The organism is Kribbella sp. VKM Ac-2569, assembly GCF_004216905.1.
Taxonomy (GTDB): domain Bacteria; phylum Actinomycetota; class Actinomycetes; order Propionibacteriales; family Kribbellaceae; genus Kribbella.
This window is the reverse complement of sequence record NZ_SGXJ01000010.1, coordinates 1-56,663: the sequence shown is the minus strand read 5'-3', so window position 1 is coordinate 56,663 and position 56,663 is coordinate 1. Positions and strand designations below refer to the sequence as shown.

The 56,663-nt window shown below is 68.1% G+C and carries 55 protein-coding genes (1 of these 55 running past the window's edge); 32 read left to right on the top strand and 23 right to left on the bottom strand.

Features of this window, described 5'->3' with window-relative positions:
* The 5 genes from EV649_RS40220 to EV649_RS40200 all read right to left on the bottom strand — a co-directional run.
* On the bottom strand, window positions 1–473 hold the 5' portion of the coding sequence (locus tag EV649_RS40220) for a hypothetical protein (RefSeq protein WP_130389009.1). 22 nt of this gene lie to the left of the window's left edge; only the first 473 of its 495 coding nucleotides appear in the window; it begins with the start codon at window positions 471–473; the stop codon falls past the left edge of the window.
* Window positions 470–1,039: a hypothetical protein gene (locus tag EV649_RS40215; protein ID WP_130389008.1), complete on the bottom strand. Its 570-nt coding sequence runs from the start codon at window positions 1,037–1,039 to the stop codon at window positions 470–472. Before EV649_RS40215 ends, EV649_RS40220 begins: the two co-directional genes overlap by 4 nt.
* 187 nt (window positions 1,040–1,226) lie before the next feature.
* The gene (locus EV649_RS40210) at window positions 1,227–2,018 is read right to left on the bottom strand and encodes a maleylpyruvate isomerase family mycothiol-dependent enzyme (protein WP_130389007.1); all 792 of its coding nucleotides are present in this window, start codon (window positions 2,016–2,018) and stop codon (window positions 1,227–1,229) included.
* Window positions 2,019–2,084: 66 nt separating this feature from the next.
* Window positions 2,085–2,624 carry a dihydrofolate reductase family protein gene (locus tag EV649_RS40205; protein WP_130389006.1) on the bottom strand — a complete coding sequence of 180 codons (540 nt, stop codon included), beginning with the start codon at window positions 2,622–2,624 and terminating at the stop codon, window positions 2,085–2,087.
* A 13-nt stretch (window positions 2,625–2,637) separates the two neighbouring features.
* A complete protein-coding gene (locus EV649_RS40200) occupies window positions 2,638–3,201 on the bottom strand; it encodes an NAD(P)H-dependent oxidoreductase (protein ID WP_130389005.1) in 564 nt (187 codons plus the stop codon).
* Window positions 3,202–3,293: 92 nt separating this feature from the next.
* Here EV649_RS40200 and EV649_RS40195 point away from each other — a divergent pair, with 92 nt between their 5' ends.
* Together EV649_RS40195 and EV649_RS40190 are read left to right on the top strand one after the other, a co-directional pair.
* Window positions 3,294–6,320, top strand: a complete 3,027-nt coding sequence (locus EV649_RS40195; protein WP_130389004.1) for a BTAD domain-containing putative transcriptional regulator — start codon at window positions 3,294–3,296, stop codon at window positions 6,318–6,320.
* A 71-nt stretch (window positions 6,321–6,391) separates the two neighbouring features.
* Entirely contained in the window at window positions 6,392–7,897 is a 1,506-nt protein-coding gene (locus EV649_RS40190) for an LLM class flavin-dependent oxidoreductase (protein WP_130389003.1), read from the top strand.
* A 3-nt stretch (window positions 7,898–7,900) separates the two neighbouring features.
* On the opposite strand, the gene EV649_RS40185 is transcribed toward EV649_RS40190, so the two are convergent.
* Window positions 7,901–8,527: a DUF6308 family protein gene (locus EV649_RS40185; protein ID WP_130389002.1), complete on the bottom strand. Its 627-nt coding sequence runs from the start codon at window positions 8,525–8,527 to the stop codon at window positions 7,901–7,903.
* Between the two features lie 216 nt (window positions 8,528–8,743).
* On the opposite strand from EV649_RS40185, the gene EV649_RS40180 reads away from it, so the two are divergent.
* The 6 genes from EV649_RS40180 to EV649_RS40155 all read left to right on the top strand — a co-directional run bounded on the left by EV649_RS40180 (window position 8,744) and on the right by EV649_RS40155 (window position 15,880).
* Window positions 8,744–12,853, top strand: a complete 4,110-nt coding sequence (locus EV649_RS40180; protein WP_130389001.1) for a DUF6531 domain-containing protein — start codon at window positions 8,744–8,746, stop codon at window positions 12,851–12,853.
* Complete coding sequence (locus EV649_RS40175) at window positions 12,850–13,341, top strand: hypothetical protein (protein WP_130389000.1); 492 nt, start codon at window positions 12,850–12,852, stop codon at window positions 13,339–13,341. Before EV649_RS40180 ends, EV649_RS40175 begins: the two co-directional genes overlap by 4 nt.
* Window positions 13,342–13,460: 119 nt before the next feature.
* Window positions 13,461–13,859 (top strand): hypothetical protein, encoded by a 399-nt coding sequence (locus tag EV649_RS40170; RefSeq protein ID WP_130388999.1) that lies wholly within the window; start codon window positions 13,461–13,463, stop codon window positions 13,857–13,859.
* Window positions 13,856–14,170: a hypothetical protein gene (locus EV649_RS40165; protein WP_130388998.1), complete on the top strand. Its 315-nt coding sequence runs from the start codon at window positions 13,856–13,858 to the stop codon at window positions 14,168–14,170. Before EV649_RS40170 ends, EV649_RS40165 begins: the two co-directional genes overlap by 4 nt.
* Window positions 14,171–14,375: 205 nt before the next feature.
* The gene (locus EV649_RS40160) at window positions 14,376–14,996 is read left to right on the top strand and encodes a DUF4291 domain-containing protein (RefSeq protein WP_130388997.1); all 621 of its coding nucleotides are present in this window, start codon (window positions 14,376–14,378) and stop codon (window positions 14,994–14,996) included.
* A 314-nt stretch (window positions 14,997–15,310) separates the two neighbouring features.
* Complete coding sequence (locus EV649_RS40155) at window positions 15,311–15,880, top strand: LysE family transporter (protein ID WP_130388996.1); 570 nt, start codon at window positions 15,311–15,313, stop codon at window positions 15,878–15,880.
* Here the strand turns inward: EV649_RS40155 and EV649_RS40150 are convergent.
* Together EV649_RS40150 and EV649_RS40145 are read right to left on the bottom strand one after the other, a co-directional pair.
* Window positions 15,877–19,323: a UvrD-helicase domain-containing protein gene (locus tag EV649_RS40150; RefSeq protein ID WP_130388995.1), complete on the bottom strand. Its 3,447-nt coding sequence runs from the start codon at window positions 19,321–19,323 to the stop codon at window positions 15,877–15,879. The two genes, EV649_RS40155 and EV649_RS40150, sit on opposite strands and share 4 nt — an antisense overlap.
* Complete coding sequence (locus EV649_RS40145) at window positions 19,316–22,387, bottom strand: PD-(D/E)XK nuclease family protein (RefSeq protein ID WP_130388994.1); 3,072 nt, start codon at window positions 22,385–22,387, stop codon at window positions 19,316–19,318. Before EV649_RS40145 ends, EV649_RS40150 begins: the two co-directional genes overlap by 8 nt.
* 136 nt (window positions 22,388–22,523) lie before the next feature.
* Between EV649_RS40145 and EV649_RS40140 the strand changes: the two genes are divergently transcribed.
* Both EV649_RS40140 and EV649_RS40135 read left to right on the top strand, forming a co-directional pair.
* The gene (locus EV649_RS40140; protein ID WP_130388993.1) at window positions 22,524–22,733 is read left to right on the top strand and encodes a hypothetical protein; all 210 of its coding nucleotides are present in this window, start codon (window positions 22,524–22,526) and stop codon (window positions 22,731–22,733) included.
* Window positions 22,734–22,740: 7 nt separating this feature from the next.
* Window positions 22,741–23,136 carry a VOC family protein gene (locus EV649_RS40135; RefSeq protein ID WP_130388992.1) on the top strand — a complete coding sequence of 132 codons (396 nt, stop codon included), beginning with the start codon at window positions 22,741–22,743 and terminating at the stop codon, window positions 23,134–23,136.
* A 149-nt stretch (window positions 23,137–23,285) separates the two neighbouring features.
* Here EV649_RS40135 and EV649_RS40130 read toward each other — a convergent pair whose 3' ends face one another.
* Window positions 23,286–24,467: a transposase gene (locus EV649_RS40130; RefSeq protein ID WP_241999305.1), complete on the bottom strand. Its 1,182-nt coding sequence runs from the start codon at window positions 24,465–24,467 to the stop codon at window positions 23,286–23,288.
* 118 nt (window positions 24,468–24,585) lie between these two features.
* Here EV649_RS40130 and EV649_RS40125 point away from each other — a divergent pair, with 118 nt between their 5' ends.
* The 7 genes from EV649_RS40125 to EV649_RS40095 all read left to right on the top strand — a co-directional run bounded on the left by EV649_RS40125 (window position 24,586) and on the right by EV649_RS40095 (window position 30,853).
* On the top strand, window positions 24,586–27,318 hold the full coding sequence (locus tag EV649_RS40125; RefSeq protein ID WP_241999275.1) for an FtsK/SpoIIIE domain-containing protein: 2,733 nt from the start codon (window positions 24,586–24,588) through the stop codon (window positions 27,316–27,318).
* Window positions 27,315–27,992, top strand: coding sequence for a hypothetical protein (locus EV649_RS40120; RefSeq protein ID WP_130388989.1), 678 nt, complete (start codon window positions 27,315–27,317; stop codon window positions 27,990–27,992). Before EV649_RS40125 ends, EV649_RS40120 begins: the two co-directional genes overlap by 4 nt.
* A gap of 18 nt (window positions 27,993–28,010) precedes the next feature.
* Window positions 28,011–28,271, top strand: a complete 261-nt coding sequence (locus tag EV649_RS40115; RefSeq protein WP_130388988.1) for a hypothetical protein — start codon at window positions 28,011–28,013, stop codon at window positions 28,269–28,271.
* Between the two features lie 16 nt (window positions 28,272–28,287).
* Window positions 28,288–29,556: a hypothetical protein gene (locus tag EV649_RS40110; RefSeq protein WP_130388987.1), complete on the top strand. Its 1,269-nt coding sequence runs from the start codon at window positions 28,288–28,290 to the stop codon at window positions 29,554–29,556.
* The gene (locus EV649_RS40105; protein WP_130388986.1) at window positions 29,557–30,033 is read left to right on the top strand and encodes a hypothetical protein; all 477 of its coding nucleotides are present in this window, start codon (window positions 29,557–29,559) and stop codon (window positions 30,031–30,033) included.
* Window positions 30,034–30,215: 182 nt separating this feature from the next.
* A complete protein-coding gene (locus EV649_RS40100) occupies window positions 30,216–30,461 on the top strand; it encodes a hypothetical protein (RefSeq protein WP_130388985.1) in 246 nt (81 codons plus the stop codon).
* On the top strand, window positions 30,458–30,853 hold the full coding sequence (locus EV649_RS40095; protein WP_241999273.1) for a hypothetical protein: 396 nt from the start codon (window positions 30,458–30,460) through the stop codon (window positions 30,851–30,853). The genes EV649_RS40100 and EV649_RS40095 overlap by 4 nt, the downstream gene beginning before the upstream one ends.
* 101 nt (window positions 30,854–30,954) lie before the next feature.
* Here the strand turns inward: EV649_RS40095 and EV649_RS40090 are convergent, their stop codons facing one another.
* The gene (locus tag EV649_RS40090) at window positions 30,955–31,257 is read right to left on the bottom strand and encodes a hypothetical protein (RefSeq protein ID WP_130388984.1); all 303 of its coding nucleotides are present in this window, start codon (window positions 31,255–31,257) and stop codon (window positions 30,955–30,957) included.
* 190 nt (window positions 31,258–31,447) lie between these two features.
* On the opposite strand from EV649_RS40090, the gene EV649_RS40085 reads away from it, so the two are divergent.
* On the top strand, window positions 31,448–32,437 hold the full coding sequence (locus EV649_RS40085; protein WP_130388983.1) for an NAD-dependent epimerase/dehydratase family protein: 990 nt from the start codon (window positions 31,448–31,450) through the stop codon (window positions 32,435–32,437).
* An 11-nt stretch (window positions 32,438–32,448) separates the two neighbouring features.
* On the top strand, window positions 32,449–32,940 hold the full coding sequence (locus tag EV649_RS40080; RefSeq protein ID WP_130388982.1) for a metallophosphoesterase: 492 nt from the start codon (window positions 32,449–32,451) through the stop codon (window positions 32,938–32,940).
* Window positions 32,941–33,204: 264 nt separating this feature from the next.
* Here the strand turns inward: EV649_RS40080 and EV649_RS41365 are convergent, their stop codons facing one another.
* Window positions 33,205–33,360: a hypothetical protein gene (locus EV649_RS41365; protein WP_165546543.1), complete on the bottom strand. Its 156-nt coding sequence runs from the start codon at window positions 33,358–33,360 to the stop codon at window positions 33,205–33,207.
* A 17-nt stretch (window positions 33,361–33,377) separates the two neighbouring features.
* Here EV649_RS41365 and EV649_RS40075 point away from each other — a divergent pair, with 17 nt between their 5' ends.
* The 3 genes from EV649_RS40075 (at window position 33,378) to EV649_RS40065 (ending at window position 35,855) form a co-directional block, all read left to right on the top strand.
* Window positions 33,378–34,013 carry a hypothetical protein gene (locus EV649_RS40075; protein WP_130388981.1) on the top strand — a complete coding sequence of 212 codons (636 nt, stop codon included), beginning with the start codon at window positions 33,378–33,380 and terminating at the stop codon, window positions 34,011–34,013.
* Window positions 34,014–34,083: 70 nt separating this feature from the next.
* Entirely contained in the window at window positions 34,084–35,313 is a 1,230-nt protein-coding gene (locus EV649_RS40070) for an exonuclease domain-containing protein (RefSeq protein ID WP_130388980.1), read from the top strand.
* Window positions 35,314–35,330: 17 nt separating this feature from the next.
* Complete coding sequence (locus EV649_RS40065) at window positions 35,331–35,855, top strand: phosphoribosyltransferase family protein (protein ID WP_130388979.1); 525 nt, start codon at window positions 35,331–35,333, stop codon at window positions 35,853–35,855.
* Here the strand turns inward: EV649_RS40065 and EV649_RS40060 are convergent.
* Window positions 35,839–36,795, bottom strand: coding sequence for a helix-turn-helix domain-containing protein (locus EV649_RS40060; protein WP_130388978.1), 957 nt, complete (start codon window positions 36,793–36,795; stop codon window positions 35,839–35,841). The two genes, EV649_RS40065 and EV649_RS40060, sit on opposite strands and share 17 nt — an antisense overlap.
* Before the next feature lie 138 nt (window positions 36,796–36,933).
* Here EV649_RS40060 and EV649_RS40055 point away from each other — a divergent pair, with 138 nt between their 5' ends.
* A complete protein-coding gene (locus tag EV649_RS40055; protein WP_130388977.1) occupies window positions 36,934–37,728 on the top strand; it encodes an alpha/beta hydrolase in 795 nt (264 codons plus the stop codon).
* Window positions 37,725–38,504, top strand: coding sequence for an MBL fold metallo-hydrolase (locus EV649_RS40050; RefSeq protein ID WP_130388976.1), 780 nt, complete (start codon window positions 37,725–37,727; stop codon window positions 38,502–38,504). Before EV649_RS40055 ends, EV649_RS40050 begins: the two co-directional genes overlap by 4 nt.
* A gap of 7 nt (window positions 38,505–38,511) precedes the next feature.
* Here EV649_RS40050 and EV649_RS40045 read toward each other — a convergent pair whose 3' ends face one another.
* Together EV649_RS40045 and EV649_RS40040 are read right to left on the bottom strand one after the other, a co-directional pair.
* Window positions 38,512–38,766, bottom strand: coding sequence for a hypothetical protein (locus EV649_RS40045; protein ID WP_130388975.1), 255 nt, complete (start codon window positions 38,764–38,766; stop codon window positions 38,512–38,514).
* A gap of 59 nt (window positions 38,767–38,825) precedes the next feature.
* Complete coding sequence (locus tag EV649_RS40040; RefSeq protein WP_130388974.1) at window positions 38,826–39,314, bottom strand: FBP domain-containing protein; 489 nt, start codon at window positions 39,312–39,314, stop codon at window positions 38,826–38,828.
* Window positions 39,315–39,529: 215 nt separating this feature from the next.
* Between EV649_RS40040 and EV649_RS40035 the strand changes: the two genes are divergently transcribed.
* A complete protein-coding gene (locus EV649_RS40035; RefSeq protein ID WP_130388973.1) occupies window positions 39,530–40,081 on the top strand; it encodes a YceI family protein in 552 nt (183 codons plus the stop codon).
* A 63-nt stretch (window positions 40,082–40,144) separates the two neighbouring features.
* Here the strand turns inward: EV649_RS40035 and EV649_RS40030 are convergent, their stop codons facing one another.
* Complete coding sequence (locus EV649_RS40030; protein ID WP_130388972.1) at window positions 40,145–40,633, bottom strand: hypothetical protein; 489 nt, start codon at window positions 40,631–40,633, stop codon at window positions 40,145–40,147.
* Between the two features lie 110 nt (window positions 40,634–40,743).
* Window positions 40,744–41,277: a hypothetical protein gene (locus EV649_RS40025; RefSeq protein ID WP_241999271.1), complete on the bottom strand. Its 534-nt coding sequence runs from the start codon at window positions 41,275–41,277 to the stop codon at window positions 40,744–40,746.
* A gap of 227 nt (window positions 41,278–41,504) precedes the next feature.
* Here EV649_RS40025 and EV649_RS40020 point away from each other — a divergent pair, with 227 nt between their 5' ends.
* The 6 genes from EV649_RS40020 to pgm are packed head-to-tail and all read left to right on the top strand — an operon-like array spanning window position 41,505 to window position 47,316.
* Window positions 41,505–41,978 (top strand): hypothetical protein, encoded by a 474-nt coding sequence (locus EV649_RS40020; protein WP_130388970.1) that lies wholly within the window; start codon window positions 41,505–41,507, stop codon window positions 41,976–41,978.
* Between the two features lie 25 nt (window positions 41,979–42,003).
* On the top strand, window positions 42,004–43,173 hold the full coding sequence (locus EV649_RS40015; RefSeq protein WP_130388969.1) for a histidine kinase: 1,170 nt from the start codon (window positions 42,004–42,006) through the stop codon (window positions 43,171–43,173).
* Window positions 43,148–43,813 carry a response regulator transcription factor gene (locus tag EV649_RS40010; RefSeq protein ID WP_130388968.1) on the top strand — a complete coding sequence of 222 codons (666 nt, stop codon included), beginning with the start codon at window positions 43,148–43,150 and terminating at the stop codon, window positions 43,811–43,813. The genes EV649_RS40015 and EV649_RS40010 overlap by 26 nt, the downstream gene beginning before the upstream one ends.
* Before the next feature lie 4 nt (window positions 43,814–43,817).
* A complete protein-coding gene (locus tag EV649_RS40005; protein WP_130388967.1) occupies window positions 43,818–44,174 on the top strand; it encodes an MmcQ/YjbR family DNA-binding protein in 357 nt (118 codons plus the stop codon).
* Between the two features lie 26 nt (window positions 44,175–44,200).
* Window positions 44,201–45,670, top strand: a complete 1,470-nt coding sequence (locus tag EV649_RS40000; RefSeq protein ID WP_130389079.1) for a fused MFS/spermidine synthase — start codon at window positions 44,201–44,203, stop codon at window positions 45,668–45,670.
* Window positions 45,671–45,693: 23 nt separating this feature from the next.
* On the top strand, window positions 45,694–47,316 hold the full coding sequence (gene pgm / locus EV649_RS39995) for a phosphoglucomutase (alpha-D-glucose-1,6-bisphosphate-dependent) (protein ID WP_130388966.1): 1,623 nt from the start codon (window positions 45,694–45,696) through the stop codon (window positions 47,314–47,316).
* On the opposite strand, the gene EV649_RS39990 is transcribed toward pgm, so the two are convergent.
* Window positions 47,313–47,687, bottom strand: coding sequence for a DUF3037 domain-containing protein (locus EV649_RS39990; RefSeq protein ID WP_130388965.1), 375 nt, complete (start codon window positions 47,685–47,687; stop codon window positions 47,313–47,315). The two genes, pgm and EV649_RS39990, sit on opposite strands and share 4 nt — an antisense overlap.
* Window positions 47,684–48,421 (bottom strand): HipA family kinase, encoded by a 738-nt coding sequence (locus EV649_RS39985; RefSeq protein ID WP_130388964.1) that lies wholly within the window; start codon window positions 48,419–48,421, stop codon window positions 47,684–47,686. Before EV649_RS39985 ends, EV649_RS39990 begins: the two co-directional genes overlap by 4 nt.
* A 41-nt stretch (window positions 48,422–48,462) precedes the next feature.
* Between EV649_RS39985 and EV649_RS39980 the strand changes: the two genes are divergently transcribed.
* On the top strand, window positions 48,463–49,563 hold the full coding sequence (locus tag EV649_RS39980) for a glutamate--cysteine ligase (RefSeq protein ID WP_130388963.1): 1,101 nt from the start codon (window positions 48,463–48,465) through the stop codon (window positions 49,561–49,563).
* Here EV649_RS39980 and EV649_RS39975 read toward each other — a convergent pair.
* From EV649_RS39975 to EV649_RS39955, 5 genes are all read right to left on the bottom strand, one after another.
* Window positions 49,517–51,295: a glycerophosphodiester phosphodiesterase family protein gene (locus EV649_RS39975; RefSeq protein WP_130388962.1), complete on the bottom strand. Its 1,779-nt coding sequence runs from the start codon at window positions 51,293–51,295 to the stop codon at window positions 49,517–49,519. The genes EV649_RS39980 and EV649_RS39975 overlap by 47 nt on opposite strands.
* Before the next feature lie 113 nt (window positions 51,296–51,408).
* The gene (locus EV649_RS39970; protein ID WP_130388961.1) at window positions 51,409–52,131 is read right to left on the bottom strand and encodes a hypothetical protein; all 723 of its coding nucleotides are present in this window, start codon (window positions 52,129–52,131) and stop codon (window positions 51,409–51,411) included.
* Window positions 52,132–52,177: 46 nt separating this feature from the next.
* Window positions 52,178–54,835 (bottom strand): ABC transporter permease, encoded by a 2,658-nt coding sequence (locus EV649_RS39965; RefSeq protein WP_130388960.1) that lies wholly within the window; start codon window positions 54,833–54,835, stop codon window positions 52,178–52,180.
* Window positions 54,832–55,569, bottom strand: a complete 738-nt coding sequence (locus EV649_RS39960) for an ABC transporter ATP-binding protein (protein WP_130388959.1) — start codon at window positions 55,567–55,569, stop codon at window positions 54,832–54,834. Before EV649_RS39960 ends, EV649_RS39965 begins: the two co-directional genes overlap by 4 nt.
* Window positions 55,570–55,898: 329 nt before the next feature.
* A complete protein-coding gene (locus EV649_RS39955) occupies window positions 55,899–56,513 on the bottom strand; it encodes a hypothetical protein (protein ID WP_241999270.1) in 615 nt (204 codons plus the stop codon).
* Between the last annotated feature and the right edge of the window lie 150 nt (window positions 56,514–56,663).

The following is a 56,663-nucleotide window of genomic DNA, read 5'->3' as shown; positions in this document are numbered from 1 at the left end:
AAGAACGCGCGGTACCGCTGGAGCGCCGAGCGGAGGTCCTCGGTCGACGGCTCACCGTTCGACCACTGCTGCTCGAGGTCCTGGTGCTGGCGGTCGAAGCCGTCCGCCAGGTGCTTGAGCACGTCGTCGACGAGCTTGTCGGCCTCGCTGACGGCGTTGCGCGGGTCGTCCACGAATCCTTGCTGGACAACCTCCCAGCGGGCCCGGTAGTCGACGGCCGAGTCCTCGGCCACCAACGGTTCGTCGGCCGCGCTCGTACGGCCGTTCGGCTCGTCGGTCGTCGTACTACCGTCCAGGTCATCAGTACGGTTGGTCCGCTCGTCCAGGTCCGTCGTACGGCCGTTCGGTTCGTCCGTCGTACGGTCGTCGTCCAGGCCGCGGTTGCCGCCCAGGTCGGGATCGGCTTCGAGGTCGTCGTTGTCCAGCGTGCGGTCGTCGTCCAGGGGGACGTCACGGCGATCGTTGGTGGTCATGCTTGCTCCTTGGTGTTCGTGGGGCGGGAGGTGTTCTCGCTGTCGTCCAGCAGGGCGTCGACCAGATGGCGGTACGCCGTGACCGCGTGCCGCAGGTCCTCGGTATCGGCGTCGCCGCGTGCCTCCGCGACGGCGATCCGGTGCGCCTCGCGGTAGTGCATGGCGACGTCGGGATGCTCGACGGACACGTCGTCGGCCCGCTGGTCGAAATCGTCGACCGGATAGCCGGACTCGCGCATCATCCGCAGGACCAGCCGGTCCGCGTCCACGACTGCTCCGGCAGGGCGGTCGACGAAGCTCTGTTGCACTTCGGCCCACTCGGCGCGGTAGGTCTGGGCGGACTCACGGCTCAACGGCGTGATGTCCAGCCGCGACACCCGGCGTTCCCGCCCACGCAGCTCACGCTCGGCGCTGCGGCGATCGCCCGACTCCTCCACGGTGCGCTCGTACTCCGGGCCGAACCGCTGCTGCAGTTCGCCCGAGCGTCTGCGCTGGTACAGGTACAGAAGCGCCGCGGCCGCGATCAGCACCACGACGATGATCACGATGGTCAGGACGGTACCCATCAGAACTCCAGTCCGGTCGCACGTGTGGATCCGCGATCCGCACCGGCCGATCGCGAGAATCCCTGGCAGACGGTCCCCAGCGCCGCCTCAATCCCCCATGGCCCCGACCGGTACCCACGGAAGATGCGAACAAGCCTCCGGCCGGCCACCCTTGCTGCGGGTGACCGGCCGGTTGAATGACCGTGGGTCAGTCGGCGTCGTGGCCGGTGTTGTCGAGCCAGTGCTGGGCGAGGTCGACGTCGCCGTCGACGGTGATGCCGGTCGCCTCGCGGTCGGCGAGCCGGCGTCGGCGGGTCAAGGTCAGGAGCAACGATTGCGCCGGGCCGCTCACCGTCACATCGGCCTGCTGGGTTTCGGGTCGCCACGTCGCCCCTTCAGGGCGCCGTTCCACGAGCCAAGCGCCCGCGTCGGTCGCCACCCACTGCAGGGTTTGCCCGGTGCCCCGGATGGCGTGGGCGGACTGGGGCCGCCGCATCTCCCAGGTGGGGGAGGTGAGCATCGCGAGGTGGTTGCTGATGAGTGCGGCGGCGACCTCGGCGTCGATGTCGGCCGGCCACTCCGCCGCGTTGGCCGCGTCGACGCCGTGCACGACCGACTCGTTGAGGGCGCTGGTCATCCAGAACCGCGTCCCGGAGCGCTCGTCGCCCGAGGCGTTGAACACCGGCGCGTCGAGTGCGTCGTCGGAGCACGCGTTCGCGACGCGCTGCGCGGACTCCGACAGCCACGTCGGCCACTCGCGCGGGTCGGCAGGGAGTACGGCCACCTCCGTGGGCAGCTGGGTGGGGTCGGTGATCCGCCGCTCGATGATCTCCGCGATCCAGTTGTGGGTCTGGCCCACGTGCTCGACCAAGTCGGCGACGGTCCACTTCGGGGCCGTCGGCACGACGGTGTCAGGTCCGGCCACGGCGGCCGATTCCGCCAGCCGGCGGGTGTGTTCGACGATCGCTCGCCGGGCATGTTCCGCGTTCAGCTCGGTCATTGGATTCGTTCTCCCGTGGGTTCGTGGTGCGGCCGGTACGCCATCGACGTACCGGCCGCGTGCGGGTCAGGCCTTGGGGGCGAGCTTGTGGACGACGATGCCGGACTTGAAGGTCGTCGTGCCGAGGAGGTCGAGGTGGGTGATGTCGACGCCGGTGCCGCGGAACATGTTCTCGCCCTCGGCGACCACCGGGAAGATCCAGAAGTGGTACTCGTCGACGAGCTTGTTCTCCAGCAGCGTCTTCGAGAACGACCCGGTGCCGTACTTGATCAGGTCACCGCCGTCGGACTCCTTGAGGTTGCGGACGGCCTCGGCCGCGTCGCCCTCGAGCGGCTGTGCGTTCCACTTCCACTCGGTGACCGTGCGGGAGGCGACCCACTTCGGCATCGCGTTGAAGGTGTCGGCGAGCGGGTCTCCGGCCCGGGACAACCAGGCGTCCGCGAAGCCCTCGTAGGTGACGCGGCCGAGCACCTGTCCCTCGACGCCTTCCATCAGGGACTGGTTGTAGGCCATGTGCTCCTCGTCCCAGTACGGCGGGCTCCAGTTCTGCGGCTCGTCGATGACGCCGTTCAGGGTGACGAACGTGGATTCGATCAGCTTCCTCATGGGTCTTTTCCTCTCAGGGTTGGTACGGACGCCGGTTCCGGGCGTCCTGTAGTGCTTCGGCCCACCAGACGAGCTGGTCGAGCATGAGTTTGGCGTTTGCCTCGTAGCCGGCGGACGGCCGTGGCCAGCCGCCGTCGGCGGTGAACTGCTCCCAGTAGCAGGGCAGTGCGACAGTGTTGCGAATGGTGACGGCCTGGAGTTCTGTGAAGACCTGCCGCAGTTGTGCGGTGGCGTGGCAGCCGCCGCTCTCCCGGCCGTAGCTGACGATCGCTACCGGCTTGGCGTGCCACTCCTCGTAGTACCAGTCCAGTGCGGTCTTCAGCGTGGCCGGAAAGCTGCAGTTGATCTCCGGCGTGACTACAGCGAACGCATCCGCGGCTGCCAGCCTGCTGCTCAGTACGGCGACCTCCTGCGGCGTCTCGTCGTCCGCGTCGGGCAGCGTGGTCGGCAGGTCCGCAGCTGCCAGGTCGACCAGGTCGACCTCGAACTGCTTGGCTGCCTGCTCTGCGAGCCAGTGCGCCACGGTCGGTCCGAACCGGCCGCGCCGGGTGCTGCCGATGATCACTGCCAGTCGCATCTGCGTCCTCCTTCCGTCTGACACAGACTCTGCCGGAAGGGGTTTACGGTTTCTTTCCGGTCGTTTCGGGCCGACCGGAATAAGGTGCCGTCATGCGCTTCGGGGTACTGGGACCAGTGACGGCGTGGACGGACGCGGGGACGCCCGTGGTCATCCAGGGGTTGAAGGTGCGTGCACTACTGGCGAACCTGCTGGTGCACGAGGGGCGACCTGTCCCCGCGGACCGACTCATCGACGACCTCTGGGGATCGGAGCTGCCCGGTAACCCGTCCGGGACGTTGTCCGCGAAGGTGTCCCAGCTGCGGCGAGCATTTGAGGACGCTGAGCCCGGCAGCCGTTCGCTGGTGCAGTCCGGCCCGGCCGGCTACTCGCTAGTGGTTTCTGTTGGGACGTACGACGCTCTGCAGTTTGGTGAACTGCTGGCTGCCGGCTCGGTCGACGAGGCGCTGGCGTTGTGGCGCGGTCCGGCGTACGCCGATTTTGCGGACGACGCGTTCGTCGAGACAGCTGTAGCCCGGCTGACCGATCTGCGGCTCACTGCTCTCGAGCAGGCCGATCTACCTGTTGTGGATCTCGCGGCCCTCGTGAAAGAGCACCCGCTGCGTGAGGGGCTCCGTGCCGCGCACATGAAGGCCCTCTACCGGGCTGGGCGACAGACGGAGGCTCTGGAGAGTTTCGATGACCTACGGCAGCTCCTGTTGGAGGACCTCGGGCTGGACCCCAGCCCGGAACTGGTGGCGCTGCAGCAGTCGATCCTCGCTCAGGAGCTGCCGCACGCACGTAGCAACCTTCCTGCTCAGCTGACTGAGTTGATCGGCCGCACCGAGGCGCTGGCCGATGTGGGTGCCTGTTTGGGCACATCACGGTTAGTCACGCTGACTGGTCCGGGAGGTGTCGGCAAGACTCGCTTGGCGCTGGCTGCCGCGGCCGGTGTTGCGGACCGGTTCGCGGACGGCGTCGTGCTGGTCGAGCTCGCTGCCGTAACTCCTGACGCGTTGTCGGTCGCCAACTCGCTCACTGACGCGGTGCAGGCGGCTCTGGATCTCCGCGACACCGGGGGCACACCAGTTGTCGATCGGTTGGCCTCAGTGATGGGCAGCCGCCTGCTGGTGCTGGACAACTGCGAGCAGATTGTCGAGGAGGTCGCCGCGCTGACGGACCGCTTGCTGGCCACGGCTCCGGGTCTACGGGTGCTGGCGACGAGTCGTGAGCCGCTGGGCCTGGCTGGTGAGGTGGTGTGGAGTGTTCCGCCCTTGTCCGTCCCGCCTGTGTCGGCGGGCGTTGAGGCCGTTGGCGAGTGCAGTGCGGCGCAGCTGTTCGTGACACGTGCGGCGGCCGCGTCACGTGGCTTCGCCCTGACGGACGAGACCGTTGCCGATGTCGCCGTACTGTGCAGGCGGCTGGACGGGATCCCGCTCGCGTTGGAGCTCGCTGCGACGCGAGTACGAGCGCTCGGGGTACGTGGGCTCGTAGCGCGGCTGGACGACCGCTTCCGGTTGCTGGCGACAGGACACCGCGGTGCTGCGCCACGACAGCAGACGCTGCACGCGATGATTGACTGGAGCTGGGAGCTGCTCGCGGGTGAGGAGCAGTCCGTGCTGCGGCAGCTCGCCGTACACGCAGATGGCTGTACGGCGGACGCTGCGGCGGCTGTGTGCGGTGAGGACGACGTACTGGACGTCCTTGTGCGGTTGGTCGACCGGTCGCTCGTCGTACCGGTCGACGGCGGTCGCTTCCGGTTGCTCGAGTCAGTGGCGGCGTACTGCGTCGAGAAGCTGCGGGTGAGTGGTGAGCTGGAGTCGTCTCGTCAGCGGCACCTGTCCTACTACGTGTCGCTGGCTGAGGCGGCGCGGCCCGGGTTGTTCGGTGACGAGCAGAGCAGGTGGCTGCAGCTGCTGGACGAGGACTCCGCCAACTTCCGGACCGCACTGGATCGTGCAGTGACCACAGGTCAGTTGGACCTCGCTGAACGGCTTGTGGACGCGCTGTCTTGGTACTGGTTCCTGCGTGGTCGGTATGTGGAGGCCATGCGGTCTCTGGACACTGTGCCGGGTTCTGCTCGGGCTGGGGTGTGGCGGGCCGGGTTCATGTACCTGCTCGGGCATCCAGACGCTCCGGCGGAGCGAGACCGTTGGCTGGACAGTGCGGATGCCATGGGGCAGTGGTGGATCGCCCATGCCGCAAGCGACGTCGGCGACCTCTCAGCGTGCCTGTCGATGCTCAACCAGGCCCTGAAGACCTTCGAGGCTGACGGGAACCAGTGGGGCGTGGCGGCCGTGCTGGCTGCGCGCGCGAAGCATGCGCACGTACGGGCGGATCTGCCGGCCCTTTACGACGACGCGTGTCAGAGCATCGGGATCTTCCGGGCGCTGGGGGACCGGTGGGGTGTGCTGCAGGCGACGGGCTGGTTCGGGGCGCACGCCGAGCTCGTCGGCGACTTCGACGAGGCGGAGCGGCTGCACCTCGAAGGTGCCGAGGCCGCGGAGGAGATCGGGCTGTGGCCCGAGGTCGCCAACGCGTTGGGCATGCTCGGGTGGACGGCGATCCGGCGAGGACGTTACGAGCCGGCCCGGACGTACGGCGAACGTGCGCTGCGGCTGGCGACCGAGCAGGGGCAGCGCGCGACGCAGGCCCTGGCGGAGCTGGTGCTCGGCTTCGCGGCTCGTCGCTCCGGCGCTCTGGACGAGGCCTCGGAGCGGCTGCAGGCATTGATCGACGCCGCCCGCTTGCAGACGGAATCCGTTCTGTATCTGTCGATCGTCCTGGAAGAGCTCGGGTTCGTCAGGGAGCTCCAGGGCCGGCCGGAGGACGCGTTGGAGCTGCACATGGAGGCCTTCCGGGTCTCGGAGGAGTTCGACTCGCTACGGGGCATGTGCTGGGCGCTGGAGGGCATCGCGGCCTCTCACCCGGACAAGACCCTCGCTGCGACCCTGCTGGGGAGCTCGTCCGCGACCAGGGCCACCGAGAACTATCTGATGGCCTCGACAGAGGAGGAGGATCTCGCCCGGGCGGTCGCTGCGGCCGAGTCCGCGCTGGACCCGGTCGCGTATCGGGCGGCGTTCTCCCGTGGCGAGGGTTTGAGCCCGGCTGACGCGTTCGGGCTGCTCGTCCGGCAGTAGATGTTCTGTAGTTGAGATTATTCGTCTATCGAAGTAGTTTTGCTCCCGAACCCACTTCGAGAAGGTGAACCATGGATTACGGCCACGAGCTGGTCTTCGGCACGTTCCTGACCCCCGCGGTCGACAACCCGGACCGCGTGATCGCGCTGGCCCAGCTGACCGAGCAGGTCGGCCTCGACCTGGTGAGCTTCCAGGACCACCCGTACCAGCCGCGGCTGATGGACGCCTGGACGCTGCTGTCTGTCGTCGCGGCCCACACCGAGCGCGTGAAGGTCACCACCAACGTCGCCAACCTCCCGCTCCGGCACCCGGTCGTCCTGGCGCGCAGTGTCGCGACCCTGGACCTGATCACCAACGGGCGAGTTGAGCTCGGCCTGGGCGCCGGCGGGTTCCTCGACGCGGTTGCAGCGAACGGCGGGCCTAGGTTGACCACCGGGCAGAGCATCGCCGCGCTGGAAGAGGCCATCGCGATCATGCGCGAGGTCTGGACACCAGGTGGTGGCGGCATCCGGCTGGCCGGCAAGCACTACACGGTGTCAGGTGCGAAGCGCGGCCCGGCGCCGGCGCATGACGTGTCGATCTGGCTGGGTGCGTACAAGCCACGGATGCTCGCACTCACCGGACGGCTGGCCGACGGATGGCTGCCGAGCAGCGGGTACGCCGGGCCGGAAGAGCTGGCCGCGATGAACAAGATCATCGACGAGGCAGCCGTGGAGGCCGGCCGGGACCCTGCTGCGGTACGGCGGCTGTACAACATCTCCGGTGCCTTTGGCGGCGGTGGTAGGTTCCTGCAGGGGCCTCAGGAGCTGTGGATCGACCAGCTGACCGAGCTGACGCTGGGGGAGGGGATGAGCACCTACATCCTTGCCTCCGACAATCCTGACGACATCCGGCGGTTCGCTGAGGTGGCAGCTGGTGTACGGGACGCCGTTGCGGTGGCTCGGTCGGGTGCTGTTGCTGCTGGGCGTGTGGTTGCTACGGGCTTTGGCGTTGTACCGACACCAGCTCCTGCTGTACGACGTAGCGCCGTACAGCTGCTGGATGAGTCTGCTCGGCCGACCGGTCCGGCGCAGGACCCGTCTCGGACGTACACGCCGTACCAGCTGCAGTCCGGTCAGCATTTGATCGACGTACACGACCACCTGCGTGCGGAGCTCGACCAGGTGCGCGACCTGGTGGAGCAGGTCGCGGCCGGGACCTTGGGGGTTGGTGCGGCGCGGTCGCACATCAACACGATGACGATGCGGCAGAACAACTGGACGCTGGGGACGTACTGCGAGTCATACTGCCGGCTCGTGACGACGCACCATTCGCTCGAGGACGCCTCGCTGTTCCCGCATCTACGCCGCGCCGACCCTGACCTGGTGCCGGTCGTGGACCGGCTGCAGGAGGAGCACAAGGTCATTCACGACGTACTGGAAGGTGTCGACAAAGCACTCGTCGCGCTGGTTGACGGGTCAGGTGACATCGACGGTCTGCGGGCGGCCGTCGACCTGCTGGACGACACGTTGCTGTCGCACCTGTCCTACGAGGAACGCGAGCTGGTCGAGCCGCTGGCGCGCCTCGGCGTTCTGTAGGTCCTACTTTGCTTCGCCCAGCAGGGAGGCGAGGATGTCGAGGAGGCGGAGCGTCGGCACCTCGCCGAGCAGACGGGCGGCGCTGGTCGCCGGCTCCGCGGTCAGGCGGACCTGCAGCAGCTTGAAGTCACGGACGTTGGCCGGGTTCACCAGGTCCTCACGGACTGCCTTGAGGAACTCGGCTCCGGCCGAGGCCGAGCCGTAGGTCATCCGGATGAAGCTGTCGGTGACCGGGTAGAGGTACGGCCGCTTCAGGTGCAGCAGCTTCGACTTCTTCGCGTGCCCGAACCCGCGGTGGCCGGTGAACTTGTCGTCCAGCGCCATCGCCGCGTCGAACAGCTCGGTGCCCGGCGCCGCGTCCTCGAGGCGCGCGTCCACCGGGATCGCGGCGAGCTCCTTCTCGGCCTCCACCTCGAGCAGCCAGGGAATGTCGAGCACCCGCAGGTCGGCGCCGATCACCATGATCCGGCCGAGGTCCTCGAACGTCACCTGATTCGGGTCGGAGCCACCGACGGTAGTCATACCCGGCAGCCCGTCGTAGTACTGCAGCACGGCGCCGTTCGTCTCGGCGTACAGCCGCAGTTGAGCGATCGCCTCGTCGACGACGATCTTCCGGGTACCGATGTTCATGAGCCACACCCTCACACTTGTGGTGGCAGACCCGCCAGCGGGCGGACCATCATTCGAACGTTCCTCACACCTGTTTCCGCAGATCGTAGCGACTCCACGGCCCCCCGCACGCCAATGTCACTGCCCGTTATCCACAACCTGTAACCATCCGCTCTTTTCGCATGCCGATCTCCGTAAACTCTCTGTCACAGGCCCACGACTGAGCGGAGGCGAACTATGCGGAACCGGCTGCTTGCGCTCGTCCTCGCTGTCCTCCTGCTGGTGCCTTTCACCCCGGTCGCACACGCAGAGAAGCCGGACGCGTATCCGTGTCTGCATCCGGACGTCACCGTCTCCGCGAACGGCGAAGTCCTGAGCACCGGCACCGAAATCGCCCTCGACGGCGGCATGGCCCACGCGGGGACCGGGCTCACCTTCACCTTCCAGGCCCGAACGTTCAATCTGACGATCGACCTGTGCAACCTTCGCATGACCGACGCCCGCACCTGGCAGGTCGACCACTGGCCCTGCGAGAACGCGCCCAAACCGAAGCCCGCGCGGTCCCAGTCGCTGAGCTGGTCGGTCTTCGTGCCGCTCGACTGCAAGTTCCTCGGCTCACCGAATCTGCTCAGCGTTTCCTTGACGAATGGCAAGGGTTCGGCGTCCGCCTCGGTGATGATCTACGCCGGTGCGCCTGGGTTCGTGCTCCCGGACAAACAGGCGCGGGCGTTCTTCGGGCCGTTCGCCATGCAGTCCGATCCCGTCAACTCCCTGACGGGCGCGCTGGCCGCCGTCGAGACGGACGCTTCGGTGACGGCGCTCGGCGTACCGCTGACGGTGACGCGGACGTACAACTCGAACGACGGGTCCACCGGCTCGCTCGGTGCCGGGTGGAGAGCGTCGTACTCGGATCGCCTCGAGCTCTGGCCGACTGGCGCGCGGTACCTGGCGTCCGACGGGCGGGAGATCGGGTTCACGCGTCGCGGGACAGGTTTCGCCGTCGAGCAGGGTCCCGCTCGCTTCACGCTGGCGCGGTCGGGATCGACGTACCTGCTGACGAGCGTCGACCAGGTGCGGATGCAGTTCTCGGCGACCGGCGAGCTGCAGGCGATCCGGGACCGCAACGGTCAAGGGGTGACGATCGCGCGGGCCTCGGGGCGCGTGCGGACGGTCGCGAACGGTCGGCGGTTGCTGTCGTACGACTACAACGAGCAGGGGCAGATCGCGTCGGTGAGGTTGTCGGGGCCTGGCGTCGCGGCGCGGACGGTGCGGTACGAGTACGCCGACGGTCGGCTGGTCGGGGTGACATCGCCGGGCGGGACCCGGACGCGGTACGAGTACTCCGAGGGGCGGCTGACGTCGGAGTCGGTGGGGGATGCGGCCAAGCCGGCGTACGTGACTGAGTACGACTCCGACGGGCGGGTCGTCGCGCAGACCGATGCCAAGGGCGGTCGGTCGACCTGGTCCTGGGAGACCGAGGGCATTCGCGGTACGTCGACGATGACCGACCCAACGGGTGGGAAGTGGATCAACGAGTACGAGCGGAACTGGCTCATCCGCCAAACCGATCCGACCGGTGCCACGGCCACGTTCCATTACGATGCCGACGGCAACCTCATCCGGGTCTTCGACAGCCTGGGGCATGGAGCGCGGCACGAGTACGACGCTCTCGGTCGCGTTCTCGCCTCGACGGACGCGGTCGGTGGTGTGACCAGACGTACGTACAACGCGCGCAACGACGTCGTCGCGACGGTGGATCCGCTCGGGCGGCGGACGACGTACACCTATGACCTCCGCGGGAGCCTGACTGGCACGGCGTACGCCGGTCGCACCTCGTCGGTCAGCTACGACACGCGCGGCCTTGTCACGGCGTCTCGCGATGCTCTGGGTCGTGGTTTTCGGTATGCATACTCCGCTGACGGTGATCTGACGACCGTCACGGATCCTTTGCGTCAGGTCACCCGCATCGCGTACGACGGCTGGGGGCGGCGTATCAAGACGACCTCACCGCGTGGTGCCGTCGGCACGGTCACCTACAACGACGACGACCAGCCGCTCTCGCAGCACGGACCGCTCGATGTCTCCACGAGCCAGACGTACGACGGACAAGGCCGCGTGTCAACGCTGGTCGGCGCCCGCGGCGGCACCACCAAGCTGCGCTACGACGGTGCCGGCGCAGTGGTCGGCGTCTCCAGACCATCGTTGCCCGAGGCCACCACAACCTTCGACGCATCCGGCCGAGTCACCGCGACCGTCGACGCCAGCGGTCGTTCACAAACCTTCGTGTACGACGGCGCGGGCCGAACGACGTCGACGACGTACGGCGGCCGCACCTGGAAGTTCGCGTACGACAAGGCCGGCCGCTTGGTCCGCACCACGTTGCCGTCAGGCAAGACGGCGTCCTTTGTTTTGGATGCGCGCGGTGCGCCGCTGCGGATCACGTACTCCGACAAGACACCCGCGGTCAGTTACACGTGGGACGCCGCGGGCCGCCGTACATCGATGACCGACGGACTAGGCCTCAGCCGCTTCGAGTACGACGCCTTCGACCAGCTCACGTCGGCCGGCCCCGTGTCCTACCGCTGGGATGCCGTCGGCAACCTCATCGGACGGACGGCAGCCGGCCACACCGAGTCGTACACGTGGGACGCCGTCAACCGTCTGACCTCTGCCGCCGCTGACGGCAAACCTCTGGCCTCGTATCGCTACGACGCTGCCCGCGGCACGATCACGACAACCCAACCCGGCGGGCTGATCAAGACAGAGCAGCTGGACGTCCGCGGTCGCACCACGTCCCTGGCCATCATCCAGAACAGCCGCTCGCTACGCACGATGACCTCTGCGTACGACGACGCCGACAACCTCACCCGCTCCGACGACTCCGTCGTCGGCAAGTCGTCGTACAGCTACGACCCGCTGAACCGCCTCACTGCGACCTGCTACGGCGTCGACCAGTGCACAGACGACGCGGCCGACTACATCCGCTACGACTACGACGCCAACGGCAACCGCACCTGGGAGAAGCGCCCATCAGGCAGCAGCTGGTCCCTCTACGGCCCCGCCAACGAACTCCAGATCTCCCTCACCACACCGGCCACCTACCCACTCGACGTCCCCACCACCCGCCGCTACACCTACGACCCCGACGGCAACCAAACCTCCGACGGCACCACGACATACACCTGGTCAGCCGCCGGCAAACCCACCACCTCAACCACCGCAGGCATTAAGACCACCTACACCCACACCGGCGACGGCCGCCGAGCGACCTCCACCACAGGCCCCCAAACCACCCACTACCTCTGGGACCCCCTCTCACCCCAAATCCTGGCCACCACAGGAGCCCCACAACCCATCCGCTACCTGTACGGCTCCGGCCTCGTCGCCCAACAAAACCCGACCGCACTCACCCCGCTCACCACCACGCCCAACGGTTCGGTGCTCACAGCAACAACCACCAAGCTCGACCAACACAACTACGAGCCCTACGGCCAAACCCGTGCCGGCCCCACAGCCCCAACCACTTCCACGCCATCCCCAACCCCTGGCTACATCGGAGGGCTCCAACTCCCGTCCGGCAACTACCTCCTGGGCCAACGCGAGTACAACCCCACCACCGGCACCTTCCTCACCACCGACCAGGCAGGCTCCGCCAACCCCTACGCCTACACCACCGGCAACCCTCTCAAAACCACCGACCTACAAGGCCTCGACGACATCGAGGGCACCCTCACCGACGTCTCCCACATCTCCGGCTACATCTCCGTAGCCGCCCTAACGGGCGCCGTAGTCTGCACAGTCGCCCGAGCCTGCGCCCCCGCAATCCCCATCTTCCTCCAAATCTCCTCAGCCACCGGTGTAATCTCCGCCGGCGCCTCCGGCATCCTCGACTCCCAAGCCTGCGTCCTAAAAGGCAACTGCTCCCAACTAGTGGCCGACGTAGCAGTAGGCCTCGTCGCGACTCGCTTTCCCGCCCTCGGCCGAGCGCGTGCTGCGGTAGGTACTACTAGGCCAGCGCTCGGCTATGCGGAAGGGACGGGAGCTAGCGCCCTGACACCGAAGCGTTTGCAGCACGGAACCAACCATCTGGTCAAGGCAGGCTTGTTGCCCCAGTGGTCCGGCAAGACGAGTCCTGAGATCATCAGGCGCGAATTGGTCCCGATCCTGGAGCACCCAGAGGCGACCGTTGATCACAAACTCGGTGAAGACCGCGTCAAGGGCTTCCTGGGAGTAATTGATGGTGAACAAGTGGCAGTCTTTGTGTACAAAGAAGGCCCATATGCAGGACAACTGGCTTCCTCGTCGAAGCCTTCGGAGAACCAACTGAAGATGTGGGGGATCGGATGACTGTCACACGCGCGCGTGACGCTCTCGTTGTCATCGTGGACGGGGACGAGGTGCCAGGTATCTCGATTTACGGTCTTGGGAGGCGTGGAGCTTGGGGTCCGGTCGTGTTTCCTGTCCACGTTTGGTTCGGCGAACCCGCCGTCGACGAGTTTGTCCTGCACGGTGACGCATGGGAAATCCCGACCTGGGACCTGCCAATTCTCGTCTGGCCGACAGTTGACGGCATGGCGGCTGCGCTGCGTGTTTCGCTAGCAGCGATCATAGAGTCAGGCTGCTCTGTTGCGTGGGTCGGCGCTGAAGGTCTTCCGTTCTGCGACCCGCCCCAGTTGTTCGACCCCGGATGCATGTCCAGAGGTGTGTTGGCCTGGATGACGGCGGACGGCCAGTTCGGGTGTGGATTGGATCCGGACGGTCCGATCTCGCCGATCTCGGACCAGCAGTTGACGATGCTGAGGGAGTACGCCCGAGGACTCGCAGATGTCGATTAGGCGATGTTTGGCAATCTTCACCACGAATTCTGCGCATGATCATCGTCTCTTTCGGGAAACGCCTCGGAGCGTTGTCGAGGGAAGACCTTGGAGATCTTTGACGGAGGTGAGTGGTGGCGATGGATCATGCCGACTCGCAGCCGCTGAGGCTGATCGGCTATTGGGCTGGCTCGACGGCGCCCGACTGGCCGGACCCGAAGAATTTTGTCGATGCGACATGGGATCGGCTCGAGCGGGAGACCATCGCCGATTACCTGCGGTGCGGCTTCATCCATCGAGCTTTCGGTGGGCTCTCGACCTGCCGGTTCTGCGGCCGGGAGAACGGTGCGCTTGAGTTGAGCGATGGCGTGTGGTTGTGGCCCGATGGGCTGGCTCACTACGTCGATGATCATGACGTTCGACTCCCTGCGGAGTTCGTAGATCATGCGCTCGAGTACCTCGAGAAACTCGGTGACGCCGATCGCGACGTGGCGTGGTGGCGTGCCCAAACTTCACCGGCGAGCGGCAAACCAAGATGACGACAGATCCCGCTTTCCGGGTCGAAGTTCTGCTGTCGTTCCAGCGGGCTCTGTGGGACCTGGTCACGCCGAATCTCAGAGCCGTTGCTGTTCGCCCCACGTACCCTCGCATCGAGGCGAGGTTCCTGTACGAGACTGTCGGCCGTGAGGAGCATCTCCTGGTCTCCGAGGTCGTGCGCATGTGGTCGCTGACCTCGTACCGCCGGTTGATGTCCGGTTCGAGGCTGTGGGTTGTGCCGGGCGTCCAGTCGCGGGAGCTGTTGGCTGGCGAGGAATGGGTGTATCGGCGCCATGAGGACGAGCCGATGTGAGGTGGTGCTCCGAGGCGAGTGTCGGCCGGCGACGGTTGGCCGCGGCGTGCGGTGTTGGACGCGTTGGGCTGGCTCGGGATGGCGGGTTGTTTCCGCGGTGGCGGGTTGTAGGGCCGGTAGTGGTGCAACAAGCCGGTAGTGGGCGGCGGGGCGCTGGTTGGTCTGTGGGCAGGGCTGCGGACCTGGGGGTGTTTAGGGTTGGGGGATGGTGGCTGGGGTGGTTCGGCAGGTTCGGGCTTTGTATGACGGTGCGTCTGTTGCGGTTTATCAGGCGTACTCGAGTGAGATCGCCGAGCCGGCGTTGGCGGCGGGGCGGTTTGTGGAGCCGTTTGGGATGGGGCGGATGACTTGGATCAAGCCGTCGTTCTTGTGGATGGCTTATCGGTCGGGGTGGGGGACGAAGCCGGGGCAGACTCGGGTGTTGCGGGTTGACATCACGCGTGAGGGGTTCGAGTGGGCGTTGGGGCGTGGTGTGCTTTCGCATTATGAGGCTGGGTTTCATGAGTCCGAGGCGGCTTGGAAGGCGTCGTTGACGGGGGCACCGGTGCGGATTCAGTGGGATCCGGAGCAGACGGTGACGCTCACGCCGGAGCCTCGGGTGCGGTCGATCCAGATCGGGTTGTCTGGTGAGGCGGTACGACGGTATGTGAACGAGTGGATCGTCGGGCTGGAGGATGTCACTGCGGAGATGCATCGCGTGCGGGACCTTGCCCAGGTGTCGAGGAGTGCGGCTGAGGCGGAGCTGCCCGCGGAGCGGCCGTACCCGATCAGCGACGAGTTGGCCGTGAAGATCGCTGCGTCACCAGGAGCCCACGTGGCGGGCTGATGCGGTGACCCGGCACGTAATCGGGGAGCAGGCGCGAAGGTGGCGCGCTCGAGTTTGATGGGTGGGCGTGCGGCTTGGGTAGCTGTGGAGGTGGAGCGGGTGGGTGTTGGGGGAGGGGGTAATTGGGTTGAGGGGGTGGGGGTGGGTGCTCATGATGGGGGCATGACTACGACGATCCTTGGACTCTTGCTGGTTGGACCTGCGGCCTCGGCGGCTCGGGTTCAGCAGCAGGTTGGTCGTGGGTGGGGGTCGATCTCCGGTCAGTTGTGATCGGGGTGGTGGTCGCGGGGCTTTTGGCTGGGTATGGGGTTGCCATGCCGGTCGGGCCTGTCGGGACCTATTTGGTGGCGTTGACGGCGCGGAGTTCGTTGCGGATCGGGGCGTTTGCGGCGCTCGGGGTTGCTTCGGCTGATGGCGTGTACGCGGCGGTGGCTGCGGGTGCCGGGTCGGTGTTGGCTCCGTTGTTGGTGCCGGTCATTGGGCCGTTGCGGTGGGCATCGGTTGTGGTGCTGATCGGGCTCGCGGTGATGGGGGCGGCCAAGGCGGTACGGCGCTATCGCGAGCGGCGGATCGTTGCGCTGCAGCAGGAGACGCCGGTCGGCGCGTGGGCGGCGTACTTCGGGATGCTCGGGATGACGATGCTGAACCCGTGGACGGTGATCTACTTCGCGGCGCTGGTGCTCGGTGGGTCGGGCGTCGCGGGGCTTGGCGAGCGGATCGTGTTCGTGGTGGCGGCGTTCGTGGCGTCGGCGAGTTGGCAGCTGCTGCTCGCGGGCGGTGGCGCCTTGCTCGGGCGGTTGCTCACCGGTCCGCTGGGGCGGCTGGTGACTGCGATGGCGTCGGCTGCGGTGATCGTCGTGCTGGCGGTCCGAATTGTTGCCTAGGACACCTGGCGTTCGATCGCGCCGCTGGGGTTCAGGAACAGGAGTATGGGTGCAGCCGTGTTCGGCAGGATCTCGGCGTACGCGTGGAGCTGGGGTGCGTAGTACGCGACTCGGCTGTCCAGGGCCGCGGCGGGAATGGCGTCGGTTTTGTAGTCGACGATGGTGAGGCGGCCGTCGTCCTCGCGGTAGATGAGGTCGACGAAACCTTCGAGAACGGTGCCGTCCGGTTGGACCGTGCCGACGTACGACTCGCGCCAGTGTTCGCGGGCGGCGGCGCGTTTCACCACGTCGGACGCGAGCGCCGAACGGACGAGTGCGGTGACGACGTCGGCGTACTCGAGGACGCCCTCGGCGAGGCATTGCGTCGACACGGCGGCTTCGAGGCCGGCGCCGGTGGAGAGGTCGACGACCTGGAGTACGGCGTGCACTGCGCGGCCGATCGCGGTGCCGTAGCGGCCCTTGGACCATGGCGGGAGCTCGAGGTCGCGGGCGCCCTTCGCGGTTCCTGGGTCGATGGCGGCCTCGTCGGTGCCGACGGCGACAGACAGTTCCGGGCCGGTGCCTTCGAGACCGGAGGCGCTCTGGGCGGAGCGGGCTCGGCTCGCGGCCTGGGCGGCGGCGGCTCGGGATTCCCACTCGGTGCGGGAGATCGGCGGGGTGACATCCGGGCTGCCGGTCGGTTCGCGGTCGGGGACCGGTGGGCCTGTGAAGAGCGTGGCGTGCGGTGCGTCGACGCCGCCGGCGGTCGCGAGGAGCTCGGCGTTGCTCGTGTGGCGGCGGTTGCCGGAGCGGTGCAGTGAGACGACCAGGTGGTCGCGGGCGCGCGTCGCGGCGACGTACAGGAGGCGGCGGCGTTCGTAGTCGTCCATCTGTTCGTCGACGGGTTGGACGAGGTCGAAGTCCTCGGTCTGGACGGACGACTTGAGCTTCACCGCGTATCCGCCCGGCAGCGGCCACAGGACCTGGACGCCGCGCTGGCGGTTCGGGGAGGCGGTCATGCCGGAGAGGATGACGATCGGGAACTCGAGGCCCTTCGCGGCGTGGATCGTCATCACCCGGACCGCGTCGGCGTCGGTCTCGGGGAGGACGGCCTCGGCGACGCGGGACGTCTCCTCGCCTTGGTGGGCGGCCCAGGCGAGGTACGAGCGGAGGCCACCGTGTTCGACCTCGGACCAGGCGCGGGCCTGGTCGACGACGAACCGGATCCGGCGCCACGCGTCGCGGGCGCGGGGGCCGATCGCGGCGACTTCCAGCATGCGGCGGTCGGCGACGATCTTCGCGAGAACCTCGCTGGGGGTGAGCCAACGGGCCGCGTAGTACGTCCGGCGGAGCCACTCCATCGCCTCGCCGATCGGGTGGGTGAGCAGCTGGTCGGGGACCGGTGCGGTCAGCGTGAACGTGCCGCCGTTGCGCTTCCAGGTGTAGAGGTCGTCGTCGCCGCAGCCGAACAGGGGTGAGCGGAGGGTGGTGACGAGGGCGAGCTGGTCGCTCGGGTCGCCGAGTGCGCGGGCGCAGGCGAGCAGGTCGCGGACCTCGGCGGTCTGGTAGACGAGGGAGCTGGCTTCCGCACGGTACGGGATGTCGGCGCGGTCGAGGGCGTCTTCCAGGAACGGGAGCGAGGTGCGGGCCGGCACGAGTACGGCGATGTCGCCGGCCTCCGCGGGGCGCCAGGTTTCGGCGCGGTCGTCGTACACCAGCCAGCCCTCGCGGAGCGCTTCCTCGATGACAGAGGCGACGTCGGTGGCCTCGCGTTCGCGGAGGACGGAGGCTTGTGCGCGCGGCAGGTCCTCGTGCGGGGTGGCGCCGAGGATCGTGACGGCGGGGCCTGCCGATGGGTCCTCGGGTTCGTCCGGCGGTGGTTCGAGCGGTACGTCGGCGCCGCGCCGGCGGAACGGGAGGACGGCCGCGAGATCACTCACCTGATCCTCGGAGTCAGGGGAGTCGAAGAGGGTGGGCTCGTCGAAGATCGAGAGTTGGTCGCCCTTGACCGGGGCGTCGGGCGGCGGCGCGCTGGATACGGTGGGCGGCCTGGTGGGTTTGGTCGGGTTGGTGCGGTGGGGGGAGAGGGCCTGGTACGACGGCTGGGCGGATTCGTGGGCCTGGATGAGGGTGGCGAAGACGGTGTTGATCCAGCTCAGGATCGGCGGCACCGTGCGGAAGTTCGTGGTGAGGGCAACCGTTTCGCCCAGAAGCTGCTGGGCGGTGAGGTACGTCGCGATATTGGCGCGCCGGAACCGGTAGATCGACTGCTTCGGGTCCCCGACCACGAACAGCCGCCCCTCCGGGACCTCGACGTCGTGCCAGTCGGTGGCGTCCGCCTCCGCGCCGCCGGCGATCCGCACCGCGAGCTCGATCTGGATCGGGTCGGTGTCCTGGAACTCGTCGAGCAGCAAGCGCTCGAAGCGCTCCTGGAGGTCCGCGCGCACCTCGGGGTCGCGCCGCAGCAGATCGCGCGCGAGCACCAGCAGATCGTGGAACTCCAGCCGCCCGTCGGCGCGCCGGAGCTCGGCCGACTCCAGCACCCGCTCCGCAATCCAGTGCGAAAGATGCCGCAGGCAAGCGTCGAGCAGCAGCTCAACCAGCGAGCCGGCGACCTCGACGACCTCGGTGCAGTCCCCGCGGACCTTGGCGATGTCAGGCCAGTTCTCCTTGCGCCCGATCCTGCCCACCTTCAGGCCGCGGAACGTCTGCAGCAGCGCGAGCTGCGTCTCCTGGTCGGACGCCGCGTCCAGCGTCAGACCGAGCTCGCGGATCTGCTGGACCTTCGGCAGCAACCGGTCCTCGGGGTCCAGGCAGGACTCGGCTGCGGCGCCGATCTGCGCGGCCGCGGCGATCAGGCCGCTGAGATCCGGCATCGCGACGAGCTCGGGCGGCTCGACCAGAACCCGATCCGCGATCAGGTCCCAGTCGTTGCCGAACAGGCGGGCGAGCGACCGGAGATGCTTCAGCTCGACCCCGACCGCCATCGCGAGCAGCAGCGGCTCGGCGATCGAGTCGTCGTCGAGGAGCTGCTGTTGCAGCTCGGCCCAGCGTTCCTCGAAGGCGACCGACGAGCCGACCTCGTCGAGTACGTCGATGAGCGGCGGCAGCCCGGCCTCGATCGGATGCGCGAGCAGGATCTGCTGCGCGAAGGCATGCAGCGTGCCGATCGACGCGGAATCCAGATCGTCGAGCGCAGCGTCGGCGAGCTGCCGGTCCTCGCTCTTCCGCGCCTTCTCGAACTCGACCCGCAGCCGGTCCCGCAGCTCCGCCCCGGCTTTCTCGGTGAAGGTCACGGCGGCAATCGTTCGCAGCGGTACGCCGTCTCGCAGCACCAGCGTGCTGACTCGCTCGACGAGCGCATGCGTCTTCCCGGACCCGGCGCCTGCTTCGACGAAGAGGGTGGTGTCGGTGTCTGTGCGGATCCGGTCCCGAGCGGACCCGTCGAGCAACTTCTCACTCATCGGCGGCCTCCAGGGCAGTGGGGTCGATGAGCCGCACGAGCCGTTCGAGCACCGGGTCGTGGCGTTTGCGGTCCCAGCGCGCCCGGACCTCGCTGTGGCCGAGGCTGTCGGGGTTGCAGTACGGGCACTGGACCCACAGGAAGTCCGGGATTTCGGGTGCCTTCGGCGGGAAGTGCCCGGCCGCGATCGACGACACGATCACGTCGAGCGTGTCGACGTACCGGGCCTCGACCTCGGGGGTGAGCGGGACCGGGATCCGTTTGCCGCCGCGCCGGACGAACCAGTACGACGCCTCGACCGGAGTGGACGGTTCACCCAGCCGCGCGCGGGCCGCGTACGCGTACACGGGCAGCTGCAGTTTCGTCCCGCCCGCGACCGGATCCGCCTCGATGCCCTCGTACCGCGAGAAGCCGCCGGTCTTCACATCTGTCACGTAGATCGTGCCGTCCGCGCCGAGGTCGACCTTGTCGGCGGATCCGCGCAGCAACACCCGGCCGGACGGCACCGGGATCTCCACCGGAGGCTCGCCGTCGAACCCGAACGTCAGCTCGCTCGCCACAACCGACGCGGACCGCGAAGCGCGCCAGCGGTCGTCGTCGTTAAGCAGCACCATCAGGTCGCCGAGGATCCGCAACCGCTCGCGCTGCCACAGCCGCGGATGCCCGGTCAGACCCTCCGCCTCGAACTGATCCGCGAGGTCCGCCCCGATCGCCAGCAGCAGCTTCCGCTGCTCCTCCGTCCACGGCTCGCCGTACCCCGGCAGCGAACCGGCCAGCCGCGTCACGAAAGCATCGAGGCTGTTGTGGATCAGGTTCCCGATCTGGATCGGTGAGATGACGAGCAGATCCTCCGGAGCCTCCAACGGCTCTACCTGCAGCAGCCGCTCCACGAAGTACGCGTGCGGACACGTCGCATACGACTCCAGTGACGTCGGTGACGCGATCCGATCCTCGACCGCGAACTCGGGCAGACCCGACATGCCTGACAAGTCCCCATCGAAGCGCGTGAAGGCAGCGGAAGCACGCCCCCGCAGCAACTCCCGCGCCCGCACGAGCACCCCGTCCTGAACCCACAGTCGCGCCGCCGCCGCGCGCGTCTGCCATTCCTGCTCGGTCGCCGGCATCGTTGCCGTCGTCAACGAACCGGCGTACGACGCCGACGTCTGCAGCACCTCGCCGTACCGGTCCCACTGCGTCGCGGGCAACGCATGATCGCCGGTCAACTCCCGCAACGACCCGAGCAGCCAGCGTGTCGGCAACCGCCGCGACGACCGTCGCAGATCGCCGCGCGGGAACGACGCGACCACACGCGCACCGGCCGAGAACGCGACGAGCAGATGCCGCTGCTTCTCGTCGAGGCGATCCCGGAACGACGCCAACTCCGGCGCAGCCGCCTCACGCACCCGATGGGGGAGCAGCGCGTCCTCGTGCACTCGCCCTGGGTACAGATCCTCGGACAGACCGACGACGTACACGATGTCCGCCGACAAGCCGACGCTCGCGGACAGCGGCGCGACCAGCACGCCCGTCCCGAACGTCCCGACCCGCGGCAGCGACTGCTGCAGTTCGAGATCGAGTACGTCGCGCAGCACCGCGAGACTCGCGGGAGTACCGAGCTCGTCGAGCGTGGACAGCCCCGTCAACGACCCCTCGACGGCGGCCGCGGCGTACTGCTCCTCGATGGGCAAGGACGAGTAGTCGCCCAGCAAATCGTGGAACAGTTGCAGCACACCTTCAGACAACGATGACCAGGTCTCCAACGAAGCAAGGGCATTCAGCCGCGCCCGCAAGGTGGAAGCGAACGTATGCAACCGCTCGGCCGTCGACGCGTTGGACTGCGCGCGCCGTACCGCGGCCGGCCGTGGATCCTCGGCCGCCTCCTCCTGGTCAGCGGTCCGTCGCTCCGACTGCGCGTACCGCTCCAGCCGCGTGTCCCAGTCGTCTCCACGCACCACCCCGGCCACCCGCGACATCCGCTCCCACTGCGGCACCGGGATGCGTTCGCCCGTGAAGTCGCGTGTCGGCGCGTTCGCCAACGCTCGGAACACGTCCGCGCGCGGCAGATCCTGATCGACCAGCGCGAGTACTTCGAGGAGCGTCCGCGCGATCGCGCGCTCGTGCACCGGACGCGTACCGGGACCGTTCACCTCGATGCGAGCGGCGGACAGGTGCTCGTGCAGCAGACGTGCGTACGGCGAGGCTGCGGCGTACAGCACCGCGATCCGATGTGCCGGCGTGTGCTCCAGCGCCGAGACGACGTCCCGCACGACACAACGCACCTCGTCGTCGGCATCGGACGCATTGAGGATCTCGGTCGCGACCGGATAGTTCTTCGAGATCGACGTCGGCAGATCGATCCCGATCCGTTCGAGCGATCGCCGCACGGCGCGGTCGGCACGGCGTACGTCGGTCAGCCCGACGATGACCGTGAGATCGGCGGCCGCTTCCCCGAGTGCGGCGACGAAGGCGGCCTCGGACTGGGTCAGCTCTTGCGGGAGATACAGCACCAGCGCGCCCAGCTCATCGACAGTTGAAGGCGAGTCCGCGATCCGGGACGCGGCGGCGCGGAGCAGATCGGTCGCGTCGTACCAGTCCGCGGCCAGCTCGGCGGTGACGTGCCGATGCAGGCGGACCAGATCGGGGCCGAGCGCTGACGCCTGCGCGACCTTGTCGAGCGCGGGTTCGGAGAGGTCGCGGAGCTCGCGATGGGCGGATGCAAGCGCTTGGATGGTCGACGGGTGCTCGGCGACCTCGTCGAAGACGCCGGGCGATTTCGCGAGCGCCGTACGCCAGGTGGCCGCCACGATCGGACGGGTCGCGGGACGTCGCGGCGAAAGCAAACCGGCGGCGATCTGCTCGGCGAGCCGCTCGAGGGTCGCCAGGTACAGACCGGCGACCGACGAGCGGGCGAGGTGGCGGCGGGCGATCACGCCGGCCAGGTTGTTCGGCAGGAGCAGAGTGACAGGGGTCATCGGATCGTCGGCCTTGAGCCGCGCGACGACGGCTTGCAGGCGCTCCAGAGCCGCGGCGCCGTACGCCGTGCTCTCGATCCGGGTGGTACTCACCACGAACTCCCCATCTTGAACCAGCGCAGATTTCGACTGTCACGGAGACCGTAAACCCTCCCACGGACAGAAAGATGACCGGGCGCGAAACGCCAAGGTTTCTGCAGGTTCGGCGGCTGCCTCGGACAATGAAGAAATGACCAGGGAGACGAGGTTCGCGCGGTTGGTGCTCGTGCTCGTCTTCGCGCCTGCCGGCGGGCTGTTCGGCAAGGCTGTCGCCGAAGCCGCGCAGGTTCGGCCGTGGTGGCCGTGGCTGCTCGCGGCGCTGGTCTGGCTGCTGCTTTCCGGCGCGATCGCGGCAGGGATCTCGACGGCCGTGTCGCACCATCACGCCGAGCACAGATAATGCTCCGATGGCTGCCGCGGTGCATCACGTCGAGATCTGGGTCCCGGACCTGTCCCGGGCCGTAACGAGCTGGGGCTGGGTCCTCAACCGGCTGGGCTGGAAGGACGGTGACGGCTGGCCGGGCGGCATGACCTGGACCGCCCCGGACGGCTGCTACGTGGTCGTCGAGCAGAGCCCGGCGATGTCGGCCGCCGAGCACGACCGGATGCGGCCGGGGATGAACCACCTGGCGCTGAACGCGGCCGACCGGGCCGAGGTCGACAGCATCGTCGCGGAGGCCGCCGAGCACGGCTGGACGCTGATGTTCGCCGACCGCCATCCGTACGCCGGCGGCCCGCAGCATTACGCCGCCTTCCTCTACAACACCGACGGCTACGAGCTCGAGATCGTCGCTCCTGATTAGCAGGTGAGACTACTGATACCTGGAGTGACCACTGGGGCCACTGGTGTGACATGGTTACACCAGGCAATGAACAGTCACGGGGCAAAAGTGTGGAAGGACGATGCTCTTGACGTCCTCCCCGCCCTGAAGGACGGGGATTCCAACCACTGCTACGTGGAGGTAGCGAGTTGAGGTTCACGCTTCAACGAGACCTGTACGGGCGTCTCTCGGCGTGCGCTGACGGCCCGTCCGGCCGCGATGTTGACTGCCGCGTTCAAGTCCGCATGCGCCTGGTGTCCGCAGGCCACGCACCGGAACACCGCTTGGCTCTCGCGGCTCTCCGGTGCGCAATGCCCGCAGACGCTGCAGGTCTGCGACGTGTACGCAGGTTTGATTCTCTCGACCCGTCCCCGAGCCTTGTCCTCCAAGCGCTGGACGAGCAGTCCCCAACCATTGGCCAGGATGCCCCGGTTCAGCCCCGCCTTCGCGCGGCGACGGTTCGACCGGTAGACGCCCGGCCGTGCAGGATGAGGCTTGGGCCTGGGGCGCCTGGTCATCTGGGCAATGCGCAGGTCTTCGACTCGGATGACGTCGAACCGTCGCGCGAGGTCGGTGCTGACCTTCTCCACCCAATCCTTGCGACGATCGCCGGCTCGTGCGTTCAGCTTCGCGATCGCCTCCTTCACCCGTCGACGCCGGTTGGAACCGCGATGGCACCTGGCAAGCCTGCGCTGCAGATGCTTCAGGCGTACCTTCGCACGTTCCGACAGGCCGGGACACGACAAGAGCTCACCGGTGGACAAGGCCGCAGACACCGTCACACCGCGGTCCACGCCGACGACCTCACCTGCGCCGGGTGCGGGGATCGACGGTGGGATGACGGCGAACGCGAGGTGCCAGCGGCCTGTCCGGTCGGCGGTGATGCGGTAGGACTTCGCGTCGGGTGCGGCGCGGGACAGCCGCACTCGGACCCAGCCGACCTTGGGCACGTTGATCGCGGCCCACTTCCGGTTCAGCTTCACGATCCGGGACGCCTGGGCGCCGACGATGCGGAATCCCTCGTGCAGCCTAGCTTTGCGCCAGGTCGGCCGCCGGTGGGTGCCGGCGTGAAAGTTCTTGACCGCCTGGTTGAAGTCTCGCAGTGCCTGCTGTTGCACGGTCTGCGATCCGGCTCGCAGCCAGTCGAACGCGGCTCGCTCCTCGGTCAATTGCCGGCACTGTTCGGCGAAGCCGGGTGTCGCAGGCTTGTCGCGAGTCCACATCGACCACTGCTCAAGAGCCAGGTTCCATACGGATCGGGAATGCCGGCACTGCTGCAGCAACGCGGCCTGCTGCGCGGGAGTCGGGTACATCCGGAACCGGGACACGGAATCCACCCAAACAGGCAGCGCCGACAGTTTTCAGTTTCCGAAGGGAGGGAGTCGCGGTTCCTCCCTTCGCTGAGGTCGGGCCTTCACCGCGACGATGCTCGTGACGGAGAAGCCTGACGGGGGACCGGCCGCTCCGGAGCTCCTGGAAGCGCGGATCCGCGGTTTGCAGCACGCGCTGGGGCAGTTGCTGGACAACGCACGGCGGCTGACGTACGGCGAGCATCAGCGCGCCGTGAAGCTGCATCGTCAACTGCAGGAGCAGACCGCCACCGCCCGGCGTGAGTCGCGGTCGCTGGTCGAGGCGAAGACCGCGGAGGCCTTGTCCGACGCCGAGCCCAAGGCGCGGCTTCTCGCGGACCGGCTCGCACCCGGCCTGGCATCGATTCCGCCGAACGACGCCCGCTGGCGTTCGCGTCAACTGGTCGGTGCGGGTGTCCCGGCGTACGTGCGGGTCGGCGAACTGGAAGCCGGTACGCCGGTGGTCGCGCCGCTGCTCCGCACCAACGGCTGGAAGGTCACCGCGGACCGCAACGAGAACGCGCGCCGGCTGCTGCAGAGCGTCGCCATGCGGCTCGTGGCGGCGGCGGAACCGTTCCGGCTCCGCATCGACGCGTTCGATCCGCGGCTGACCGGGATGATGGGGCTGCTCGGTCACCTGACCACGAAGTACCCGCAATTGGTGCCCAGGGCAACACACACCGCCGAGCAGTTGCACACCGTGCTGTCCGGGCTGGTCGACGTGTCGTCGCTGCGCGCGAGCCGGCAGGCGCAGCTCGGGCACGAACGCTTCGAGGACCTCCTGAAGGAGACCGGCCAGGTCACCGATCCCTACCGGATCGTTGTCCTGTTCGACTACCCGTCCGGGATCGATACGCTCGCCCAGCGCGACCTGCTCCGGCTGGCCGCGACCGCGGGCAAGCGTGGGATCTGCTTCCTGGTCCACTACGACGCGTCGACGGCGGCCGAACTCGACGTGGACTCGAAACAGTTGCTCGACCTCCTCAACCCGGTTGCCATCGTCAACGATCGCGTCGAGATCGCGCAGCTGCCGCCGGCCCGCCTCGATCCGCCGTTCGACGCGACCATTGCCGCAGGCATCTGTGACGTGATCGCCGAGCAGGCGGAGATCGCCGTACTCCCGACCATCGACTTCGACCGGACGTTGCCGGACCGCTCGACCTGGTGGCAGCCGGTCAAGGACGAGGTCGGGACGGTGATCGGGTACGACGACCGCACGCCGGCGCTGGTGCGGTTGCGCAGCGGCAACCCGGCCCTGCCGCACGTGCTCGTCGGCGGTGCCGTCGGCCAAGGCAAGTCGAACCTGCTGCTCGTGCTGATCCACGGTCTCGCCGCGCGTTATTCTCCGGCCGACCTGGAGATGTACCTGCTCGATTTCAAGCACGGTGTCGAGTTCTCGGCACTCGGTCCCGGGCCGGACCGGCCGCACTGGCTGCCGCAGATCCGCGTGCTCGGCGTCCACAGCGATCGCGCGTTCGGTCTCGCCGTACTGCGTCATCTGTCGGACGAGCTCGCGCGCCGCAGCGAGATCTTCAAGGCGCACGGCAACGTCGCCGATATCGCGGAGCTGCCTCCCGGTCCGGATCGGCCGCCGCGGATTCTCGTCGTACTGGACGAGTTCCAGGTGCTGCTCGAGGACGACGACGAGTTGGCGGACGAGGCGGCGAAGCTGCTGGAGCGGCTGGTCCGGCTGGGGCGTGCGTACGGCGTACACGTCGTACTGGCGACGCAGACGATCGAGGGTGTGAAGCGGCTGTCGACGCGGCGGGACTCGATCTTCGGGCAGGTGCCGTACCGCATCGCGCTGAAGACGACGCCGGCCGACTCGCAGGCGATTCTGCGTAGCGGGAACACGGCGGCGGCCGAGCTGCAGTTCCGCGGCGAAGCGGTGCTGAACGCGAACTTCGGGTCGCCGGACGACAACCAGCACGTGCTGGTGAGCTACGCGGACAAGCCCGTGCTGGACTCGCTGCGCCAGGAGTTGTGGACGCGCGCGGGTACGGCGGTGCATCCGCCGCGGGTGTTCCATCTGGCCGAGCCGGCGCGGTTGACGGACACGGCGACCGCGGTGAAGCCCGAGCTGGGGCGGCCGTGGACCGGGCTCCCGATCGCGGTCACGGAGGAGCCGGTTTCCGTCGAGGTGCGGCCGGAGCCCGGCGCCGGCGTACTCGTGCTGGGAGACGGGCCGCCGGATGCGCTCGGCGTACTGACTGGGCTGGCGGTGTCGACGGCCGCGTCCGCTGTGGAGCCGCCGCGATTCCTCTTCATGGATGGAACGAACTCGGCGCCGTCCGTTGCTGAGGGCAAGGACGCCTTGGTGCAGGTGCTGCGGCAGCTCGGGTGCGAGGTCGAGACCGTGGACAAGCACGACGACATCGCGCCGCGACTGTTCGCGCTGCGGGACGCGATGCGGAGCGGGGAGGCCGGCGGGACGTACCTGATCGGCTTCGGGTTCCACGGCGTACCGCGGATGCAGTTGCACGCCGAGGGGTTCTTCGAGAGCCCGGCGAACGCGTTGCAGGACATCGTGCGGGACGGGCCGGCGCAGGGGCTCATCACGTTCGGGTGGTGGAACCGGCTGCATGTGTGCACCGAGCACCTCGGGTACGGGCGGGCCAACGTGGCGACCCACCTGTTCCTCCGGCACCCGCAGGACGGCGTACGCGCGGTGGCGGGTCCGCTGGTGCGGTGGGCCTCCGAACCGCATCGGGCCTTGCTCTGGGATGGGCTGCATCCTGAGGCACAGGTCGTCGTACCGTTCGCCGCGCTGCGGTCGGACGAGGTGGATCGCGCGGTGGAGCTGGTACGTCGATGAAGACCGTGGAGCAGGAGTGGTCCGAGTACGTGCGCGCATTGCGGACGGTCGCGATGGCGCGGGCCGACGCGCAGCAGGCGCAGGACCGGGTGACGGCGCACAAGTCGAAGGCCGAGGCGACCGCGGCGGCCGAGGCCGATGCGATGGCCGAGCGGGGACGGAAGCTGCAGACCCGGCTGAACTCGCTCGCCGACAAGGCGGCGGAAAGTCTGCAGCGGGCCGGGCTGCCCGCGGAGGGCAAGCGGGCGAACCACTCGCTGCCCGAGATCCGCGCGCTGAACGACATCGAGACAGTCGCGGAGCGGATCACCAAGCAGCTCGCCGAGACCGTCGACCAGCTGGAGGAGCTGCGAACGAAAGCCCGGGCGCTCCAGGAGCAGCGCAAGCGGCGTACCATCAGCGCGGTCCTGGCACTGGTCGGGTTCGTACTGGTGTGGATCCTCACTGGTTCGTTCCTGGTTGGGGTCGAGGCTGCAGCGATCGCCGCTCTCACGATGCTGGCCGCGTCGCGGGTGCTCGGGCTGCCACGGCTGCCCGGCGCGCGTTGGTGGGGCTGGGGCGGTGCGGTCCTCGTCGTCGTCGCGATGGCGGCCGGTCTGCCGTGGTGGCTCGGGATCCTGGTCCCGGTCGTCGTGGCGGGTACGGCGATCGTGCTGCCGAAGAAGCGCAACTAGATTTGGGAGTGGGTTGAGGTGTCCGACGTACTGCGGCTCAAGGAACAGCTGCACCAGGTCTCCATGGAGGCCAAGCAGGCAGCGGGTGGCCTGGCCGGATTCAAGCTCCGGTTCACGCAGCACAGTCAGTTGGTGGAGAGCCTGATCGCGGGGACCGCCACCGGCATCGACCGCGACATCACCGAGATCCTGGAGGCGGCGAGCAAGGCCGTCGAACAGGCCGCCGAGGCGCTGGAGATCGCGTCGGCCGGCTGCAAGAACTACGCCGACCAGATCTGACGCTCGAGTTATCAAGGTGCCGTCCGAGCTGCAGCGCGTCGCCCGCGGCCTGGTCGACTGCTTCGACGAGATCCCCCGGGTCGTCGACCAGCTCCTGCGTACGGCGGCGCGCTGCCGGGAGAACGCACAGGTCGCGCTGATCGCATCCCGCGGGCAGGCAACGGTCGCCGCCCAGCAGCTCGACGCCGCGGCGCGCGCGTGTGAAGCCGCTGCGCACTTTTTGTCGATGGCGCCGCCGAAAGCACGTGGCTGGGCCGAGGGCCTGATCGGTACGCCGGGACCGTCGACCAATCGCCCTTCGTCCGATTCCGCCGACCGCAACAAGTCGACCAGCGGCACCAGCGACGTCCAGGTCCGCACGAGACGCCTCACCGCGACGTACGACGAACTGGAAGTTGCCGAGGACAACGAGCCGCCACTGGTCACGGTCGCCCGCAAGGCCTTCGAGAAGTACCGCAAGGCTTATGAGGAGGACGATCAGGAACGCGATGACGAGAACCTCCTGGAACTCGAAATCACCGTCACCGAAACCGGCGAAGTGCTCTTCGAAGAACCGGACGAGAAGGAGGAGGACAAGCGCGCCGAGCGCCTGGCCCGCGACTTCGAGATCGACCCCGACCTCACCGAAGCCGTAAAACTCCTCCTCGACTCCATGACCGAAGCCGACGCCGACAAATGGCAACACGCCACCCTCACCATCACCCCAACCCACATCGAAGTCGCGTTCGGCTACCCCGAGCAGCCCACCCCCGCCCCGCTCATCGTCGACGTCAACCTCCCAGACCTCCCAACCCCGAACCTCCTGGACTTCGACCCGGCCCTCGACCTGCGCCCGCTGGGCAGCGACTTCGCTCCGGGGGTGCACGACCCGCAGCGCCGGTTCCTGGCGAAGGAGCGCAAGATCGCCGAGCGCCTCGAAGGCGAAGGCTGGCGAGTTGATGCACGCCCGGAGGACCACGGCTCAGGTCAGAAGAACCCGGACGCGGTGCTTCGAAGGTCGGGTAGTGACGAGGGGGCGATCGTGGAGTTCAAAACCCAGGACGTCGACACGTCCAGCGCGGTCAAGCGGAACATACTGACGGCGAGCGGACAGGCGATCGAGGCCGCGGCAGCGCTCAGGGCCCGTCACGAAGTAGTCATCGACGGCCGCCCCGTCGGCTTGTCGGAAGACACCGCGCTGCGATCGTTCCGCAGGGCTCTTGGGCAGCCTGGTGCCACCGTGGCGCCTGTTGTTCATGTCATCCTCGGTGACGGACGTATGGTCACCTTTACCAAGGAGCAGTGAATGTCGAGCGACGACAACATCTTCTTCGCGGGCAACCAGTCGCTCGGCGAGGTGGCCGGATGGTTGGCCGAGACGCTGGCGCTCGAACCCGTCGAGGACCCTGACCTGAAGGACGGTGCCTACCTGTTCCGCGGTCGCGGGCGATCGGTGGACGGCGAGCTCTATGTTCTGGTCGAGCCGAATGTGTACGGCGAGACGGACCCGGAGCCTGAGGATGTGTCGGCGATCGACCGCTACGAGGGGGTGGCTGGTGTTCGGCATGCGGGCGCGAAGGACGAGGAAGCACAGGAGCGCGAAGCACGGGCGCTGTTCGACGAACTGGTCAGCAATCGCCCGGATATCGCACTGGTTCTCAGTCACAACATGGCCCTGATCACCGCGGCGTACCTGCCAGGTGCCGGCGTTCACACCTTCCAGCCTGGCACCACTCTCGACGCGCCCGACATCGACAGCTGGCGGGGCTGGGTTCGCGGCTGAGCGCGGGTTGCTGTTGGTGGGACCGGGGGAGAAATTTCTTGGGAATCGCGTCATGAACGGTTGGGAGGGCCGTCACTACCTGTGAACCCATCCCCACAGGGAAGTGGAAGTGATTGCCGTGAAGGGTTGTCATGCGAGGTCGCTGATGGGATCCGGCTCGAGTCGGTGCCGGGTGTATTGAGATGCCTGACGGTGGTGATCCGCGCCCGGCCACGGTCCGGGTGGAGCGTCGTCGGGTGAGGGTCTGGTTCGGGGACCATGTGGTTGCCGACTACCGGGCCGAAGCGGAGCTGGCCGAGCGGTACGCCGCGGCCATGTCGCGCAGGTTCGCCGGGTTGCGGGTGACCAGTGACCCGGTTCCGGACCACGATCCAGGACCGGAACGGAAGCTGCCGGGGGAGCGGCTGTGGGAGGTAGCACCGAAATGAGCTCCCGTCGCTTCCGGCTGATCCGTCATCAAGATGTCTCCGGTGTCAGCGGCACCGGGCCCGTCGCCGAGGGTGTGCAGTTCACCGACGGCTCGGTCGCGCTCCGCTGGTACGGCGACTACCCGACCACGACCGTCTGGGACGGTATCGAGTCCGTCGTCGCGATCCACGGGCACGGCGGAGCCACGACGGTCGAGTGGCTCGACCCCGAACGGGGTCCCGATCCCGACCTCCAACTGCCGCCCCGCGAGTCCCTCCCGCCCCGGCCGTGGCCGGACCTGCACTCCACACCCGAACCGCAGGACCCCGACCCGCTGCACTCCGAACGCGACCTCGGGTCGAACGGCGCGGCGCCGCCGTCCACCTGGTCGTCGTACCGCGTGTTCCGCTGAGATCCCGGTCCACCGGTGCCGGCTCCTCCCCTCCCGGCACCGGTCACCTCGGTACGGCGTACGCCTGGGCGAGCCGGCGTACGCCGTACCTGAGGATTCCGCTACATCGAGGAGATCTCGTCGAGGTTGTAGAACGCGCCGGGACCGTCGCACAGCTCCATCATCTTCTCCGACATCTCGGTGGTGTCGGCACGCTGTGAGTTCTCCATCGCCGCCTCGTACGACTCGAACTCGACGATCGCGAAGTAGCGCCCCGGCTCGTCGCGGTCGGCGCAGGTGATGCCGCGGGTCGGCGCCGGCCCGTCGCCCTCGGCCTCACGTTTCGCGCGGAAGTCCTCCATCAGCGCCGCGACCTCGTCCGGCTTGGAGGTCCGGTACTCGATGATCTGAACGAAACCAGCCATCACTTCCCCCTGCTTCCACAGACACTCACCCCTGGGTGTCTTGTTGGTTCGACAGTGCGCCCGGATCGCCTGCCTGGCAAGGGGACGACCATTACGGTCACGTGACGAGGGCAACGAATTACGCACGGGAGTTTCTGCCCTCGGCAGAGGCGTCTGGGAATTGTCCGCCGGGCCTGATTGGCTTGCCCGCATGGAGATTCTGATCCTCGGTGGTACGGCGTGGCTCGGTCGGGAAATCGCGACGCAGGCGATCGCCCGCGGGCACGCGGTGACCTGTGTGGCCCGTGGCGAGAGCGGCACGGTCGCCGACGGCGCCACGCTGGTCGCGGCCGATCGCAGCAGTCCGGACGCGTACGACGCGGTGCTTGCACAGGACTGGGACGCGGTGTTCGAGGTCTCGTGGCAGCCAGGTTTCGTGAAGGGCGCGCTGGCCGCGTTCGGCGCCCGCGCCAAGCACTGGACGTACGTGTCCTCGTGCAACGCGTACGAGAAGTACGACACGCCCGGCGCGGACGAGACGGCGGAGCTGCGGGAGCCGGCTGCGGACGACGTGGCCGATCGGGAGCTGTACGGCGAGGCGAAGGTCGCGTGTGAGCTCGCCTCCCGCGAGGTCGTCGGGGATCGGTTGGTGATCGCGCGCGCCGGGCTGATCGGTGGGCCGGGGGACCGCAGCGATCGCGCGGGTGCATGGGTCGCGCGGGCGGCGCGGGCGCCCGAGGAGCCCTTGCTGGTGCCTGACACTCCCGAGCTGGCGACGGCGGTGATCGACGTACGGGACCTCGCCGGATGGCTGCTGGACAACGCGACCGAGGGGCGCACGGGGACGTTCGACACGTTCGGGCCGGTGGTGCCGTTCGGCGAGTGGATCGAGTTGATGCGCGAGGTCGGCGGTCACACCGGGCCGGTGGTCCTCGCGCCGCGGGAGTGGCTGGAGGAGCAGAAGGTCGAGCAGTACATGGGGTCGGACTCGCTGGCGATGTGGCTGACCGAGCCGGGCTACGAGGGCTGGTCGTCCCGCAGCGGTGCGGCGGCGGTCGCGGCCGGCCTCACCCACCGGTCCCGCCGGGAGTTCGTCGAGGACACCCTCGCCTGGGAGCGCGAGCTCGGCCTGGACCGCGAGCGCAAGGCAGGCCTCAGCCCGGCCAAGGAGAAGGAGTTGCTGGCGGCGTTGAAGGCGTAGAGAGTGGGCGCATGCGTCTCGTGCTGATCTCGGACACTCATCTGCCGGTGCGGGCGAAGAAGTTGCCCGCGGCGGTCTGGGACGCGGTCGACGACGCCGACGTGGTCATCCACGCAGGCGACTGGGTGAGCGTCGGGCTGCTGGACGAGCTGGAGTCACGTGCGGCCCGGCTGATCGGGTGCTGGGGCAACAACGACGGACCCGAGCTGCGTGCGCGACTCCCCGAGGTCGCGCGGGTGACGCTCGACGGGTTGTCGGTCGCCGTGGTGCACGAGACCGGTCCGGCCAAGGGGCGTGAAGAACGCTGCGCGGCGGCGTACCCGGGGGTTGATCTGCTCGTGTTCGGGCACAGCCACATCCCGTGGGACACGACCGGGCCGGGTGGGCTCCGGCTGCTGAACCCGGGGTCACCGACCGACCGGAGGCGGCAGCCGTACTGCACCTACCAGACCGCGACGATCACCGCCGGCCGCCTGGAACAGGTTGCCTTGCACAACCTTTAAGTTGCGTCTTGCAACGACTGCGGCCGGGCAGACGTGGACGACGCCGTACCACCGAGCTACGGCGCACCACGACTGCCCGGCCGACTCTGTCGCCCGGGGGAGGTCGTGTCTGACGGTTCCACGCCTACTGCGCGGCACTCGGCACGGCACCTCGCCGCACTGGAGCAAAGGCGACGATGAAACCACATCGACGCCTTCGCTCCAGCACGCCGAGCCACCGCACCGAGCACCTGCTCGCTACGGCGTGGAACCGTCAGACACGCCCTAGGCGTTAGCTGCTTCCTTGACCCGGGTCTTGAGGCGATCGCGGACCTCTTCCGGCGTGTACGCACGGCGCTTGCGCTCGCCCCGTGCGATCACGACGCCCGTCGCGGCGACGCCGACGAGTCCCGCAAGCCCTACCACCTTCCATACCTTCATGCCACTAACCTAGCGACGTGAACAGCCGGATTTCACTGGATGACGCTACGGAACTGACACGAACAGGTGACATTTGGCTGTTCCGCGGCGGGAGCGCGGCGGATCGCGCCATCCAGCTGACCACCAACAGCCCCGTCAACCACGTCGGTATGGCGATCGTCGTCGAGGACCTCCCGCCGCTGATGTGGCACGCGGAACTGGGTCGCTCGCTCCCGGACATGTGGACCGGCCAGCACCAGCGTGGTGCGCAGCTGCACAATCTGCGCGACGCGGTGCTGGTGTGGGCCCGCAGGTACGGTCAGCAAGCCTGGCTGCGGCAGCTCGATCATCCCGTCACGCGGGAGATGGAGGACGCGGTACTGCGGACTGTCGCTCGCCTGGACGGTACGCCGTTCCCGTCGACTGCCCGGCTCGCCTCGCGATGGGTACGCGGGCGGCTGCCGGCGATTCGCCGCGGATCGCGCGAGCTCGAACTGGAGTCGGCGTACTGCGCCGAGGTGGTCGCGGTGACGTACGAGGATATGGGGTTGCTGCGCGGGCGGAAGCTCAACTGGTACGACCCGGGTCGGTTCTGGAGCGGCGATGAACTCCAGTTGGCGCACGGAGCGCGGCTCGGCGAAGAGATCGAGGTCGAGATTCCGTCCGATACCTGACGGAACCGAAACTGTCGGCGGCGTGTGATTGGGTTGTCTCAGTCGGTCAGCGAGCCGGAGGAGGCCGGGGATGTACGCGGTTATCGACACCGAGACGACCGGTCTGCTGCCGACCCATCGGCATCGGATCATCGAGATCGCCGTCGTGTTGCTGGACGCGCGCGGGCGGGTCGAGCGCGAGTGGGTGACGTTGCTGAATCCCCAACGCGACCTGGGCCCGCAGCACATCCACGGGATCCTCACTGCCGACGTGCTGGCGGCGCCGGAGTTCCGGGACATCGCACGACAGCTGGGCGAGCTGCTCGCCGGACGGATGGTTGTCGGGCACAACGTCGAGTTCGATCTCGGATTTCTGCGGGCCGAATTCGCGCGCCTCGGTGTCACCGTTCCGCTGATCACCGAGCGGTCGATGTGCACGATGGCGCTGGCCGGGTATCTGCATCCAGGTGCCAAACGGACGCTCGGCGCCTGTTGCACGGCGGCCGGGATCTCGATCGAGGGCTGGCATTCGGCGCTCGCGGACACTCGGGCGACGGCGGAGTTGTTCGCTCAATATCTCGGGGCTTTCGCTGCGCCGCCACCCTGGCAGTGGGCCTACGAGGAGGTACGTCGGTTGCCCTGGCCCGACCTCCCGGGCACGAACGTCGCGCCGACCGTGCGACCGGTGCATGCCGGCGGACGCCACGGCTGGATGAGCCGACTTGTCGACCAGTTGCCGCGCGTCCCGGAGCCGCCGCAGGCCGACTCGTATCTCGTCCTGCTCGACACGATCCTCGCCAACCGCGAGATCACGGCGGCGGACGCCGACCAACTGGTGCAGGTGGCAACCGAGCTGGGCATGACCCGCCCGCAGGTCGACCATCTCCATCGGTGGTACGTGTCCGCGCTGGCGACCGCGTCGTGGGGGACCGGCGAGATCTCACCCGACCAGCGCAGCGACCTCGACCAGGTGGCGGTGATGCTCGGGCAGCGTGTGTCCGACGTCGACGAGGCGCTGCTCCGCGTGAGTGCCGGGCGGTACGTCGTACCGGATCGTCCTGGTGCGCGCCGGTATCCGCCGGGGAGCACGCTGGTGTTCACCGGGGACATGGTCAAGCCGCGAGAGGTGTGGTGGGACCGGGCCGTGGCGGCCGGGTTCGTGCCACAGGAGGCGGTCCGCTCGGACACCACGTTCGTGGTCGCCGCGGACGTGGACAGCCTGTCGGTCAAGGCCCGCGCGGCCCGCGAGTTCAACATCCCGATCATCTCCGCAGACGACTTCCGCCGCCTCCTCCCCGCCGAGGAGCGCAAGGCAGGCTAGCGGTTAGGGTGCTGGGCGTGGAGCTAACCGAACTGGGCCGACGGATCTACGCGACAGCTCATCTGACCGGGGAGTTCGTCCTGCGCTCGGGGCAGACGACACACGAGTACTTTGATAAATACCGGTTCGAGGCCGACCCGGTGTTGCTGGATGCGGTCGCCGAGGCGATGGTTCCGCTCGTGCCCGCGGACACCGAGGTGCTGGCCGGCCTGGAGATGGGTGGCATTCCGGTGGTGACTGCGCTCGCGCGTCACACGGGATTGCCGTGCGCCTTCGTTCGCAAGGAGGCGAAGTCCTACGGAACCCGCCGACTGGCCGAGGGCGCCGAGACCACCGGACGACGGGTGACCATCGTCGAGGACGTGGTCACCACCGGCGGCCAGATCGTGCTGTCCACCAACGAACTGCGCGCGCTCGGCGCCCACATCACCGACGCGTTGTGCGTCATCAATCGCAACTCGGACACGCCCGCACCGCTGACCGCGGCCGGGCTTACTCTGCGCCCTCTCCTCACCTCCGAAGACCTCACGCCGGCGGCCTGACTCGATCGCGCAACTCGCGCGGGGTCATGCCGTACGCCCTACGGAAGCGCCGGGTGAAGTGGCCCGCGTCGTCGAATCCCCACCGCGCTGCGACGACCGCGATCGGGAGGTGCCTGCTTCCAGGCTCGGCGAGTTGACGTGCAGCTCCCTTCAGCCGTTCGGCGATCAGCCATTGTTCGAGGCTGCGGTGATGCTCGGCGAACAACTTGTAGAGGTAGCGGACCGACACGTTGTGCGCCGCCGCGATCTGGGCGGGACCGAGAGCTGGATCCCGGAGATTCTTACGCAGGTACCAGGTGATGCGTGAGAACAGCACGTCGGCCATCGCGGGCGGGGCGGTGCCGTCGTCCGCGGCGGAGGTCAGCAGCGCACGGACGAGTTGCGTGGAGGCCTCCCCGACCATCGCTGCCGACGGGGTGTCGTGCAACGCCTCGAGGACGCCTGGCAGTGCGGTGAGATGGTGCAGGACCAGGTCGTACATCGGGCTGCTCGGCAGTCGTGCAGCCGCCGCGCGGATCGTCTCGACGCTCAGCCCGAGGTCGGCGTAGTCGATCTGGAACGCCTGCGACGCGCCGAGCCCGCGCCAGGCGAAGTCGTACGGCGCGGTCAGGTCGACCAGCATCAGCTCACCGGTCCGGACGCGCCGGTCGATGCCGCCCTGGCCGAACACACCCGACCCGGTCACCTGCACCGCGAGCGCGAGCCGCTCCGGGCCACCGATGCGAACATGCTTCGGCGTCCGGACCAGCCGGATCCCGGAGCCCTCGTTGCGGAACAGGTCCGGCGTTCCGAGTTGCCAGAAGTCCATGCGCGCGTGGACGTCGCCGTCCGGATCCTCGTGCTCCACGCGCGACGGCACACTCGCGGACATCATCGCCGCGTGGAACGCCTCGGACCGGTCCCGCCGCGGCAGGACAGCTGTGTCGAGCAGCACGGCCATGTTGCCCCCTCCACCCCTGGAATCCGGTGGGCGAAACTGTGCACACACAGCCCAGATCCGTGCAGCCAGATCCTACCGAGCACGCCGTACCGGAAACTACGGTTTCGGCAAACCTCACGCACGGACGGAGCCGCGATCATGCCTGCTGACACCATCGTGCTGGTGCACGGTTTCTGGGTGACGCCACGGAGCTGGGAACACTGGATCACGCACTACGAGGCGCGTGGCTTCCGGGTGCTGGCGCCGGCGTACCCGGGTTTCGAGGTCGAGGTGGAGGCACTGAACGCCGACCCGGAGCCCATCTTGAAGGTGACCGTGCCGGCCATCATCGAGCATGTCGAAGCGGTGATCCGCGAACTCGACCAGCCGCCGATCATCATCGGTCATTCGGCCGGCGGAGCGTTCACCCAGATCCTCCTCGACCACGGCTTCGGCGCGGCCGGGGTCGCGCTGAACTCGGCGCCGACCGAAGGCGTCAAGGTCGTGCCGTTCTCGCAGGTGAAGTCGACGTTCCCGGTGCTGAAGAGCCCGGCTAACCGGCACAAGGCGATCCCGCTGTCCTTCGACGAGTGGAAGTACGCGTTCACGAACACCTTCGGCGAGGACGAGGCACGGGCGCTGTACGAGCGCTACGCGATCCCGGCGAACGGCGGGATCCTGTGGGGGAGTGTGCTGGCGAACTTCCAGCCCGGCCACCAGGACACCTGGGTCGACTACCACAACGACGCCCGCGCGCCGCTGCTGTTCGTTTCCGGGTCCGAGGACCACATCATGCCGCCCGAGATCCAGCGCTCCAACGCCAAGCACTACAAGTCGAACACGGCCACCGAGATCCGTGAGTACGACGGGTACGCGCATCTCCTGCCGGCCCAGGCGGGGTGGGAGAAGATCGCGGACGAGGTCCTCGACTGGGCCGTGAAACACGCGTCGTGACCGAAGCGCACATCACCCACATCGGTGGCCCGACCACGTTGATCGAGGTCGACGGCTGGCGACTGCTCACCGACCCGACCTTCGATCCGCCGGGACGGCGTTACGCGTTCGGTTGGGGATCGGCGTCCCGGAAGCTGGCCGGGCCCGCGATCGCCGCCGACGAGTTGCCGCCGATCGACGCCGTACTGCTCACCCACGATCAGCACGCGGACAACCTGGACGATGCCGGCCGGGCCGTGCTGCCTTCGGCTGGAACGGTGATCACGACCTTCAGCGGAGCCGCGCGCCTCGGAGGTGGCGCCGTCGGACTGCGGCCGTGGTCCGTGCACTCCCTGCGGCGGCCTGGCCGGTCGCCGTTGGAGATCACCGCGACGCCGTGCCGGCACGGGCCGCCGCTCAGCGGCCGGATCACCGGCGAGGTGATCGGCTTCGCCTTACGCTGGCCTGGGCAGGAGCACGGCGCGCTGTGGATCACCGGCGACTCGGTGCTGTACGGCGGCCTCCGGGAGGTCGGCACGCGGTTCGACGTCGGCACGGTGCTGCTGCATCTCGGCGGAGTGCAGTTCGGAGTCAGCGGCACCCTGCGGTACACGATGACCGGCGCCGACGGCGTCGAGTTGTGCTCGCTACTGAAGCCGCGCACGGTCGTCCCGGTGCACTACGAGGGCTGGAGTCACTTCCGGCAGGGACGCGACGGAATCGAGGCGGCCTTCTCGGCCGCGGGTCCGGAGCTCACCTGGCTGGAACCCGGGAAACCGGGCACGGTGCCGATCTGACGCCGGATCACTCCTCGTCGGCGAGTGGTTCGATTTCGAACCGGAGTTGCTTGCCGGAGCGGATGCGTTCGATCGCCGACAGACAGGCGTCGTCGCTCATCTCCACGCCGATCTCGCCGAGCTTGTGGCGCAGGACCCGGGCCGCATCCTCGGCGGAACGGGCACTGGACTCGTTGATCGCCTCGATCGTGGTGGCGGTGAGCCGCTCGCGAATGTCCGGGTGCGTCTGGTGGATCTCATGAGTGATCCGGAACTCGGTCATCGCGCTCTCCCTGGTGCTCCGCGGGCCGATTGTGCACCACCAGCGTAGTGCTCCGGACGTCAGGCGAGGACGCGCTGAACGAAACTCTCCAGGCGAGTCGCGAGGCGTTTCGCCCGGACGTCCGGGCCGGCGGTTTCACCCTGCGGCAGGTCGAGGTCCTTCAGGCCGCGGATGTACAGCGAGCAGGCCAGGTCGGCGCAGATGTACATCCCGACCGTGTTGCCCTCCCGCCCGGCCGAACCCGCTCGCCGGGCCACGAACAGCGCGACGTCGCTGACGTGATGCGCGGTGTTGCACAGGTCGCACAGCCCGGCGAACCGGCGCGCGGCGCCCGACGTCTGGGTGCTGACCGCGATCCCGGTGACACCGGTGTCCCGCCGTACGACGACGTACCCGCGGTTCGGCGCCCTGCCGTCGCGCCAGCCGAGGAAGTCCAGCGACTCCCAGGGCAGCTCGGTGAACCTGGGCGGCAGCGCCATCGCCTTGACCTGGCTCCTGGACGAATTGACGAACGAGCGCCTGATGTCCTCGGCGCTGAGCGGTTCCACGACGGTCCTCCGATCTTCGACCACCCATGAGACAAGGCCGGCCCGGGCCGGTGCAACCGAATAACTCCGTTGCTACAGGCAACGGTTCTGTCCGGCCGTCTTCCGGCGAGATCGGGTCCACGACTCGGACACTCCGGGTGTGGGGTGGACATCTGAGTGTTAAGGGTGAACTCTGTACTATCTAAACTTCAACTACCTTTCTGGAGGAATCCGCGATGTCCAGCGAGTACGCCGCGCTCACCGGTGACTACACCCTCGACGCCTCCCACACCCGGATCGGCTTCAGTGCCCGGCATGCGATGGTGACCAAGGTCCGGGGCGCGTTCGACGAGTTCGAGGGCTCGTTCCACATCGACGGCGAGAACCCGGCGAACTCCTCCGGGAAGGTGACGATCCAGGCGAAGAGCATCAACACCCGCAACAGCCAGCGCGACGAGCACCTGCGCGGCAACGACTTCCTCGCGATGGACGAGAACCCGGAGATCACCTTCGTGTCGACCGCCGTGAAGGCGGCCGGCGACGCCGAGTTCGTGGTGACCGGTGACCTCTCGATCCGCGGTGTCACCAAGTCGGTCGACGTCACCTTCGAGTACACCGGGTCGGCGACCGACCCGTTCGGCAACCAGCGGGTCGGCCTGGAGGGCTCGGTCGTGATCAACCGCAAGGACTTCGGCGTCAGCTGGAACGCGGCGCTCGAGGGCGGCGGCGTACTGGTCAGCGAGAAGGTCACGCTGGAGCTCGAGGTCTCGGCGATCAAGAACGCCTGACAGCAAGCAATCAAGCGGCGGGGACGTCGACAGCTCACGAGCTGTCGACGTCCCCGCTGTTTGTCAGGCGTGGCGGGTGGTTTGCTGGAGGAGCGACTCGACGGCCTGGCGGAGTTCGGTGTCGTCGTGCGGACCGGACCAGACCACGATGCGGCCCTTGTCGCCGAGCTTGGTGCTGATCAGGTCGCGAGCCGGGGTCGGGTCGCCCTGGTTCACGAGTACGACGAGTCGCCGGCCGTCGCGCTGCAACCGGTCGAGCAGCGGCGGGAGTGTCGAGCCGCGGAACAGGCCGGGGTCGCTCTTGACCTTGGTCTCGATCATCACGCCGCGGCCGCGGACCACCAGCAGGAAGTCGGCGCGGTCCCGGGTGAACTCGCGATCGTGGTAGATCCGCGCCTTCGGCCACAGGCGTTGCAGGGCTGCGTCGACCTCGGCGTCGTACTGCGCCGCGAGCCGGCTGACCCGCGAACTCGTACCGCGTGGCCGCAGCGATTCCGGCGTACGGCGGCGGCCGAGGAACGGCAGCCAACGTCCAATACTCGTGTCGATCATCGGTGGACCCCTCGACCTGTTCCGGCACTTGTCAGTGAGTCTGCCCGCGCCTACGCAGAGGAATCCGGGGACCGCGCAATCGTGATCCCACTGCCACAAATGGGATGTGTTCAGCAGGCGTTCGGGGTGGTGGTGCCGCCGTCGACGATCCAGTTGGACTGCTGGTTGACGACGCGCATCTGGTCGAGCCAGCGGGTCGGGGTGGTGTTCGGGAGTACGCCGCGACCGCGGACGTTGACGGTGCGGGCCGAGGAGGTGTCGTAGCAGGCACTGACGATGACGCCGTTCGCCGCCAACGTGCGCTTCGCCCAGACCACCTTGGTGTTGCCGGTGTTGCGCAGCTTGTGGGTCCGGAAGTACTTCGCCTGCGCGCTGATCGCCTGGAACATCGCGGGCGTCATCACCGGTTCCAACTGCTTGGTTTTGCCGCCGCCGCTGCGCATCATCACATCGAGCGCGACGCGGTAGGTGTAGTAGGCGTTCAGCACGGGGTCGTCGATACCGACCGCCTCGTCGGTGGTCGTGGTCCGGGCCGCCTTGTGCGCCGCAGGAGCCGCCGCGGCGACATTACTGTCGGTCTCGTTGCCGCAGCCGGGAAGCAGCAAAACCGGAGTCAGCGTGGCGGTCAGAGCGAGGTTCCGCATGCGCATGGTGTCCGAGTACCTCCTGTTGGACTCACCGCTCGCGCCGCGGCGTAGCACACCGTTCGGCACTGACCGTGTAACGCCGCGACACGCATCGTGGTCACTGTGACCTGAATCACAGGCGACCCCTACTGGGGTACTGGTCCCAGATCGGCTCCGTGGCTGGAGGTGCGGACGGCCGCGAATTCCTAGCCTCGATCTCAGGACTTGAGACCGAGGAGACGACGATGACGGACGTACTCACCCGCCCCGAAGTAGACAGAGAGCGCAGGCCCTTGGGCCGTTCATTGGTGTACGGCGCGTTGCTGGTGCCGGTCGGCGTACAGACGATGGCGGACGCGATGCTGGGCGAGGAGGAGACCGCAGTAAGACGGTGGCGTCGCCTCGGTGCACGTGATGTGCAGTCGATGAGCAACGCGCGGACCTTCGGGTACGGGCTGCTCAGTGCGGTGCTCGGACTGACGAGCTGGTTCGTGATGCTGCTGATGGTCTTGGCCGTGGTCCGCGGGCCGTTCTGGGGATTCGTTGAGCACGGTCTGATCGCCGTGCCGGGCATTGTCGTGTTCCTGTTCGTGCTGCGCGGCATTGCGGCACTGCAGACCCTCCTGGTGCAGGGGACGCGCAGGTGGGTGCTTCCGGCAACTATCGTGCTGGCGGCCGGCAGCCTGGCGTTCTTCTGGTCCTGGCTGCAGCAGCTGTGAGTAAGGTCCAACCGTGCAGATACCGATGAGGCGGCCGTGGGGCGCTGGGCTGGCCGTCGCCGCGCTGCTGGTGCTGACCGTCATGGATCTCGCACAGCACTACGACGTACCGGTCGCGGCTGTGCTGACCCTGGCAATTGCACGGGCGCTGTCCCTGAGTCTGTCGTGGCTGCGGCCGCGAGCGGCGGTGGTGGTCTCGCTGGTCACCACTGCTGTCATGGCTGCGCTGACGACTCCAGTCAGCTCGAGTGAACCGTGGCCGTGGGGTACGACGTCAGCCTTCGGGCATTCGCTCGTCGTTGCGATCGCCGGTGCGCGTGGACTCGGCCGACGGGAGCTGGTCGGCTGGTGGGTGGCGACTCAGGTTCTGGGTGTCGTTGCGCTCGGGCTGGCACCGGACCGTGGCAGCTGGCCCGGTCTGATCACCATGGCCGTGCTGTCGGGCGTAGCGGTGGTAGTCGGCGACATGCTTCGCTCGCGGGCCGACACGAATCGTCGACTTGTCGAGCAGGAGACGATCAGCAAAGCCGAGCGTGCAGAACGCAAGCGGCTGCAGGAGCGGGCCAGGATCGCCCGCGAGCTGCACGACGTCGTGGCTCACCACCTGTCCGTGGTGGTGGTCCGCGCGGACAGTGCGCCACACCGGCTGCCCGACGTACCGGACGCCGTCCGTGAGGAGTTCACCGGCATTGCTGACGAGGCACGGGCTTCGCTGACCGAGATGCGTCGCGTACTGCGTTTGCTGCGCGAGCCGGTCGAGCAACCGCAGACGGGACCGCAGCCCGGTCTGGACCAGGTGGCTGAGCTCGTCGAGAGCACGCGACGGGCTGGAGCAGAAGTGCGACTGGTGGGTGACGTGCCGACCGGGTTCGACCCTGCTGTCGAGCTGACGGCGTACCGGGTCGCGCAGGAGGGACTCAGCAACGCGGTACGGCACGCACTGCACGCGGTGGTGGAGGTGGCAGTACGACGTACTGCGGGTGAGCTGGAAGTGATCGTGCAGAACGAGAAGCCGCCGCGGCCCGTCGTACCGGTGCCGGGGAGTGGGCATGGGCTGACTGGGATGCGGGAGCGCGTGGCACTCGTCGACGGGACTCTGAGCACTGGCCCGACCCCTGAAGGCGGTTACCTGGTGCGGGCGTTGATTCCAGTGGTTGAGGAGGTGGAGAGTGGCGATCACGGTCTTGGTGGTTGACGACCAGGAGATGGTGCGGGCCGGGTTCAGTGCGCTGCTCGACGCACAGCCCGATATCGAGGTCGTCGGACAGGCCGGCGACGGTGCCCGGGCTGTCGAGCTGGCGGCCGAGCTGACGCCGGACGTGATCCTCATGGACGTCCGGATGCCGGTGCTCGACGGTCTCGCCGCGACCCAGCGCATCCTCGCCGACTCGACTCCTGGCGAGCCGCCGCGGGTCGTGATGCTGACGACGTTCGACCTGGACGACTACGTGTACGCCGCACTCCGCGCCGGTGCGAGTGGCTTCTTGCTGAAGCACTCCACTCCGGACGAGCTAGCGGCAGCGGTACGGGTCGTAGCGGCTGGTGATGCGCTGCTGGCACCGTCCGTCACCCGGCGACTGGTAGAGGACTTCGCCCGCGCGCAGCCCGTCGTACCGACCACACCGGTGCACCTGACTCCGCGAGAGACCGACGTACTGCGGCTGGTCGCACGTGGGCTGTCCAACCGGCGGATCGCCGACGACCTGGTGCTGGCCGAGCAGACCGTGAAGACGCACGTCAGCAACATCCTGACCAAACTGGACCTGCGTGACCGTGCCCAGGCCGTCGTTTATGCGTACGAGGCGGGTGTAGTGATCCCTGGTCCGCGACACTGACTAGATGGATGTTCTGGAACACGTACGCGCCCTGTGCCTCGCGCTGCCCGAGGTGACCGAGCGGCCGAGTCATGGTGAGCCGACCTGGTTCGTCCGCGACAAGAAGACCTTCGTGATGTACGCCGACCACCACCACGACGACCGCCTCGGCGTGTGGATGGCGGCGCCACCGGGTGTGCAGGAGTCGCTCGTCGCGGACGACCCCGAGCACTTCTACCGGCCGCCGTACGTCGGCCACCGCGGCTGGCTCGGCGTGTACCTCGACGTCGACGTGGACTGGACCCACTTCGAGGACCTGGTCGAGACGGCGTACCGCCAGATCGCACCGAAGACCCTCATCGCCCGGCTCGACGAGGTCTGACCGTTCTATAGGGTTACGTGGTGCACATGGGTGAGGGTGGGCCGGTTGGTCAGAAGCTGGCGATTGCGCTGGCGTTCGGGAGTTCGGCCGCCGTCATGGTGCTGGAGCTCGTTTCACTTCGGCTGGTGGCGCCGTACATCGGCCTGACGCTGGAGACGAACACCGCGGTCATCGGAGTCGCATTGGCGGCGATCGCGACCGGTGCGGCGCTCGGTGGCCGCTTCGCGGACGTGGCGCCGCCACAGCGAACGCTCGGCCCGCTGTTCCTGCTCGCTGGGGCGCTGGTGATGCTGGTTCTCCCGGTGGTCCGCTGGACGGGCGAAGCGCTCCGGGGCGGCGCGAGCGAGCTGGTGTTCCTGGTACTGGCTGTCACGCTGTTCGCGCCCGCGTCGCTTTTAGCGGCCGTCACACCGATGGTGACGAAGCTACGGCTGGACACGCTGGCGCAGACCGGAACCGTCGTCGGCCGGCTGTCCGCGTACGCCACGGTCGGCGGCATTGTCGGCACTGTAGTGACCGGGTTCGTGTTCGTGGCGACCGTTCCGATCAGCACGATCGTCCTGACCCTGGGCGCCGCCCTGGTGGTCGTCGGGGCCGCGCTGACCTTCTTGCTGCGTGGTGTGCAGGCAGCGGTGAAGCCGGTCGCTCTCGCGGTCGTCGGCGCCACGCTGACCCTCGTCGCGCCACGGCCGTGTGAGGTCGAGACGGCGTACCACTGCGCTCGTGTCGTCGCGGACCCGAACCGTGAGAGTGGACGGACGCTGTACCTCGACCAGGCGCGGCATTCGTACGTCGACCTCAAGGATCCGACCTACCTGGAGTTCGAGTACATCAAGAGCTTCGCGGCTGCCATCAACGGCACCTGGGCCGAGGGGCGGCCGCTGAACGCACTGCACGTCGGCGGCGGCGGTCTGACCATGACGCGGTACGTGACGGCGACACGGCCCGGCAGCAAGCACCAGGTGTACGAGATCGACAAGGCCGTGGTGGAGCTCGACAAGCGGGAGCTCGGTGTCCAGACCGGTCCGGATCTGGCGGTGACAGTGCAGGACGGCCGGCTCGGCGTACGGGACGAGGAGACCGACAGCCGGGACCTGGTGCTGATGGACGCGTTCAGTGGACTCTCCGTGCCCTGGCACCTGACGACCCGCGAGCTGGTGGCCGACGTACGACGCGTACTGCGACCGGACGGGCTCTACCTGGTCAACGTCATCGACTACGGCGCCGCCAAGTTCGCGAAGGCCGAGATCAAGACGGCGCAGGCGGTGTTCCCGTACGTCGCGGTGATCGCGCGCAAGGACGAACTGTCCGGCCACAGCGGTGGCAACTTCGTGGTGGCGGCGTCCGACAAGCCGATCGACGTACCGGCGATCGTGGGCCACCTCGAGCCGTCGATGGACGTCCTCGACCGGCCGGACAGCTTCGTCGGCGACGCGCCGGTGCTGACCGACGACTACGCGCCTGTCGACCAGTTGCTCACGCCGTACAGCGGCTGACCGTCTTGTGGTTGCATGTGGTCATGCACCCACGCGCAGGCCAGCCAGCACAGCCCGAGGACCTCGTCGACGTCGACGCCATGCTGGCGGCGTACGGAGACTTCCTCCCGGACGTGGACAACCCGGCCCAGAAGGTGGTCTTCGGTACGTCGGGACATCGCGGCGCGAGCCTCGACAGCGCCTTCAACGAGGCGCACATCCTGGCGATCACGCAGGCCATCTGCGAGTACCGGGCCGGCCAGGGTACGACGGGTCCGCTGCTCGTCGGCCGGGACAGCCACGGCCTGTCGGAGCCGGCCTGGCGCACCGTGCTCGAGGTGCTGTCGGGTAACGACGTACAGACGCTCGTGGACAGCGCCGACCGGCTCACGCCGACGCCTGCGGTGTCGCACGCGATCCTGCGGCTCAACCGCGGCGCGGGCGCCGACGCGGACGGCATCGTCATTACGCCGTCGCACAACCCGCCGCGCGACGGCGGCATCAAGTACAACCCGCCGCACGGCGGCCCCGCCGACTCCGACGCGACCAAGTGGATCGCGGACCGCGCCAACCAGCTGATCGCCGGCGACAACCGTGAGGTACGCCGCAAGTCGTTCGAGCAGGCCCGTGAGCAGGCAGGGAACTACGACTTCGTCGGGCACTACGTCGACGACCTGCCGTCGGTGCTGAACCTGGCCGCGATCCGCGACGCCGGCGTGAAGATCGGCGCCGACCCGCTCGGCGGCGCGAGCGTGGACTACTGGGCCGCGATCGCCGAACGGCACGACCTCGACCTGACCGTGGTGAACCCGCGCGTCGACCCGGCCTGGTCGTTCATGACGCTGGACCACGACGGCAAGATCCGGATGGACTGCTCCTCGCCGTACGCGATGGCCTCGCTGGTCGCGCAGCGGGACAAATACGACGTGGCGACCGGGAACGACGCGGACGCGGACCGGCACGGCATCGTCACGCCGGACGCCGGCCTGATGAACCCGAACCACTACCTGGCCGTCGCGATCTCCTACCTGTTCAGCAACCGCCAGTGGGGTCCGGACGTCGCTGTCGGCAAGACACTGGTCTCGTCGTCGCTGATCGACCGTGTGGTGGGGGACCTGGGCCGGCGGCTGTGGGAGGTGCCGGTCGGCTTCAAGTGGTTCGTACCTGGTCTGGTGGACGGCTCGGTCGGCTTCGGGGGAGAGGAGTCGGCCGGCGCGAGCTTCCTGCGTTTCGACGGCACGGTGTGGACGACGGACAAGGACGGGATCCTGCTCGCGTTGCTGGCGAGTGAGATCACCGCAGTGACCGGCGAGACGCCGTCACTGGCCCACGCCAAGTTGGTGGAGCGGTTCGGTGCGTCGGCGTACTCGCGGGTCGATGCACCAGCCACGCGCGAGCAGAAGGCCAAGCTGGCGGCGCTGTCGGCGGATGCGGTCACCGCGACCGAGCTGGCCGGTGAGCCGATCGTGGACCGGCTCACACACGCTCCTGGCAACGACGCGGCGATCGGTGGGCTGAAGGTCACCACCGAGTCGGCGTGGTTCGCCGCTCGCCCGTCGGGCACCGAGGACCTCTACAAGATCTACGGCGAGTCGTTCAAGGGCGCCGAGCACCTTGAGCAGGTCTTCGAGCAGGCCCGCGACGTCGTGTCGGCAGCACTCGCTTAACGCACGAAGGAATCGAGCAACCGCTCCAGATCCGCAGCGGGATCCTCAGTGATCCCGCTGTGGATCGGTCCGGGATGTACGACGGTACTGCGCGGTGCAGCGAGCCACCGGAAGCGCTCGCTGATCGTCGTCGCCGCCGCTGGACCGCCGGCCGGGTCACCGGCGCAGACGGCGCGGATCTGGTCGAGCGCCGCACACACGACGTCGACGTCGACAGCTGGGTCCAGGGCCTTCAGACGCTCAGGATTCACGTCCCACTTGGCGCCGAGGTAGTCCAGCGCCCGGCAGTACAGCACTGCTCCCACGTTGATGAACTCACCACGCTGAATGCGCGGCGCGGCCCGCAGGATCACGTAGTCGAAAGGCTTCACTGCGCACCTCCCGGAACCCACGCGGCCCGATTCTCCAGCCGCGCCAGCAGGTGACCCAGATACCGCCCCCGGTCGCCTTCACCGAGCCACTCGTCCGGCACGAGCCCGATCACCTCGGTCAATAGCTCCGGGGTGATCGCCGCCGCCAGTTCAGCGTCCACCTTCGCGACCCCAGGTACCGCAACCGAGAACACGTGGTCGGAGGCGTCGTACGGCAGCGAAGCGAACTTCTCCGCGGGCATCCACGAGTGGTGGAAGTACAGCGCGGCCCCGTGGTCGATCAGCCACAGGTTCTTGTGCCAGACCAGCATGTTCGTGTTCCGCCACGACCGGTCCACGTTGGCGACGAACGCGTCCAGCCAGAGGATCCTGGCCATCGCTTCGTCACCGGGGTTGCCGGCCGATCCGTCGTACCCGAAAGAGCCCGGCAGGAAGTCGACGGCGAGGTTCAGCCCGGCGCTGCGGATCAGCAGTTCCTGGATCTCGAAGTCCGGTTCGGACTTGCCGATCGCCGGGTCGAGCTCGATCAGCTTGAGCTCCGGCACCCGCAAGCCGAGCCGGCGGAACAGCTCACCGACGATCACCTCCGCGACCAGCGCCTTCGGGCCCTGCCCGGCGCCGTGGAACTTGATCACGTACGTGCCGAGATCGTTGCCCTCGACAACACCTGGCAACGACCCTCCCTCACGCAACGGCAGCACATACCGCGTGGCAGTAACAACAGGCAAACTCACGCGGGAGACTCTAGCTGTTAGCCAGCGGGTACCGGTTCAGGGTGAAGCTTCCGTCCGTTGGAGTAGAAGAAGAGTTACTCCTAGTGTCCGCCGCCGGTGATCCGCTGCCACGGAGCAAAGCTGTGGTCGCGGACGCGGGAGAGCTCGACGTCGCGCTGGAACTGACCAGGGCGATGGTGGAGATCAACACACCGGTCTGCACGACGGCGGACGAGCTCCGCGGCCACCTGCTCCGGATGCGCTCCCGGCTGGCGTCTGCGGCCGCAGGGGAAGGCGCCAGGCTGCTGGCGATCGCAGTCCCGCCGCACGGACAGGCCGCGCAGTCGATCACGAGGAAGCCGCGGTACCAGGCGCTGGCCCGTGAGTGGGGTCTGCTGGCGCGAGAGCAAGGCGTGTGCGGTTGTCACGTCCACGTGGGTGTGCCGGACAAGGAGGCTGCCACCAGGGCCAGCAACTACCTGCGCCCGTGGCTGCCGGTGTTGCTCGCTCTCAGTGCCAACTCACCGATCTATCTCGGCCAGGACACCGGATTCGCCAGCTGGCGTTGGCTGATGACGACGCGGTGGCCGAGCGCCGGCCCGCCGCCGTACCTGGAGTCGGCCGAGCACTACGACGCGCTGGTGGCCATGCATCTGGCGGCTGGCACGTTGATGGATGAACAGATGGTCTACTGGGACATCCGCCCGTCGTGGCACCTGCCGACGGTGGAGGTCCGGGTCAGCGACATCCCGCTGACAGTCGACGAGACCGTGCTGATCGCGACCCTGGTCCGTGCCGTCGTACTCACCGCGCTGGAGGACGGCGCCAAGGGCCCGACGCTGGAGCCTGAGGTACTGCGGGCCGCTTACTGGCTGGCCGCCCGGGACGGGCTCACTGCGCGAGGCCTTGACGTCCTGAGCGCGGAGGCGATGCCGATTGCCCAGGTGATCGAGCAGCTGCTGCGGTACGTCGAGCCGGCCTTGCAGATGCTCGACGCGGTCGACTTGGTGCGCGACGGCGTCGAACGGTCGCTGCGCGAGGGCAACGGCGCGATCAAGCAGCGCAAGGCGTTCCGTGAGGGCGACGACCTGGTCGCCCTCACGGAGGTCAAGCCCGCTAGCCTCGGAGGAAGTCCTCCAACCCGTGCAGGTCGTCGGTGTTGATGTAGTCGACGTTGGCGGCGACGAGCTCGCGCCACAGGGCCTCGCGGGCGGCGCCCGGTACGTCGGGGGTGGCCCAGAAGCGGACCTTGTAGCCGGCGTGGTGCGCGGCGACCACGATGTCGTGCAGCTTGGTCTTCTCGTTCTCGGGCATCGGTCCGACGCCCTGCCAGGTGAACACGTTCGTCCAGTTGTCGCTGACGAGCGGCATCAAGGACGCCGGCATCCCGGACGGCAGATCTGCGAGGCGTCCGTCGTACCCGGCGTAGCGGAGCTTCTGCGCCTTCATGGCGTCCAGCGGGCGGTTGCCGCTGATGACCGAGGTGACAGCGCCCGTGAGCACCCGTCCGTCGACGAAGATCGTGCTGATCCCGCGGTACTTCGCCAGCGCCTTGTCGACCGCGGCATACGTCGACGGTCCGTCGCTCTTGATGTCGATCAGCAACTGGAATCCGCCACCGCGCTTGTACACCTCACCGTGGTTCTCGCGGACCCGGTCCGCCAGCGGCTTCAGGTACAGGCTCTCCAGGGTGCGGCCGGGCTTCGCGTCCTCCAGGTCGTGGGCGACCCGAAGCTCGCCGTCGATCAGCCACACATCCGCCTCGACACTGTTGAACCCACGGTCCAGCGCGTCCTGCAACGGCCGCCGGTGGTCGTAGTCGTTGTGCGCGTGCGCCGACGGCAGGGCCCGGACGGCCGGAGCGTCGTACGACTTCGGGAGCTTGAAGTGGTTGGCCCGGGCGACGTCCCGCACCCGGTCCGGGTAGTCGCTGATGATCCCGTCGACACCCTTGTCGATCAGCGACTGCATCGTCGCCGGGTCGTCCACCGTCCACGGGATCACCTTCATCCCGGCGGCGTGCGCCGACTTCACCATGTCGGCGGTGACATACGGCTTGTACGTCGGGTCGGTGACCTTCCCGTCCTGCGGGAAACCGTGCACCGGCGAGATCGCGGCCGCGCCGAACGACTTGGTCGCCTTGACCAGGTCACCGCCGAAGTCGTCGATGTCGATACCGCCGAGCCACGGCGACTTGCCCGGCTGGCCGACCTGCAGGAAGTCGTAGTTCGTCAGCGCGACCAGCGGCAGCTGCGGCATCACCTGGCGCATCCGCATCAGCGAACCCCAGTCGAAGCTCTGGATCGTCACCTGCCGGGCGATGTTCGCCTTACGGATCTCCTTCGAGACCACCTGGACGAACTGCTCGCGCGGCGCGGTCTCCGACGGCGCACCGGCCTCGACCTTGGTCTCGACGTTCAGCTTCACGCCGTACGCGTGGAAACGGTGCACGAGCGCGAACACGTCGCGCAGCTCGGGCATCCGGGCACCCGGGTCGGGCTGCTGGCCGGGGAAGTTCGGCAGCGTCTGCGAGCCGCAGTCGAGCTGCTTCACCTGGTTCAGCGAGAGCGTGTTGATGAACTTGCCGACGTACGGGTACTCCGGGTCGCCCTGCGTGTACGGCGCGGTGTCGCGGCACTTGCTGCCCGTGACCTTGCGGTCGTGGGTCACCACGGCGTACCCGTCCTGGGTGATCTGGACGTCGAGCTCCAGCGTGCTGACGCCGAGCTCGAGACCGTGCGAGAACGACGCGATCGTGCTCTCCACGGTCAGGCCGAGACCACCGCGGTGGGCCTGGATGTCGAAGTCACCGCGCGTGGCGGCGGCCGGGGCGGCCGGAAGCAGCAGTCCGGCGATCAGCGCGCACGGGAGCAGTGCGCGGGGAAGGCGGCGCATGAGGGGGTCCTTCCGGAGGGGTTGTGGGCGGACACAGCCCGAGGCTGTCGTGCACAGGCATACCCACGTCCTCGCGAAGGTAGCCACCAAGCGGACCACTGGTTACCAGACGGCTACGGTGCCGAGGTGATCCGCCGTACCGACTGGCTCTCGGCGGTGATGTGGCCGTCCTTGAAGGCCTCGTCCAGCGTGCCTTCGGTACGTCGGGTCAGTGTGACGTCGACCGGGCAAGTTGTGGCGGGCTTGACGCCGGGCGTCGGCGTTGCCGTGGCAGCCCGGATCGAGCCGGTGGGGATGCTGACCGACGTACGGCCGGGCTCCAGCTCCAGGCTGCCGGTCTGGATGCATTCGCCGGCCCAGGTGACCATGGACGGTCGCTCGGATGTCTGGGTGTCGAAACGGACCGGGATCGCGGCGCGACGCGAGTACGTCGTACCGGCCAGGGGAGCGGTGAGCCGCACGCGTTCGGGCAGCTTCACCGTGGATCGCGGCGCGGAGTCGTCGTCCTTCCCGCGGGTGAGGTTGAACGTGATCTCGGTGCCCGCATCGACCACCCCGTCCAGCTGACCGTCGTAGTCGGTGACCCCGGCGGAGCGGTGGTGCTTGAGCTTGACGTCCTTACCGCCGCCGGACGACGTGACCGACTCACCGTCGCCGAGCTCGACGAACGTGAGCGTGCCGACGCGGTACGACGCACTCACGCTCGCCGCATCGGCCGTTTCGGGCAGCGTGACGACGTAGTTGGCGGTGATCCCGCTGGTCCGGATGTCCTTCGAGTCGACCGTCGAACATCCGGCCAGGACCATGATGAGCACTAGGGCGGCGATTCGCTTCACAGCCAGCGAAGCTAGCAGCGCTCGGGGTTAGGGATCGTGCGTAGAACTACTCGTACTGCAGCGCCTCGAGCGGGTCGAGCTTCGCCGCGCGCCGGGCCGGCCAGATCGCGGCGACGATGCCGACGACGACCGAGACGACGGCGAACGCGACCAATTGGCCGGCCGGAACGGTGAAGCTGATCTCGTCCAGCCGCGCGGCCAGCAGTGACGCGAGCACCAGGCCGAGGACGATCCCGATCACCGCGCCGATCAGTGCAGTCATCACCGACTCCTGGCGGATCATCCGCTTCACCTGCCCGCGGGTCAGGCCGATCGCGCGCAGCATGCCGAGCTCGCGGGTCCGCTCGAAGACGGTCAGGACCAGGGTGTTCACGATGCCGAACAGGCTCACCAGGACAGACAGCGCCAGCAACACGTAGAGCACGTTCAGCAAGCTCTTGATGCCGTCGGTCTGGTTGTCCTTGAACTGCTCGATGGTCACGGCCTTGGCGTTCGGGAACGAGGCCAGGGCGGCGTTCAGCGTGGCGGTGTTCGCCGGCGTCACTCCGCCTTCGATGTTCAGGAAGCTGTAGACGTTCTGCGGCTGGGTGGTCGTGGAGTCGAAGGTGCCGGTCGAGATCGTCACGTTGCCGAACGGCGACCCGCCGGCCGGCGGCTTGAAGATGCCGCGCACCGTGAGCTGTAGCAGCTTCCCGGTCACCGTCTGCATCTGGAAGGTCGAGCCCAGGGCGAGCGAGTGCTCGTCCGCGTAACCGGAGTCGACGATCGCGCCGTTCGCCGCCAGCTCGGACAGCGACGCCTGGGATCCGGAGCGCCAGTCGAACCGGAGCAGTTTGGGCGCCGTCTCGTCGATCGCGGTGACCGAGATCGTCTTGTCGAACGCCCTGGCCTGCCCGGCGCGAACGCTGGTCAGTTCGGTCACCGACGGCACCTTCGCCGCCGCGGCGGCCACTGTCGGCGGCAACGGGCTGAAGTTGTTCTGCGCGGTGAGCGCGTAGTCGGAGCTGGAGATCTTGTCGACCGCATCCTCGAACGGCTTGATGATCCCGGCGCCGAGGGTCGCGACGAGCGTGACCAGAGCGAGCCCGATCATCAGGGCCGCGGCGGTCGACGCCGTACGGCGTGGGTCGCGCCGGCTGTTCTGCCCACCGAGCGTGACCGCGGGGCCGTCGGGCAGTACGCCGGGGAACTCGGCCGGCCGCCCGAACAGCCGCCGGATCAGCCACAGCGGGAACAGAACGAACGGCCAGGCGATCGCCGTCAGTGCGACGACCGACCAGCGCGCCACCGGATCCGAGACGGCAGCCATCGGCCGGACGAGTCGCGCGGAGAACGACGCGATGCCGACGAACAGCAGCAGGACGCCGAGGCCGAGCAGGATCAGCAGCGTCCTGGTCGCCAGACCGTCGACGAAGAGCCCGACCAGGATCGTGCCGATGCCCACCACGGCCACCACCACGGCACCCGCCGAGCGGTACTTGTGGAACCGCCCGGGCGGCAGCGCCGCGCCCTCGCGGACGGCTGCGATCGGTGGTACGCGCGTGGCTCGCATGGCCGGCCGCAGACTCGCCACGACGGTCACGACCACGCCGACGATGAGCGCGACGACGATGGTCCGCGTCCGGAACACCAGGCCGTTGTTCGGCAGGGTGAAACCGATCGCGTCGAACAGCTTGAACAGCCCGGTCGCGATCGCGAGCCCGAGGAACAACCCGGCGACCGCCGAGACGATGCCGGTCACCAGCGCCTCGAGCACGACCGTGCCGAGGATCTGCTTGCGCGCGGCGCCGAGGGTCCGCAGCGTCGCGAACTCGCGGGTGCGCTGGGCGATCGTGATCGACAGCGAGTTCGCGATCACGAACGAGCCGACGAACAACGCGATCCCGCCGAAGACCAGCAGGAACGTCTGCAGGAAGCTCAGGAACTCGCTCGTCCCGGCGGCGTCCTCGGCGGCCTGGTCCTCCGCACTGCGGACCTGCGTCGCGGGCGGCAGGATCTTCTGGACCGCCGCGAGCAACTGCGGCCGGTCGACACCCTTCTTGGCGGCGATCAGGATCTGGTCCAGTTTCCCGGTCTTGTCGAACAGCCGCTGCGCCGTACCGAGGTCGAAGCCGGCCAGGGTCGCGCCACCGATGGACGAGACCGCCCCGAAGCTGACCAGCCCGGAAATCCGCATCGGCTCCACCGCGCCGCGGGCCTGGACGCCGATCGTGTCGCCGGCCTGGAAGCCCTTCTCCGCGGCGGTTTTCGTGTCGATGACCACTTCGCCGGCTCCGGGCCAGCCGCCCTTGACCAGGCTCAGTGAATTGAACTGCGGCAGCGACGGATCGACGCTGAAGCCGAGGTTCGGAGCGCCGCCGAAGACGATCGCCTTGCCGTCCTTGCCGATCAGTTGGGCCTCGCCGTTCACGGCTCCGCCGGCGGCGCCGACCTCCGGAAGGTCGCGGACCTTCTGCAGCAGGTCGGCCTGGAACGACGGCGCCTGCTGGGTCCCGTCGTCGGACAGCTCGACGGCAGACTTCCCGGTGATCGCGGCGTCGGTGTTCTTGTAGTTCTGGCTGAAGATCGAGTCGAACGCGCTGGAGATCGAGTCGGTCAGGACGTAGGTGCCGGAGATCAGCGAGACGCCGAGAACGATGCCGATCGCGGTCAGCGCCGTCCGTAGCTTGCGAGCCAGCAGTCCTTGCAGTGCGAACTTGATCACTGCAGGTCCAGCGTGTCGATGATCTGCAGGATCTCGTGCTGGCTGGACCGCCCGGTCTCCTTCACGATCTCACCGTCGGCCAGGTACAGCACCCGGTCGGCCATCGCGGCCGCCTTGGCGTCGTGCGTCACCATCACCGTCGTCTGCCCGTACGTCTCGACCGAGGACCGCATCAGGTCGAGGATCTCGCCGCTGGTCCGGGAGTCGAGGTTGCCCGTGGGCTCGTCGGCGAACACCACGGTCGGCCGCGACACCAAGGCCCGCGCGATCGCGACCCGCTGCTGCTGACCGCCGGACAGCTCGGCCGGCCGGTGCTCGAGACGATCGGCGAGACCGACCCGCTCGACCAGGTTGTCGAAGAACTCCGGATCCACCTTCGCACCGGCGATCGTCAGCGGCAGCACGATGTTGTCCCGCGCGCTGAGCATCGGCAGCAGGTTGAAGAACTGGAAGATGAACCCGATGTGCTGACGCCGGAGCTTCGTGAGCGCGTCGTCGCCCAGCGTCGTGATCTCGATACCGTCGATCGTGACCGAGCCCGACGTCGGCCGGTCCAGCCCGGCCAGGATGTGCATCAGCGTCGATTTCCCCGACCCCGACGGCCCCATCACCGCCGTCAGCTGCCCGGATTCGATCTCCACGTCCACTCCGTGCAGCGCACGGACCGCGGTGTCACCTTCGCCGTACACGCGCACGACACCCTTCGCGTGCACAACTGAATCTGTCCCCTCCATTGCCGATCGCCCTCCCTGGCTGATCAGCGGCCTCCCAGCAGACCGGTCAACAACTTCCACCGAGTCTGCTCGTATTCGGGCTGGATCGATAGGGGGTTATCCCGGGCCTGACCCTGAGCTGCACGGCTTCAGCGGGCGGCAGGGCGGGGCGTCAAGGGTGCCGGACCGGGAAGCGCCTCACGGCGCGTGGCCGCTCGTAGCGGCTTAATTTGGGACCCGGGGCTTGCACCGGTCCGACACCTCGAACAGTGTAGCGGGTGCTCAAACCCCTTGTCCTGTGGGGATTCCAGGCCGCGAGACGCCATAACACCCGTTGGCGCCGGACGCAACTACCACAGGTTTCCGGCGCGTTCGGCGCGCGCCGCGGTCTGCAGCTGATCAGCGGTCTCGACCAGTTTCGACGCGGACAGCACCTGCTCGTGGCCGTCGTCGGCGAGGTGCGCCCGGCCGGTAGCCACGATCCGCGCGAACGCGGCCGCCCGGTCCAGGGTGGTCGCGAAATCACCGGTCGCGACACCCCGCAGTACGGCGTCGACCATGTCCCGCACCTCGGCCGGACCGGGTGGTTCGGCGACACCTGCGACGACCGCGTGCACCTCGGCGTACTTGCGGCCGCCGGCGAACTCGCGCGACACCGCCTCGGCGTTCGAGTGCACCCAGGACCGCAGGACGTACAGCCGCCAGAGTGCCCCCGGCAGCGAGTCGGCGGGGGAGTCGGACCACAGCTCGGCGAGCTCGTCGAGACCGTAATCGTCGGCGAGTTTCACCACTCGGGCGTGCACCTCGGTGTCCTCGGACTTGCGTACCCCGCGGACCAGCAGCTCGGCGGTCCGGTGCGCGGCCTCGGTCACGGTGGCCGGATCGGCGGCACCGGGCAGCGACTCGAACAGCTTGTTACCGGGCAGGATCGGCCGGCGCGGATTCGGGGTACTCACGGCCTCCATGGTGCCTGACCGCACGAACCTCCGCATGCCGACCCGGTGAGGTCAGTACGGTCGACTCAGTGTCAGGGTGATGCTGCCGCTCACGCGGTGGTTGGATCCTGAGCACCCGCTGTCTGGCTCTTACGTTCGGTGTCGCCTTCGGGCTGACGG

Coding starts and splice junctions, on each gene's coding strand:
- EV649_RS40215 (WP_130389008.1), bottom strand. CDS start 1,039: ATGGGTACCGTCCTGACCATCGTGATCATCGTCGTGGTGCTGATCGCG.
- EV649_RS40210 (WP_130389007.1), bottom strand. CDS start 2,018: ATGACCGAGCTGAACGCGGAACATGCCCGGCGAGCGATCGTCGAACAC.
- EV649_RS40205 (WP_130389006.1), bottom strand. CDS start 2,624: ATGAGGAAGCTGATCGAATCCACGTTCGTCACCCTGAACGGCGTCATC.
- EV649_RS40200 (WP_130389005.1), bottom strand. CDS start 3,201: ATGCGACTGGCAGTGATCATCGGCAGCACCCGGCGCGGCCGGTTCGGA.
- EV649_RS40195 (WP_130389004.1), top strand. CDS start 3,294: ATGCGCTTCGGGGTACTGGGACCAGTGACGGCGTGGACGGACGCGGGG.
- EV649_RS40190 (WP_130389003.1), top strand. CDS start 6,392: ATGGATTACGGCCACGAGCTGGTCTTCGGCACGTTCCTGACCCCCGCG.
- EV649_RS40185 (WP_130389002.1), bottom strand. CDS start 8,527: ATGAACATCGGTACCCGGAAGATCGTCGTCGACGAGGCGATCGCTCAA.
- EV649_RS40180 (WP_130389001.1), top strand. CDS start 8,744: ATGCGGAACCGGCTGCTTGCGCTCGTCCTCGCTGTCCTCCTGCTGGTG.
- EV649_RS40175 (WP_130389000.1), top strand. CDS start 12,850: ATGACTGTCACACGCGCGCGTGACGCTCTCGTTGTCATCGTGGACGGG.
- EV649_RS40170 (WP_130388999.1), top strand. CDS start 13,461: ATGGATCATGCCGACTCGCAGCCGCTGAGGCTGATCGGCTATTGGGCT.
- EV649_RS40165 (WP_130388998.1), top strand. CDS start 13,856: ATGACGACAGATCCCGCTTTCCGGGTCGAAGTTCTGCTGTCGTTCCAG.
- EV649_RS40160 (WP_130388997.1), top strand. CDS start 14,376: ATGGTGGCTGGGGTGGTTCGGCAGGTTCGGGCTTTGTATGACGGTGCG.
- EV649_RS40155 (WP_130388996.1), top strand. CDS start 15,311: ATGCCGGTCGGGCCTGTCGGGACCTATTTGGTGGCGTTGACGGCGCGG.
- EV649_RS40150 (WP_130388995.1), bottom strand. CDS start 19,323: ATGAGTGAGAAGTTGCTCGACGGGTCCGCTCGGGACCGGATCCGCACA.
- EV649_RS40140 (WP_130388993.1), top strand. CDS start 22,524: ATGACCAGGGAGACGAGGTTCGCGCGGTTGGTGCTCGTGCTCGTCTTC.
- EV649_RS40135 (WP_130388992.1), top strand. CDS start 22,741: ATGGCTGCCGCGGTGCATCACGTCGAGATCTGGGTCCCGGACCTGTCC.
- EV649_RS40130 (WP_241999305.1), bottom strand. CDS start 24,467: ATGTACCCGACTCCCGCGCAGCAGGCCGCGTTGCTGCAGCAGTGCCGG.
- EV649_RS40120 (WP_130388989.1), top strand. CDS start 27,315: ATGAAGACCGTGGAGCAGGAGTGGTCCGAGTACGTGCGCGCATTGCGG.
- EV649_RS40105 (WP_130388986.1), top strand. CDS start 29,557: ATGTCGAGCGACGACAACATCTTCTTCGCGGGCAACCAGTCGCTCGGC.
- EV649_RS40100 (WP_130388985.1), top strand. CDS start 30,216: ATGCCTGACGGTGGTGATCCGCGCCCGGCCACGGTCCGGGTGGAGCGT.
- EV649_RS40095 (WP_241999273.1), top strand. CDS start 30,458: ATGAGCTCCCGTCGCTTCCGGCTGATCCGTCATCAAGATGTCTCCGGT.
- EV649_RS40090 (WP_130388984.1), bottom strand. CDS start 31,257: ATGGCTGGTTTCGTTCAGATCATCGAGTACCGGACCTCCAAGCCGGAC.
- EV649_RS40085 (WP_130388983.1), top strand. CDS start 31,448: ATGGAGATTCTGATCCTCGGTGGTACGGCGTGGCTCGGTCGGGAAATC.
- EV649_RS40080 (WP_130388982.1), top strand. CDS start 32,449: ATGCGTCTCGTGCTGATCTCGGACACTCATCTGCCGGTGCGGGCGAAG.
- EV649_RS41365 (WP_165546543.1), bottom strand. CDS start 33,360: ATGAAGGTATGGAAGGTGGTAGGGCTTGCGGGACTCGTCGGCGTCGCC.
- EV649_RS40070 (WP_130388980.1), top strand. CDS start 34,084: ATGTACGCGGTTATCGACACCGAGACGACCGGTCTGCTGCCGACCCAT.
- EV649_RS40060 (WP_130388978.1), bottom strand. CDS start 36,795: ATGGCCGTGCTGCTCGACACAGCTGTCCTGCCGCGGCGGGACCGGTCC.
- EV649_RS40055 (WP_130388977.1), top strand. CDS start 36,934: ATGCCTGCTGACACCATCGTGCTGGTGCACGGTTTCTGGGTGACGCCA.
- EV649_RS40045 (WP_130388975.1), bottom strand. CDS start 38,766: ATGACCGAGTTCCGGATCACTCATGAGATCCACCAGACGCACCCGGAC.
- EV649_RS40035 (WP_130388973.1), top strand. CDS start 39,530: ATGTCCAGCGAGTACGCCGCGCTCACCGGTGACTACACCCTCGACGCC.
- EV649_RS40030 (WP_130388972.1), bottom strand. CDS start 40,633: ATGATCGACACGAGTATTGGACGTTGGCTGCCGTTCCTCGGCCGCCGC.
- EV649_RS40025 (WP_241999271.1), bottom strand. CDS start 41,277: ATGCGGAACCTCGCTCTGACCGCCACGCTGACTCCGGTTTTGCTGCTT.
- EV649_RS40020 (WP_130388970.1), top strand. CDS start 41,505: ATGACGGACGTACTCACCCGCCCCGAAGTAGACAGAGAGCGCAGGCCC.
- EV649_RS40015 (WP_130388969.1), top strand. CDS start 42,004: ATGAGGCGGCCGTGGGGCGCTGGGCTGGCCGTCGCCGCGCTGCTGGTG.
- EV649_RS40005 (WP_130388967.1), top strand. CDS start 43,818: ATGGATGTTCTGGAACACGTACGCGCCCTGTGCCTCGCGCTGCCCGAG.
- EV649_RS40000 (WP_130389079.1), top strand. CDS start 44,201: ATGGGTGAGGGTGGGCCGGTTGGTCAGAAGCTGGCGATTGCGCTGGCG.
- pgm (WP_130388966.1), top strand. CDS start 45,694: ATGCACCCACGCGCAGGCCAGCCAGCACAGCCCGAGGACCTCGTCGAC.
- EV649_RS39975 (WP_130388962.1), bottom strand. CDS start 51,295: ATGCGCCGCCTTCCCCGCGCACTGCTCCCGTGCGCGCTGATCGCCGGA.
- EV649_RS39960 (WP_130388959.1), bottom strand. CDS start 55,569: ATGGAGGGGACAGATTCAGTTGTGCACGCGAAGGGTGTCGTGCGCGTG.
- EV649_RS39955 (WP_241999270.1), bottom strand. CDS start 56,513: ATGGAGGCCGTGAGTACCCCGAATCCGCGCCGGCCGATCCTGCCCGGT.